The sequence below is a fragment of the Streptococcus sp. LPB0220 genome (genome assembly GCF_008727815.1).
In the GTDB taxonomy this organism is placed as follows: Bacteria; Bacillota; Bacilli; order Lactobacillales; family Streptococcaceae; genus Streptococcus.
In genome coordinates this window covers 802,665-860,335 of record NZ_CP044230.1, presented here as the reverse complement: position 1 = coordinate 860,335, position 57,671 = coordinate 802,665, and the positions used below count along the sequence as shown (strand labels likewise).

At 42.6% G+C, this 57,671-nt stretch carries 56 protein-coding genes, 1 tRNA gene and 1 other RNA gene (1 of these 58 only partly in view); 7 read left to right on the top strand and 51 right to left on the bottom strand.

Features of this window, described 5'->3' with window-relative positions; genetic code table 11:
• Positions 1-11: 11 nt before the first annotated feature.
• The 3 genes from LPB220_RS04525 to truB all read right to left on the bottom strand — a co-directional run bounded on the left by LPB220_RS04525 (position 12) and on the right by truB (position 2,559).
• Entirely contained in the window at positions 12-413 is a 402-nt protein-coding gene (locus tag LPB220_RS04525; protein WP_009732658.1) for a Spx/MgsR family RNA polymerase-binding regulatory protein, read from the bottom strand.
• A gap of 309 nt (positions 414-722) precedes the next feature.
• Positions 723-1,658, bottom strand: coding sequence for a bifunctional riboflavin kinase/FAD synthetase (locus LPB220_RS04515; protein ID WP_150905800.1), 936 nt, complete (start codon positions 1,656-1,658; stop codon positions 723-725).
• A 4-nt stretch (positions 1,659-1,662) separates the two neighbouring features.
• A complete protein-coding gene (truB, locus tag LPB220_RS04510) occupies positions 1,663-2,559 on the bottom strand; it encodes a tRNA pseudouridine(55) synthase TruB (protein WP_191904626.1) in 897 nt (298 codons plus the stop codon).
• Between the two features lie 180 nt (positions 2,560-2,739).
• On the opposite strand from truB, the gene LPB220_RS04505 reads away from it, so the two are divergent.
• The gene (locus LPB220_RS04505) at positions 2,740-4,056 is read left to right on the top strand and encodes an FAD-containing oxidoreductase (RefSeq protein ID WP_150905796.1); all 1,317 of its coding nucleotides are present in this window, start codon (positions 2,740-2,742) and stop codon (positions 4,054-4,056) included.
• A gap of 36 nt (positions 4,057-4,092) precedes the next feature.
• On the opposite strand, the gene LPB220_RS04500 is transcribed toward LPB220_RS04505, so the two are convergent.
• From LPB220_RS04500 to pcrA, 3 genes are all read right to left on the bottom strand, one after another.
• A complete protein-coding gene (locus LPB220_RS04500; RefSeq protein WP_150905794.1) occupies positions 4,093-4,893 on the bottom strand; it encodes an alpha/beta fold hydrolase in 801 nt (266 codons plus the stop codon).
• Positions 4,894-4,896: 3 nt separating this feature from the next.
• A complete protein-coding gene (locus LPB220_RS04495; RefSeq protein ID WP_150905792.1) occupies positions 4,897-6,171 on the bottom strand; it encodes a DUF2130 domain-containing protein in 1,275 nt (424 codons plus the stop codon).
• Positions 6,172-6,539: 368 nt separating this feature from the next.
• Positions 6,540-8,825: a DNA helicase PcrA gene (gene pcrA / locus LPB220_RS04490; protein WP_150905790.1), complete on the bottom strand. Its 2,286-nt coding sequence runs from the start codon at positions 8,823-8,825 to the stop codon at positions 6,540-6,542.
• Between the two features lie 151 nt (positions 8,826-8,976).
• Here pcrA and LPB220_RS04485 point away from each other — a divergent pair, with 151 nt between their 5' ends.
• The gene (locus tag LPB220_RS04485) at positions 8,977-10,167 is read left to right on the top strand and encodes a cation diffusion facilitator family transporter (RefSeq protein ID WP_150905788.1); all 1,191 of its coding nucleotides are present in this window, start codon (positions 8,977-8,979) and stop codon (positions 10,165-10,167) included.
• A gap of 295 nt (positions 10,168-10,462) precedes the next feature.
• Here LPB220_RS04485 and LPB220_RS04480 read toward each other — a convergent pair whose 3' ends face one another.
• The 14 genes from LPB220_RS04480 to dnaG all read right to left on the bottom strand — a co-directional run bounded on the left by LPB220_RS04480 (position 10,463) and on the right by dnaG (position 25,104).
• Positions 10,463-11,290, bottom strand: coding sequence for an amino acid ABC transporter substrate-binding protein (locus LPB220_RS04480; protein ID WP_150905786.1), 828 nt, complete (start codon positions 11,288-11,290; stop codon positions 10,463-10,465).
• Positions 11,291-11,299: 9 nt separating this feature from the next.
• Entirely contained in the window at positions 11,300-11,929 is a 630-nt protein-coding gene (locus LPB220_RS04475; RefSeq protein WP_021152960.1) for an amino acid ABC transporter ATP-binding protein, read from the bottom strand.
• A gap of 12 nt (positions 11,930-11,941) precedes the next feature.
• Positions 11,942-12,583, bottom strand: a complete 642-nt coding sequence (locus LPB220_RS04470; RefSeq protein WP_023917742.1) for an amino acid ABC transporter permease — start codon at positions 12,581-12,583, stop codon at positions 11,942-11,944.
• Positions 12,584-12,682: 99 nt separating this feature from the next.
• Entirely contained in the window at positions 12,683-13,243 is a 561-nt protein-coding gene (lepB, locus tag LPB220_RS04465) for a signal peptidase I (RefSeq protein ID WP_003006560.1), read from the bottom strand.
• Between the two features lie 165 nt (positions 13,244-13,408).
• Positions 13,409-14,914: a pyruvate kinase gene (gene pyk / locus LPB220_RS04460; protein WP_070660248.1), complete on the bottom strand. Its 1,506-nt coding sequence runs from the start codon at positions 14,912-14,914 to the stop codon at positions 13,409-13,411.
• 69 nt (positions 14,915-14,983) lie between these two features.
• Positions 14,984-15,997 carry a 6-phosphofructokinase gene (gene pfkA, locus LPB220_RS04455; protein WP_021152956.1) on the bottom strand — a complete coding sequence of 338 codons (1,014 nt, stop codon included), beginning with the start codon at positions 15,995-15,997 and terminating at the stop codon, positions 14,984-14,986.
• A gap of 84 nt (positions 15,998-16,081) precedes the next feature.
• The gene (locus LPB220_RS04450; RefSeq protein ID WP_150906791.1) at positions 16,082-19,183 is read right to left on the bottom strand and encodes a DNA polymerase III subunit alpha; all 3,102 of its coding nucleotides are present in this window, start codon (positions 19,181-19,183) and stop codon (positions 16,082-16,084) included.
• A gap of 95 nt (positions 19,184-19,278) precedes the next feature.
• Positions 19,279-19,366: transfer RNA gene (locus LPB220_RS04445), tRNA-Ser, on the bottom strand.
• An 11-nt stretch (positions 19,367-19,377) separates the two neighbouring features.
• Positions 19,378-19,726, bottom strand: a transfer-messenger RNA (tmRNA) gene (ssrA, locus tag LPB220_RS04440).
• A 103-nt stretch (positions 19,727-19,829) separates the two neighbouring features.
• The gene (locus tag LPB220_RS04435) at positions 19,830-20,624 is read right to left on the bottom strand and encodes a hypothetical protein (protein ID WP_150905784.1); all 795 of its coding nucleotides are present in this window, start codon (positions 20,622-20,624) and stop codon (positions 19,830-19,832) included.
• Between the two features lie 9 nt (positions 20,625-20,633).
• Entirely contained in the window at positions 20,634-21,341 is a 708-nt protein-coding gene (locus LPB220_RS04430; RefSeq protein WP_021152925.1) for an ABC transporter ATP-binding protein, read from the bottom strand.
• Between the two features lie 172 nt (positions 21,342-21,513).
• Positions 21,514-21,843, bottom strand: coding sequence for a metal-sulfur cluster assembly factor (locus LPB220_RS04425; protein WP_004220168.1), 330 nt, complete (start codon positions 21,841-21,843; stop codon positions 21,514-21,516).
• A 370-nt stretch (positions 21,844-22,213) separates the two neighbouring features.
• A complete protein-coding gene (gene rpoD / locus LPB220_RS04420; protein WP_021152924.1) occupies positions 22,214-23,323 on the bottom strand; it encodes an RNA polymerase sigma factor RpoD in 1,110 nt (369 codons plus the stop codon).
• A gap of 2 nt (positions 23,324-23,325) precedes the next feature.
• Positions 23,326-25,104 (bottom strand): DNA primase, encoded by a 1,779-nt coding sequence (gene dnaG, locus LPB220_RS04415; RefSeq protein WP_150905782.1) that lies wholly within the window; start codon positions 25,102-25,104, stop codon positions 23,326-23,328.
• Positions 25,105-25,318: 214 nt separating this feature from the next.
• Here dnaG and mscL point away from each other — a divergent pair, with 214 nt between their 5' ends.
• A complete protein-coding gene (mscL, locus tag LPB220_RS04410; protein ID WP_021152922.1) occupies positions 25,319-25,699 on the top strand; it encodes a large conductance mechanosensitive channel protein MscL in 381 nt (126 codons plus the stop codon).
• A 100-nt stretch (positions 25,700-25,799) separates the two neighbouring features.
• On the opposite strand, the gene rpsU is transcribed toward mscL, so the two are convergent.
• Positions 25,800-25,976, bottom strand: a complete 177-nt coding sequence (gene rpsU, locus LPB220_RS04405) for a 30S ribosomal protein S21 (RefSeq protein ID WP_000048054.1) — start codon at positions 25,974-25,976, stop codon at positions 25,800-25,802.
• Between the two features lie 178 nt (positions 25,977-26,154).
• Here rpsU and LPB220_RS04400 point away from each other — a divergent pair, with 178 nt between their 5' ends.
• On the top strand, positions 26,155-27,123 hold the full coding sequence (locus LPB220_RS04400; RefSeq protein WP_150905780.1) for an NAD(P)/FAD-dependent oxidoreductase: 969 nt from the start codon (positions 26,155-26,157) through the stop codon (positions 27,121-27,123).
• A 289-nt stretch (positions 27,124-27,412) separates the two neighbouring features.
• Here LPB220_RS04400 and whiA read toward each other — a convergent pair whose 3' ends face one another.
• The 11 genes from whiA to cdaA form a co-directional block, all read right to left on the bottom strand.
• The gene (gene whiA, locus LPB220_RS04395) at positions 27,413-28,330 is read right to left on the bottom strand and encodes a DNA-binding protein WhiA (protein ID WP_003006525.1); all 918 of its coding nucleotides are present in this window, start codon (positions 28,328-28,330) and stop codon (positions 27,413-27,415) included.
• Complete coding sequence (locus LPB220_RS04390) at positions 28,327-29,304, bottom strand: YvcK family protein (RefSeq protein ID WP_003017791.1); 978 nt, start codon at positions 29,302-29,304, stop codon at positions 28,327-28,329. The genes whiA and LPB220_RS04390 overlap by 4 nt, the downstream gene beginning before the upstream one ends.
• Positions 29,301-30,191 carry an RNase adapter RapZ gene (gene rapZ, locus LPB220_RS04385; protein ID WP_150905778.1) on the bottom strand — a complete coding sequence of 297 codons (891 nt, stop codon included), beginning with the start codon at positions 30,189-30,191 and terminating at the stop codon, positions 29,301-29,303. Before rapZ ends, LPB220_RS04390 begins: the two co-directional genes overlap by 4 nt.
• Positions 30,192-30,268: 77 nt before the next feature.
• The gene (locus LPB220_RS04380) at positions 30,269-30,652 is read right to left on the bottom strand and encodes a RidA family protein (protein ID WP_003006514.1); all 384 of its coding nucleotides are present in this window, start codon (positions 30,650-30,652) and stop codon (positions 30,269-30,271) included.
• A 17-nt stretch (positions 30,653-30,669) separates the two neighbouring features.
• On the bottom strand, positions 30,670-30,834 hold the full coding sequence (locus tag LPB220_RS04375; RefSeq protein ID WP_003006512.1) for a hypothetical protein: 165 nt from the start codon (positions 30,832-30,834) through the stop codon (positions 30,670-30,672).
• A 51-nt stretch (positions 30,835-30,885) separates the two neighbouring features.
• Complete coding sequence (gene obgE / locus LPB220_RS04370) at positions 30,886-32,199, bottom strand: GTPase ObgE (RefSeq protein WP_023917726.1); 1,314 nt, start codon at positions 32,197-32,199, stop codon at positions 30,886-30,888.
• Between the two features lie 33 nt (positions 32,200-32,232).
• Entirely contained in the window at positions 32,233-32,364 is a 132-nt protein-coding gene (locus tag LPB220_RS04365) for a DUF4044 domain-containing protein (protein WP_003011566.1), read from the bottom strand.
• A gap of 117 nt (positions 32,365-32,481) precedes the next feature.
• A complete protein-coding gene (locus tag LPB220_RS04360; protein ID WP_150905776.1) occupies positions 32,482-33,789 on the bottom strand; it encodes an LPXTG cell wall anchor domain-containing protein in 1,308 nt (435 codons plus the stop codon).
• Positions 33,790-33,836: 47 nt separating this feature from the next.
• Entirely contained in the window at positions 33,837-35,186 is a 1,350-nt protein-coding gene (gene glmM / locus LPB220_RS04355) for a phosphoglucosamine mutase (RefSeq protein WP_023917722.1), read from the bottom strand.
• Positions 35,187-35,208: 22 nt separating this feature from the next.
• Positions 35,209-35,958: a YbbR-like domain-containing protein gene (locus tag LPB220_RS04350; RefSeq protein ID WP_023917720.1), complete on the bottom strand. Its 750-nt coding sequence runs from the start codon at positions 35,956-35,958 to the stop codon at positions 35,209-35,211.
• On the bottom strand, positions 35,955-36,803 hold the full coding sequence (gene cdaA, locus LPB220_RS04345) for a diadenylate cyclase CdaA (protein WP_150905774.1): 849 nt from the start codon (positions 36,801-36,803) through the stop codon (positions 35,955-35,957). The genes LPB220_RS04350 and cdaA overlap by 4 nt, the downstream gene beginning before the upstream one ends.
• Before the next feature lie 103 nt (positions 36,804-36,906).
• Between cdaA and murT the strand changes: the two genes are divergently transcribed.
• The 3 genes from murT to LPB220_RS04330 are packed head-to-tail and all read left to right on the top strand — an operon-like array spanning position 36,907 to position 39,333.
• A complete protein-coding gene (gene murT, locus LPB220_RS04340; protein WP_150905773.1) occupies positions 36,907-38,250 on the top strand; it encodes a lipid II isoglutaminyl synthase subunit MurT in 1,344 nt (447 codons plus the stop codon).
• Entirely contained in the window at positions 38,250-39,038 is a 789-nt protein-coding gene (gene gatD, locus LPB220_RS04335; RefSeq protein WP_150905771.1) for a lipid II isoglutaminyl synthase subunit GatD, read from the top strand. The genes murT and gatD overlap by 1 nt, the downstream gene beginning before the upstream one ends.
• Before the next feature lie 10 nt (positions 39,039-39,048).
• On the top strand, positions 39,049-39,333 hold the full coding sequence (locus LPB220_RS04330; protein WP_024056107.1) for a lipopolysaccharide assembly protein LapA domain-containing protein: 285 nt from the start codon (positions 39,049-39,051) through the stop codon (positions 39,331-39,333).
• A 33-nt stretch (positions 39,334-39,366) separates the two neighbouring features.
• Here LPB220_RS04330 and LPB220_RS04325 read toward each other — a convergent pair whose 3' ends face one another.
• The 19 genes from LPB220_RS04325 to LPB220_RS04235 form a co-directional block, all read right to left on the bottom strand.
• A complete protein-coding gene (locus tag LPB220_RS04325; RefSeq protein WP_150905769.1) occupies positions 39,367-40,545 on the bottom strand; it encodes an MFS transporter in 1,179 nt (392 codons plus the stop codon).
• Positions 40,546-40,655: 110 nt separating this feature from the next.
• The gene (locus LPB220_RS04320; RefSeq protein WP_150905767.1) at positions 40,656-41,834 is read right to left on the bottom strand and encodes an MFS transporter; all 1,179 of its coding nucleotides are present in this window, start codon (positions 41,832-41,834) and stop codon (positions 40,656-40,658) included.
• A gap of 25 nt (positions 41,835-41,859) precedes the next feature.
• Positions 41,860-42,732 (bottom strand): XRE/MutR family transcriptional regulator, encoded by an 873-nt coding sequence (locus LPB220_RS04315; RefSeq protein ID WP_150905765.1) that lies wholly within the window; start codon positions 42,730-42,732, stop codon positions 41,860-41,862.
• Between the two features lie 4 nt (positions 42,733-42,736).
• The gene (locus tag LPB220_RS04310; protein ID WP_150905762.1) at positions 42,737-43,090 is read right to left on the bottom strand and encodes a hypothetical protein; all 354 of its coding nucleotides are present in this window, start codon (positions 43,088-43,090) and stop codon (positions 42,737-42,739) included.
• Between the two features lie 57 nt (positions 43,091-43,147).
• A complete protein-coding gene (locus LPB220_RS04305) occupies positions 43,148-45,055 on the bottom strand; it encodes an ABC-F family ATP-binding cassette domain-containing protein (protein WP_150905760.1) in 1,908 nt (635 codons plus the stop codon).
• 104 nt (positions 45,056-45,159) lie between these two features.
• The gene (locus LPB220_RS04300) at positions 45,160-45,882 is read right to left on the bottom strand and encodes a matrixin family metalloprotease (RefSeq protein WP_150905757.1); all 723 of its coding nucleotides are present in this window, start codon (positions 45,880-45,882) and stop codon (positions 45,160-45,162) included.
• 81 nt (positions 45,883-45,963) lie between these two features.
• Positions 45,964-46,803 carry a DNA/RNA non-specific endonuclease gene (locus LPB220_RS04295; RefSeq protein WP_150905754.1) on the bottom strand — a complete coding sequence of 280 codons (840 nt, stop codon included), beginning with the start codon at positions 46,801-46,803 and terminating at the stop codon, positions 45,964-45,966.
• 82 nt (positions 46,804-46,885) lie between these two features.
• The gene (locus tag LPB220_RS04290; RefSeq protein ID WP_049486327.1) at positions 46,886-47,074 is read right to left on the bottom strand and encodes a DNA-directed RNA polymerase subunit beta; all 189 of its coding nucleotides are present in this window, start codon (positions 47,072-47,074) and stop codon (positions 46,886-46,888) included.
• Complete coding sequence (gene murA / locus LPB220_RS04285) at positions 47,064-48,347, bottom strand: UDP-N-acetylglucosamine 1-carboxyvinyltransferase (RefSeq protein ID WP_150905750.1); 1,284 nt, start codon at positions 48,345-48,347, stop codon at positions 47,064-47,066. The genes LPB220_RS04290 and murA overlap by 11 nt, the downstream gene beginning before the upstream one ends.
• A gap of 66 nt (positions 48,348-48,413) precedes the next feature.
• The gene (locus LPB220_RS04280; RefSeq protein WP_013903322.1) at positions 48,414-48,644 is read right to left on the bottom strand and encodes a DUF1146 family protein; all 231 of its coding nucleotides are present in this window, start codon (positions 48,642-48,644) and stop codon (positions 48,414-48,416) included.
• Between the two features lie 98 nt (positions 48,645-48,742).
• Positions 48,743-49,162 (bottom strand): F0F1 ATP synthase subunit epsilon, encoded by a 420-nt coding sequence (locus LPB220_RS04275; RefSeq protein WP_003002471.1) that lies wholly within the window; start codon positions 49,160-49,162, stop codon positions 48,743-48,745.
• 13 nt (positions 49,163-49,175) lie between these two features.
• Positions 49,176-50,582, bottom strand: a complete 1,407-nt coding sequence (gene atpD / locus LPB220_RS04270; protein ID WP_013903321.1) for a F0F1 ATP synthase subunit beta — start codon at positions 50,580-50,582, stop codon at positions 49,176-49,178.
• Positions 50,583-50,667: 85 nt separating this feature from the next.
• Positions 50,668-51,549 carry a F0F1 ATP synthase subunit gamma gene (locus LPB220_RS04265; protein WP_014713090.1) on the bottom strand — a complete coding sequence of 294 codons (882 nt, stop codon included), beginning with the start codon at positions 51,547-51,549 and terminating at the stop codon, positions 50,668-50,670.
• 15 nt (positions 51,550-51,564) lie between these two features.
• Positions 51,565-53,070, bottom strand: coding sequence for a F0F1 ATP synthase subunit alpha (gene atpA / locus LPB220_RS04260; protein ID WP_150905747.1), 1,506 nt, complete (start codon positions 53,068-53,070; stop codon positions 51,565-51,567).
• A gap of 15 nt (positions 53,071-53,085) precedes the next feature.
• On the bottom strand, positions 53,086-53,622 hold the full coding sequence (locus tag LPB220_RS04255; RefSeq protein ID WP_118397054.1) for a F0F1 ATP synthase subunit delta: 537 nt from the start codon (positions 53,620-53,622) through the stop codon (positions 53,086-53,088).
• Entirely contained in the window at positions 53,622-54,116 is a 495-nt protein-coding gene (atpF, locus tag LPB220_RS04250) for a F0F1 ATP synthase subunit B (RefSeq protein WP_118397051.1), read from the bottom strand. Before atpF ends, LPB220_RS04255 begins: the two co-directional genes overlap by 1 nt.
• A gap of 19 nt (positions 54,117-54,135) precedes the next feature.
• Complete coding sequence (atpB, locus tag LPB220_RS04245; protein ID WP_118397048.1) at positions 54,136-54,849, bottom strand: F0F1 ATP synthase subunit A; 714 nt, start codon at positions 54,847-54,849, stop codon at positions 54,136-54,138.
• Positions 54,850-54,882: 33 nt separating this feature from the next.
• Entirely contained in the window at positions 54,883-55,083 is a 201-nt protein-coding gene (locus tag LPB220_RS04240) for a F0F1 ATP synthase subunit C (RefSeq protein ID WP_003006433.1), read from the bottom strand.
• 228 nt (positions 55,084-55,311) lie between these two features.
• On the bottom strand, positions 55,312-57,671 hold the 3' portion of the coding sequence (locus LPB220_RS04235) for a ZmpA/ZmpB/ZmpC family metallo-endopeptidase (RefSeq protein WP_150905745.1). Its footprint extends 3,595 nt past the window's final position; 2,360 of the gene's 5,955 nt are visible here — the last part of the coding sequence; its start codon lies beyond the right edge, outside the window — the gene reads right to left on this strand; the stop codon is at positions 55,312-55,314.

The following is a 57,671-nucleotide window of genomic DNA, read 5'->3' as shown; positions in this document are numbered from 1 at the left end:
CGACATACTTCTTAGTTTATTTCTGCTCTTAGAGTGGCAGAGCGTAACTCTTGTTTGCGATAACTCCGTGGCAAGAAGGCCCGAATTTCATCTTCGTTAAAGCCAATCTGCATGCGTTTGTTATCCAAAATAATCGGTCTCCGCAAGAGACTAGGATTTTCCTCAATCAGATGGATCAAGGCTGAGATAGATAAATCTTCAACATCAACATCCAATTTTTGAAAAATTTTTGAACGAGTTGAAATAATGTCGTCTGTTCCGTTTTCGGTCAAGGCCAATATACTTGTCAACTCCTGTTTGCTCAAAGGACTTGTCATAATATTGTGTTCTTTAAATGGAACATCGTGCTTTTTTAACCAAGCCCGAGCTTTTCGACATGATGTACAACTCGGTGATAAAAATAATGTAATCATGTGGTTCACTTCTTTTTTTATATATAACTATCTGACTCTATTATACAAAAAAAATAGGTGCTTGAAAAGCGCTTTTTTGATTTCTCGACGATTTTTCTGAATTTCAGTGGAAAAAAGAAATCCCTTTCATTTTTCCCAAGAAGAGGCCCGAAAAAAGAGAGTGGGACAGAAATCGGTCATTCGTTAGAATTCGATTTCGTCGTCCCACCTCCGCACAGTTGAGTAGGGCTGTAAAAGCTGATGAAATCAGCGTAGTAGAGCCCACTCAACCACTGCGTCTTGCTCGACAATCCAAAAACAATTGAGAGGCTAGGACTTCTGTCCCACTCTCTTGGTCCAGTTTCGTGAAACTGCTTCATCTTCTTCTAGTTGCGCCACTAGTTGATCGATCCCATCGAATTTGACCATTTCTCGTATCTTATCCAACCAATGAATGGTCAGGGTATGACCATAGATATCTCCTGTAAAATCAAAGAGATTGACTTCGAAACGAAGCTCTTTCCCATCAAAGGTGACATTTTTCCCGACAGAAGCCATCCCACGGTAGGTCTGCCCTTTAAAATCGACATCGACTACATAAACCCCATCTGATGGGAGATAGGTCCGATCAATCGGTGCTAGATTGGCGGTAGGATAGCCAATGGTGCGGCCACGCGCATCCCCGTGCACGACGATTCCCCGACTGGATAAAGGGTGACCAAGTAGACGGGCAGCTTCTTTGACGCGTCCTTCTAGGATAGCTTGACGAATTCGGGTCGAACTAACCTTTTCCCCCTGATCCAATACAGGAGAAATGACTTCCACTTGACCATCAAAATAAGCAGATAAGTCAGAGGCCGTTTTCTTATCAGAGCCAAAACTATAATCAAATCCAGCAATTAAAACTCGGGCCCTCAAGGCTTTGACAAATTGATCAACAAATTCTTTCGCAGTTTTAGAAGCAAAATCGGTCGTAAAATCAATGAGGAAGAGCTCATCCACTCCTAGTTCGTTTAATTTTTGGAACCGATCCTCAGGACTCTGCAAATGAAGCAGTAATTCTGGTTGGTAGCGAACAAAGGCTAACTTAGGAGATTCAGGGAAGGTTAACAAAGCGACCTTCAAGCCTTTTTCATCCGCTATCTGACGCGCCTTTTTAAAGAGTTCTTGATGCCCCAGATGCAGGCCATCAAAGTAGCCCAGAACCAAAACTGTCTCATTCTCCAAATGGATCTGGTTAGCAGTAGTAATCGTACGAATATTCATGAATTTATTGTAACACACTTTCTGTTAGAAAGACTTTTCGAGGTTTGTAAAGTTCTTCTCTTTTTTCTAAAATGGCTACCAATTTTCCTTGGTAAAAAGCAGCTAACTCTTTGGAGTCACTCTCAACTGGAATAAAGCGTCCCACTTGGACTTCGCCAACCTCTTCTACTGTCAGCTCTACTTTTTCCAGATCCCCGGTGCCAATTTCAAGTGGGTGAAGGAAGCTCAAATCTCCTTGTGCAACTTTTTCAGCCACTTCTTCTAAGGTCAGGGCATCTTCCAGTGACAAACCGGCAGCACTGGTCCGTGTCAGATGAGACATATGGGCTGCGTAGCCCAGTTTTTGACCCAAATCCACCGACAAGGTCCGGATATAGGTGCCCTTACTGCATTTAACTCGGAAACGAAAACGGGCTAGACTTTCTTCATAGCTAATCTCACTAGTGCGCGTGAATTCATATATGGTTACCTGCCGTACAGGGCGTTCCACTTCTTCTCCTACCCGCGCATATTCATAGAGCTTACGTCCATTGACTTTGACCGCTGAATACATAGGTGGTACTTGCTCGATTTCTCCCACCATTTGGGCAATCATGCGATCGACCTCTTCTGCATCTAAAGGGGCTTCCACTGGGGTCCGCTCTACGATTTCACCGCTGGCATCCTCCGTCGTGGTAGAAAATCCCAAAGTGATTTCTCCTTCATAGATCTTGCCTTCATCTTGCATAAATTCGACCATCCGGGTCGCCTTGCCAACTGCAATCGGAAGCACTCCCACCACATCTGGATCCAGCGTTCCCCCATGGCCGATCTTCTTAGTTCCTAAGATTTTTCGCAGTTTAAAGACCACATCATGTGAGGTCATGCCTGCTTCTTTTTTTACATTGATAATTCCGTCCATCTGATTTGCTCTTTCTAACTCTTGTGTGACCATCCGGGCCACCGACCCTTCATTATACCATGAAACAAGACCTTTTGTCCCTCTTTCCCCCTTCCCATGAGCTCCTAAAAAATCCCGTAGCAGATTTCAGACTTTTTAAAATGGGTTTGATACAATAGAAAGCGAAAGAAGGTGTAACATATGTTAATGTATGATGTTATTGTGATTGGATTTGGTAAAGCTGGTAAAACACTCGCAGCGAAATTATCAAGCCAAGGAAAAAAAGTTGCTCTGATTGAAAAGAGCAAGTCTATGTACGGTGGTACTTGTATCAATATCGCTTGTATTCCCACCAAGACCTTGATTGTTGCAGCAGAAAAAGGCTTGGATTTTGAGCAAGCCATGAATGAGAAAAATGCAGTCACTACTCGCCTCAATGGCAAGAACTACGCAACGATTGCTGGAACTGGTGTAGACATTATCGACGCGACGGCTCGTTTTGTTTCTAACAGGGTCATCGAAATTCAAGCTGGAGATGAAAAGGAAGAATTGACAGCTGAAACCATTATTATCAATACTGGTGCTGTGCCAACTATCCTTCCAATCCCAGGATTGGCTGAAAGTAAATTTGCAGTGGATTCAACCGGTATTCAACGTTTGGAAAACCTACCAAAACGCCTGGGCGTCCTTGGTGGTGGACCTATCGGATTGGAATTTGCTCATCTCTACAATACCTTGGGTAGCCAAGTAACAGTACTGGACGCTTCTGAAGCATTCTTGCCACGGATCGAGCCAAGCATTGCAGCTCTTGCAAAAGGCTACCTGGAAGAAGATGGTATTCAATTCTTGCAAGGCGTTCATACCCAAGAAATCAAAGATGGTGACCATAGCTTAACCGTTGTAACGGATAAGGGAAACTTCGAGTTTGATATCCTTCTCTACGCAACAGGACGTAAGCCAAACACAGCTGGACTTGGTCTTGAAAACACAGACATCCAAGTCACTGATCGTGGAGCAATCCAAGTTAACCGTCATTTGGAAACCAGCGTCCCTGGTGTCTTTGCAGTTGGGGATGTTAATGGTGGTCCTCAATTCACCTACATGTCACTCGATGACTTCCGCATTGTCTTCAACTATCTTACAGGCGATGGTAGCTACAATCTTGAAACTCGTAGAAATTATGCGACAACACTCTTTATTGCTCCTCCACTTGCCCAAGTCGGCTTGACCGAGCAAGAAGCACGCGACAAAGGACTTCCAGTTGCTGTTAAAGAATTGCCAGTTGCTGCCATGCCACGCGGACACGTCAATGCAGACCTTCGAGGTGCTTTCAAAGCCGTGGTCAACCCAGAAACTAAAGAAATTCTTGGAGTGACACTCTTTGGAGAAGCTGCAGGCGAAATCATCAACCAGATCACCATGGCCATGGACAACAAGATCCCTTATACTTACATTGCAAAACAAATCTTTACCCACCCAACCATGGCAGAAAACCTAAACGATCTCTTTGCGATTTAACTAACATAAAAAAGCTGGAAAATATTCCAGCTTTTTTTAGTTTAAGAATTCACAGACAGCCTCTTGAAATGCTTTATTTTCTTCATAAAGAGCATGCCCAGAATGCTTTAGAATAAGGAGCTGACAACCCGAAATCGCTCTTGCCAGTTCCTTGGATCCGTCCACACCAATCACATCATCTTCAAGCGCACCAAGGACCAAGGTTGGACATTGAATTTCTTTTAAGACCTCAAGGCTATTATGTTCCAGGCAAGACTGAGACTGAATAGCAATTCGTTTTTCATCTTTGATTCGCCCCAAGCGACCCATAATATTATAAAGCAACCGCCACTTTTGATAGCTCTTTTGCGTGTAGGAATGCTTTGCAATATCCACCATGAGATGCTTAAAATTTCCAGATTGACTAAGTTTTTGCCAATGCTCAATTCGCTCTCTAGCAAGTTGACTAGGCTTCGCTGTTGTCACAGCTAGGATGAGCTTTTGAACCCTTTCTGGGAAATCTGCAGCTAGCCATTGAGCAATCATTCCACCTTGCGAAATCCCCATAACATAAGCGGTATCTAGGTTTAGTATCTCCATTGCTTCTGCTACATCTGCTGCCATATCCCGCGTCGTATAGCCCTGCCTCAACTCATTGATTCGAGAAAAAACATAGATCTTATATCGCTTAGCAAGTAGGCGATACGAGAGAGAAAAGAGCTGGGCCTTTCCTTTAACGGTCTGTAACCCATCCCCCAAGCCTGGTATGATCACTAATGGCTGTTTACCCTTACCAAATGTTACATAGTCCATGGTTTTCCCATTCATGGATAAGGTAGCGTTCTTAGCTGAATACAAAGATTATTCTCCTTTCAGAGCATCAAATTTAGCTTTCATGGTTGGATTTTTCCGTGTCAATTTTTTAACGGAAACATCATCCAACTTGTTGTTAGCAAGACGAAGTTGATTTTCTGAAGTGGTGAGGAATTTCTTGACTTCTTCCATCCGCTTGATGGCCTTGTCGATTTCATCGATGGCCTTTCCAAAGTTGACAGAAGCCGAATTGTAGTTCTTAGTAAAGGCAACCTTAAAGGCATCCAGGTCTTCTTCAAAGTGGGTGATATCGATATTTTGTTCACGAACAAGCGCCAATTCTTGCTTGTATTTAAGAGAATTGAGGGCCGCATTGCGCAGGAGCCCAATGATCTGGATAAAGAACTGAGGACGGACCACATACATCTTCTTATACTCATGACTGACATCGACAATCCCTGTGTTGAAGTAGTCGTTATCTGCTTCAAGCATGGTCACTAAAACCGCATATTCACAGTTCTTTTCTCGACGGTCCTTGTCTAATTCCTTGTAGAAATCCGCGTTCTTATGCTTCTTCTCGGTTCCGTCGGCTTCATTCTTCATCTCAAACATGATGGAGATAATCTCTACCCCATTTTCATCGCACTCGCGGAAGATAAAGTCGCCTTTAGAACCACGCGCAGAGACCTTATTGTCCTTTTCAAAATAGGCATTTGGGAAGGCAAAACTGCGAACCTTGTTGAATTCGCTTTCCGCATACTGTTCCAGACTTTCACCGATAGCTTTTGTAGATTGTTGGGCCTTGAAATTCTTGTAGAACTCGACCTGTTCATTGGCTGCCTTAAGCTGAGCCTCATAATTTTGTTTAACAGAAGCTAGGGACAGTTCATTTTCCTTCTCTTGAAGGAGCAATTTGTTTTGTACCTGATCACGCTCCTTCTCCAAATTAGAAAGCGTCTTTTGCAGCTGGTTCTCATGCTCCAAGCGCAAGGTGGCCAACTGATTCTCCAGCGCTTGCACTTCTTTTTCTTTCTCTAGCAGACTTTGACTAGCTGTTTGCTCCACCTCTTTTTTAGCCAATTCTTTTTCAGTATCAAACTGTTGAATCTGGTTTTGTAATTGGGCAATTTCTTGGTCCTTCTTAGCTAACTTCTCTTGCTGCTCATTAAGGGCCTTTTGCTCAGCTAAAGCCAACTCTTGCCGAATCCGCTCATGAATTTCCTTGTCAAACTCAGCTGTCCGTACCTGTGACAAGAGTTTGCTGTATTGACTTTCGTTGACTGTAAAGACTTCCCCACAGTTGGGACACTTGATTTCGTTCATAGTATGCCTCTTTCTCTATTCTTAGTATATTATATCATGCCACCAGTAAAATCAAAACCAGCAAACGAGGCTTGCTGGTTTCAACTGAATATTCATTTCTCTATAGAGACTTTCCTTAGGTGAGGACGGACGGTAGCGACTCCCTTTGGGATTCCATACCTTAGATTTGATCCTTACGTCTCAAATCTACCGAGCACCAGAAACTAATGCGTTTCTGATGCTTTCCTCACGGCGAAAAGTCTCAATCTATTTTGCACTAGTTCCAAAATATTTTTTTCAATAGTCTCATTCAGTAATAACTTTAGATTTCTGAAAAGATGTTGATTATTTATAATCTGAAACAGTGGACTTAGCTTACTGGCTTTAGTTTATTTCTTTTCAATCGGAGCGACACTGGCCAAGAGTTTTTTGAGACCCACTTCTGGGAAGTTGATCTTGAGCTCTTGGGTACTACCACTACCAGAGACTTCTAAGACAGTCCCCTCGCCCCACTTCTTGTGAATGGCAATGTCGCCAATGGACCAAGCGACGCTCTCTTTGGCGCTAGAACGGTTGCTATTGCCAAAGGGGAGGCTTGATGACGTGAGGGCACTTGGAGCTGCTTGTCTCTTGCGCTCTTGAAGGGCTTGTGACAGGCTCATGCCTTTTCCAAAGGTCGTTCCGCCACCATTACTATAAGAAGCCTTAAAGCTGGTATTAACTGGACGGGCTAATCCCTGGTAGGTCAATAAATCCGAGCTAATTTCATTGATGAAACGTGTCGGGCGATTGTAGCTGGTCCGTCCAAAAAGCAAACGTGAGTTGGCATTGGTCAAGAAGAGAACCTTCTCTGCCCGCGTGATCCCTACATAAGCCAAGCGACGCTCTTCTTCCAATTCATCTGGATCCTCAGCCGCACGACTAAGAGGAAAGACATTTTCTTCCATCCCAATCAGGAAGACGACTGGGAACTCCAATCCTTTGGCTGCGTGAAGGGTCATCAAGGTGACTTCTGAAGTCTCTTGGGCTCCATCATCTGTATCGGCAATCAAAGCCAAATCGTTCAAGAAACGACTCAAGGTATCCACACCTGATTCGTCTTCGACGGTCTCTCCATTTTCATCAAAATTCTTGGTAACAGATAGGAACTCTTGGATATTCTCGATGCGGGCCTGACTTTCCAAATTTCCCTGATTGGTTAGGGCTGTCATATAACCTGTCTTGTCAAGGACTTCTTCGACCAACTCTGTAATGGTCAGCTGGTCCAATCTTTCTCTCAAATCAAGAATGAGATTGGCAAAGTCCCAGATGGCTTGGGCTGCCTTTCCTTTGATGCCAGAGAGCATGATATTGGCTGAAGCATCCAGGAGTGAGGACTCTTGCATTTGAGCAAAGTCGCGAATCTTATCCACTGTACCTGGCCCGATTCCCCGCTTGGGTTCATTGATAATGCGCTCAAAACTGATATTGTCACTGAGGTTGGCAATCAAGTTTAGATAAGCAATGACATCCCGAATTTCCTTCCGGCTGTAGAACTTGGTGCCCCCTACCATGGTGTAGGGAATGTTAGACTTGAGTAGCGCTTCTTCAATGGTCCGTGACTGGGCATTGGTCCGATAGAGAACCGCAAAATCACGGTGTTTGTAGCCAGCTTCGCGACTAAGCTCTTCAATCGTTTTAGCAACAAAGACTGCTTCATCCTGCTCGTCATTAGCCCGGTAATAGACAATCTCTTCCCCGTCTTCATTTTGTGTCCAGAGATTCTTCGGACGGCGGTGGCGATTGTTTTTGATGACATCATTGGCTGCTTGCAAGATCGTCTTGGTCGAGCGATAATTCTCTTCTAGGAGGACGACCTTAGCTTCCTTATAATCCTTCTCAAAGTCCAGGATATTCTGCATATCTGCTCCCCGCCAGCCATAAATAGACTGGTCCGCATCCCCAACGACACAGATATTTTTAAAGCGTGAAGCCAAGAGTTTGACCAACTGGTATTGGGCATGGTTGGTATCTTGGTACTCATCCACGTGGATATATTGGAACTTCTGCTGGTAATAGGTCAGCACATCTGGATGCTGATCAAAAAGACGCAAGGTCAGCATAATCAAATCATCAAAGTCCACTGCTTCTGACTGACGGAGTTCCTTTTGGTAAGCCTCATAACACTTAGCGACGATCTGGGTGTACATATCGCCAGCCTGGGCGGCATAGGCCACTTCATCGATCAAGTCATTTTTAGCATTGGAAATAGTTCCCAAAATGGTCCGTTCATTCCATTTCTTAGGATCCAAATTCAAGGACTTCAAGATCCGCTTCATCAAGGTCCGTTGCTCACCTGGGTCGACAATAGTGAAGTTACGATTGTAGCCAATATGATCCGCATCTCGACGGAGGATGCGCACACACATGGAGTGGAAGGTGGCAATCAAGCAATCTTGGGTGGCTGGATTCAACTGATAAGCCCGCTCCTTCATCTCCCGAGCGGCTTTATTGGTAAAGGTAATGGCCAAAATATTCCAAGGATTGACCATTTTTTCATCGATCAAGTAAGCGATGCGGTGGGTCAAGACACGTGTCTTACCAGAACCAGCCCCCGCCATGATCAAGAGGGGACCTTCTGTCGTTTGGACCGCCTCTGCCTGGCGATCATTCATACCATTCAATAAAGGATTCATCTCATACTCCTCATTCATTCAATCGTTCTATTATACCACAAAACCGGCCTAGCTTCTTTTAAAAAAGGACTCATTTGAATTTCCCTTCCAAAAACGATATAATAGTAGCTTAAAGAAAACAGGTTCATATCCGAGGTTGTAGGAGGAAATTTTGGAAAAACCATACAGTAACTTAAAACTGGCCGAACGTGGTGCCATCATCAGTATTTTAGCCTATTTACTACTTTCTTCAGCAAAATTAGCTACTGGCCATCTGCTTCACTCCTCTAGTTTGGTAGCCGATGGATTTAACAACTTATCAGATATTATCAGCAATGCTGCCCTGCTCATCGGGATTCGTCTCGCTCGCCAACCAGCTGACCGTGATCACAAGTTTGGTCACTGGAAAATTGAGGATCTAGCTAGTCTAGTCACCTCCATCATTATGTTTTATGTCGGTTTTGATGTCTTACGCGATACCCTCCAAAAGATCTTCAGCAATGAAACAGTTAGCATTGATCCACTCGGTGCTGGTGTCGGAGTGGTTTCAGCCCTTGTCATGCTAGGCGTTTATTTCTACAATCTTCGCTTAGCCAAACGAGCCAAATCCAAAGCCTTAAAAGCAGCCGCAAAAGACAATCTTTCAGACGTCGTCACTTCTCTTGGAACGTCGATCGCGATCGCTGCTAGTGCTTTTAACTATCCAATTGTCGATAAAATCGTAGCCATCATCATCACCTTCTTTATCCTCAAAACAGCCTACGATATTTTTATGGAATCTTCCTTTAGTCTTTCAGACGGCTTTGACGATAGTCTCCTCGAAGATTACGAAAAAGCAATTTTAAAACTCCCTAAGATTGCACGTGTGAAATACCAACGCGGACGGACCTACGGAAGCAATATCTATCTGGACGTTGTCTTGGAGATGAATCCCGATCTTTCCGTCTATGAAAGCCATGCGATCACAGAAGAAGTCGAGGATCTTCTGAAAGAAGAATTTGGAGTCTTTGACATTGACGTCCATGTGGAACCTAGCTCAATTCCTGAGGATGAGTTGATCGAAAACGTTGAAAAGAAACTCTTAACCTACGAAAAACGCCTCTATGCTAAGCAAGAATTTGATACACTGTTAGCAGATAATTATACCTTGATTGACGATACCGGTCACGAACACAACAAGGCAGAATTAATAGAGGCTCTCGCAAGTGACCAAGTTCAATTCCAAAACTTTGAACTAGAGTCCATCAGCCAAAAAACCAAACTCATACGTTATGAACTAGACGGTCAAATCCATACCAGTCTCTGGCGTCGCCACGAAACTTGGCAAAAGATTTTCCATCAAATTACTAATAAAACAGATTAAAAAGCCAGGAAGTATTTCCTAGCTTGAGAGAGCAGCCAAACCTTATAAAAAAAGTTAATTGATCCTCTAAAAATTTTCTAATTTTTAAAATGAATCAAAAGTATACCAAAACTTTCCGCTGTGAGAAAAGTGCTAGAAACAGTGATGTTTCTAGCACTCGGGAGTTTTGAAACCTTAGGTTCAAAACTAAGTCATGGAACTTCGTAGAAGTTCGCTGACGTCCGTACTCACCTAAGGAAAGTTTTTGAGATAACTTTGTCTTTAATATAAAGCTAGGAATCATTTCCTAGCTTTTTTACTTGATATCGTCTGTTGCTACATCCGTTCCGAACCACTTCTTAGAGATCTTTTGGAACTGGCCCTTTTGATAGAGTTTTACGAAGGCTTCATCAATTTTTTTCTTCAAGGTTTTATCCGCCTTGCGCACCCCTACCGCAAAGGATTCAGTTTCAAAACCGACAGGAAAGACATTGTAGTCTTTTAAAATTCCTTCCGTTTGCAAATAATAGTTGGCATAGACACGGTCGATTAGGAGCCCATCGATCCGATCATTCTGAAGATCGATCAGCGCCTCGTTGAAACTCTGGTATTGGGTAGCCTTTTGATTTTTAACCTTATTTTTCAAGATTTTAGGATTGGCTTCAAAATCCATATAGCCAGACGATCCAGTCTGGGCACCTAATCGCTTCTCTTTCATCCCATCGACTGATTGGATCCCAGAGGCTTTCTTAGTGACCAAGACTTGTTCATTTTTCATATAGGGCTTGGTAAAAGCAACACTCTCCCGACGTTCATCTGTAGCCGAATAGCCATTCCAGATGGCATCAATGGTACCATTTTTCAGTTCCGTCTCTTTCATATCCCAATCAATGGGTTGCCAGTTGACATGAATCCCATAAGATTCAAAGACTTGATTAGCCAAATCAATATCAAAACCAGCGTAGCTCCCATCTTTTTGCTCAAAGCCCATGGGAACGAAAGTATTATCAAAACCAATCGTGATGGACTGCTCTTTTTGGTATTTTTGCCAGTTGTCCACTTTAGGATCACTCACTGTCTGTCCACAGGCAGTCAGAAGAGCGAGACTAAGGACACCTAGCAGCCATGGTATTACTCGTTTCATCCTCTCCTCCTATTTAGGCTCAACCTTGAGAAGAACATCCGCAATTGCTTCTGCAAATGGAATATCATGGGTAACAACGATCTGAGTCATCCCCAGTTCACGGTTTTGCAAGATTAACTTCTCAACTTCTAATCGCAATTCTGGATCCAAGGCCGAAGTCGGCTCATCATAGCCAATAATTTCTGGATCGATCATCATAGCACGAGCCAATGCCACCCGTTGCTTCTGACCACCAGATAGAGAGAATGGATAAGCATCCGCATGTTGTTCGAGCCCCAAGCGCTCCAGTAAGCTCATGGCTTTTTTACTCGCTTCTCCCTTAGTCACATTCATGGTCTTGATAGGGGACAAGATCAGGTTTTCCATGACCGATAAATGTGGAAATAATTGAAAATCTTGAAAGACAAAACCGAGAAGATTTCGTTTTTCTAAGGCATCCAGAGGCAAGTTTTCACCATTATAGATGATCTGACCAGAATCAATGGTTTCAAGACCAGCTAGCATGCGAAGCAAGGTGGTCTTTCCTCCCCCAGAAGGACCAACAATGGCGACGATTTGTTTTTCAGGAACGAGAAGATTGAAATCTGATAAGATCTGCTTATCCCCAAACCGTTTCGAAATTTGTTTTAATTCTAACATATACTTCTCCTCCTATTTATAATATGAAAAGTTCTTTTCAACTCGCTTAGCAATGATGGTCACGATCCCAATGAGGATTAAATAAATAGCTCCCGCCAAAAACATGGGTGCAAGACTGGCATCACGATTGGCTGCCGTCCGACTAGCCAGGATCAAATCACTAATTCCCAGAGCATAGACCAAGGAGGTATCTTTAATCAAGGACATGACTTCATTGAAGACACTTGGAAGAACGATCTTCACCACCTGAGGCAAAATGATATAGCGAATTGTTTGCCATGAACTCAATTTCAAGACCTTGGCCGCCTCATACTGACCTGTCGGAATGGCAACAATTCCTCCACGGAAGATTTCCGCAAAATAGGCTGCATAATTGAGGGTGAAGGCTGTAATAGCCGCAGGCAACCGATCAATCCGAATCCCGATACTTGGAAGGACGTAATAAATAAAGATCAACTGAAGCAAAAGAGGAGTTCCTCGCATGATCCAGATATAAATTGTTAGGAGTCCATGCAGGATCTTTGAGCGCAATTGAAGCAAAAAGGCAACAACGATTCCTAGTGGAATCGATAAAATCAATACGAAAGCAAACACTTGCAAGGTGAGGCTTGCTCCCTTTAACAAACTTGGTAAAATTTCCAAAGCATACTGCATAGCATTCTCCTCCTAAAAAATTATTTAATGAACATCTTACCACAAAAATGGAAAAATAACTAGTTCATTTTGATATTTATAAAAAAAATAGCCTTTCGGCTATTCTTCTACTTTTATAAAACCAAATTTATTGAGAGGATAGAGACGCAGATTCACGACTCCTTCAATCTGATTTTTATGGATATAACCAAACTCACGGCTATCTTCTGTATCCCCACGGTTATCATTTAAGACTAGATAAGTATCCGATGGTACACGACCAGCCTTGGTCCCTTTTAACTCTGATAAGAAGAAATCATCCGTATAATACCCATTACTCGTAGGAGCAGCTAGATGTTTGTTGAGCATTTTGTTCAGGTAAGGTTCTGGTGTTGCCTGTCCATTCAAATAGAGGACGTCATCTACGTAGCTGACTTCATCGTTTTCTTTGGCAATGACACGTCCAAGGTATTCTTTTCCACCGACCTTGTATAAGACCAAATCACTGCGATCTACCTGAGCATTTCTAGTCGCTACCACAAGATCTCCAGTTTTCACAGAAGCATTGGCCATCTTATCATTGATACTAAATGGATGAAATACAAAGATTCGAAGCAAAATCAGTGCCAAAACCAGTACACCGACAATGATGACATTTCTAATTAAATCTCTCCTTGGCATGAATGTCTCCCTTCCTTTTTATTTATTATACCATGTTTTTGATCTTTAAAAAAGAGAAAGTAAGCATTAGTGAGAATTCTTGTCAACACACACCAGAAGAAAAAGAAAAACCTCGCGGTCAATCCTTTCGGACCAACCAGCAAGGCTTTAAGATCAAATTGTCTATTAACGTACTGTACGGATACGCATTGTGTTTGTACGAACAGCTTCTCCAACTGGTACACCAGCAACGATAACGATATCATCACCAGATTTAACAAGACCAGCTTCAACTGCTTTACGTTCAGCAATTTCGAACATATCGTCAGTTGATGAAGGAGCATCTGTCAACATTGGGATAACACCCCAGTTCAACATCAATCCACGTTCAGTCAATTCGTCAAATGTCAATGCCAAGATATCAGCATCTGGACGGTATTTAGAGATCAAACGTGCAGTGTGACCTGTCTTAGTCAATGTTACAACCAATTTGATATCCATTGAGTTTGTAGCATCTTTAACAGCTGAAGCCATAACTTCTGTCTTAGAGTTACGTTCGAATGAAGCTGGGTTCAAACGACCATATTCTTTCAAAAGTGTTTGAGCGTTCATATCGATTTTCGCCATTGTAGCTACAGATTCAAGTGGGTATTTACCGTTTGCAGATTCACCTGAAAGCATTGTAGCATCAGTACCATCGATAACAGCGTTGAAGACGTCAGATACTTCAGAACGAGTAGCACGTGGTTTTTCAGTCATTGTTTCAAGCATGTTTGTTGCAGTGATAACAACTTTACCAGCAGCATTTACTTTAGAAGTAATCATTTTTTGGTAAACTGGAACCATTTCGAATGGTACTTCGATACCCATGTCACCACGAGCGATCATGATACCATCAGTTACTTCGATGATTTCATCCAAGTTTTCGATACCTTGTTGGTTTTCGATTTTCGCAAACAATTGAACGTGGCTGTTACCAGTTTCTTCACAGATAGCACGAACTTCTTGAACGTCTTTTGCAGTACGTACGAATGAGATCGCGATGAAGTTGATACCTTGTTCCAAACCGAAGCGGATATCGTCGTTATCGCGTTCAGCAAGTGCGGGGAAAGGAATCTTAGTGTTAGGGATGTTTACACCTTTTTGTTTAGCGATGATACCATCGTTTTCAACTTCAACAACAAATTCACGTTTTGCAGCGTCTTTTTCTACAACGCGAAGACCCAATTTACCATCATCAACCAATACTTGGTGACCAACTTCAACATCATCAAAGATGTCAAGCGCACCAGCAACGTTCAATGCGATAACATCACGAGTTGATTTGATGCCTTGTTTTGTAGCAACGCGGATACGTTCACCAGTCTTGTATGAATATTCTTTAGCTTCGCCTTCGAACAATTCAGTACGGATTTCAGGACCTTTTGTATCAAGAAGGTAACCAACTTTTTTACCAGCGATTTCTTCTGCACGTTTAACAGTCGCCATACGTTCACCTTGTTCTTGGTGGTCACCGTGTGAGAAGTTGAAACGGAAAGTGTTAGCGCCAGCTTCGATCAATTTAGCAATGTTTTGTGCTGAAGCTTCAACGTCAAGTTTTTCAGCCCAGTATCCATCTTCACCGAATTTTTTACCGCCACGGATTTCTACCGCAGGACCTAAAGTTGCAACGATTTTTACACGTTTGTTCATGATATATATGACTCCTTTTTTAATATATCTGTCTTTTTAAGACAAGGTTAACGAATTAATGAAATAAAATTAGATTGAAGACAAGCTACGGTTCAACTCGGCAAGACCAAGATCAGCTTTATGTGGATTGTTTACCACAATCTTACCATCTTCTGTCAAGCTAAAGAGGGCTCCTTCTTCTGCTTTACCAAGGATTGGGTTTTCAACCATTTTTTCATTACGGATACCAACGGCTACACCACCGATTCCTTGTTTCAACAATTTAACAGCGTGTGCTCCCATACGTGAAGCAAGAACACGGTCACGCGCAGTAGGTGAACCACCACGTTGGATGTGGCCAAGCTCAGTCACACGAAGGTCACTTTCATCACCAGCTTCTTTCAAAGCTTTACCAAATTCATCTGCAGACATCACGCCTTCAGCCAAGATGATGATGTTGTGGGTACGACCTTTTGCGTAACCTTCTTTGATGCTCTCAACAACATCTTCGATCTTGAATCCTTCTTCAGGGATGATGATTTCATCTGCACCAGATGCAATCCCTGCCCAAAGAGCGATATCTCCAGCGTTACGTCCCATCACTTCGATAACGAAAGTACGGTGGTGACTAGATGAAGTATCACGGATCTTATCGATCGCGTCCATTGCAGTTGTGACTGCCGTATCAAAACCAATTGTAAAGTCAGTTCCGACGATATCGTTGTCGATCGTACCAGGAAGACCCACAGCTGGGAATCCAAGCTCAGTCAAGCGCATCGCACCATGGTAAGAACCATCTCCACCAATAACGACAACACCTTCTATCCCGTGTTTCTTCAATTGCTCGATCCCTTTTAATTGACCTTCGCGTTGTGCGAATTCAGGGTAACGAGCTGAATGAAGGAAGGTACCACCACGGGAAATAATATCTCCAACAGATGAGGCGTCAAGGGGCTGAATTTTACCAGCAACCATTCCCGCATATCCATCATAGATACCGAAGACTTCCATTCCTTCTGAAATTGCTTGACGAACAACTGCACGGATGGCAGCATTCATACCAGGGGCATCTCCACCACTAGTTAAAACAGCAATACGTTTCATTTCGTTGTTTGCTCCTTTTTTTCTTTTACATTCTACGTAATTATAACACAAAGAAGACTAAAATTCTCGTATTTTTCGCAGTTTTTACCGATAAATCGTTTTCATAACGAGATTCTTTAGTTCATCTTCCAATTCTTTGTTTTTCTGAACTGTATAGCCCTTCAATTGAAGAGTTTTTTTCTCATCTTCATAGCGTAATACCACAGGATATGGCCCTGGATATTTTTTCAAGATAGAAAGAATCGTTTGATCCTGACGATGATCGAGCAACTGAATCCAGAATTTCTCATTAGTCGCTAGTTGAGCCTCTGCTAGAATCATCTGTAAGCGCCCATCACGCTCCTGTACCTTCCCCGTCAAGTAATAAAAGCCACCTTCTTTTATCAAGGAGGAAAATCGATTGTAGGTTTCAGGGAAAAGGGTCACATCTAGTTTTTTCTTGATATCGCTGACTTGTAAGAAAGCCATGAGTTCCCCCAACTTGGTTCGAATGGTCCGGATGGCTTGCACTTCTACGAGGATTCGCGCCTGCTCTCCTTGTATGAGTTGAGAAATTGGTTGGATCTCGTAGGGACTCGTTTGCCCAATCGCAACCAAAGGGTGGGTACTGAGCCCGATGCCAATAATGGCCTCTTCCTTCTCATATTTTTCAGCCTGGCTAAAGTCTTCCACTTCTGTCCAGGAATAGTTAGAATCCGCAAACAAACTGCCTAGCTCATCTGCAAAGACAAATAAATTCGGCAAATTGTGAAGCACCTTGCGTCTATTCTTCTCAAAGTTATCAAACAACCCTAGTTCTACTAAAGGCGTCAATAGAGGTAATTTATGATACTGATTAGGAAGGCGTAAAATAAAATCTTCGACACTTTCAAAGGGACGATTGTCAATGATCCAATACGCTAAATCTCTTGGAAGTCCCTTGATATTTTTCATTCCCAAGTAAATTTTTCGATCCTGAAACTTATCTCTGTAAGGGATGGTATTGATGGATAATGGCGCGACTTTAAAATCAAACTGGAGAGCATCTGTCAGATAATCGCTACTCGAATAATTGAGCATAACATCAAAGAAAACATCTGGATAATGGACCTTGAAATAGGCCATCTGAAAGGCCAAGGCACAATAGGCATAGGCATGGGAACGGTTAAACCCATAGCCTGCGAATTTTTCCATGATCGCAAAGACCTCTTTGGCTTTTTCTTCCGTATGACCAAGTTTAAGAGCACCCGTGACAAAATCGTCTTCCATCTTGTGCATTTCAGTCGCATTTTTTTTGCCCATGGCCCGACGTAAGATATCGGCTTTCCCAAGGCTAAAGCCTGCAAAATGCTGGGCAACTTGCATAACCTGCTCTTGGTAAAGCATGATCCCATAAGTGGGCCGTAAGATTTCTTCAATAGCTGGATCCAGAATGTCAACTTTTTCCTGGCCGTGCTTTCTTTTGACGAAATTATCAATGTAATCACTAGCTCCTGGACGATTGAGAGAGGTGGTCGCTACCACTTCTTCGAAATGATTGGGTCTCACACGTCTCAAAAGGCGGATAGCTCCTGCTTGTTCAAATTGGAAAATCCCCTTGGTATCCCCAGCAGCAAATAAGGCCAAGGTTTCTTGATCTTCTAAATCAATGGCTTCAATCACGATCTCTTCTTGGTACTTTTCATAGACGGCTTCCTTCATTTTTTGAACAAAGGTTAAGTTTCGCAGACCCAAAAAATCCATCTTCAATAGACCATTGGCTTCAACCGCATGAGCATCGTACTGGGTAACAAACATGTCTTCTCCATACTTGAGAGGAATGTGATCCGTCAAATCCTGGTCACTCATCACAACACCCGCCGCATGGATCGAGGTCTGTCTAGGTTGGCCCTCAATTCTTTTGGCAATTTCAAAGCCACGTTCAAATTCTGTTCGACTATGAATCACTTGTCGAAAAGCTAGATTCTGTTCATACGCTGTCGTCAGTGTATCCCTAAAGCCAATCCGCTTGGTAATGGAGGTTAATTCGTACTCTGGTACCCCAAAACGTTTAAAAACATCTCGAATGGCTTGTTTGGCCCCAAAGGTTGAAAAGGTCACGATCTGAGCCGCATGGTAACTCCCATAACGGTCTCTCACATAACGGATAAATTCTGGACGATAGATATCAGGAATATCAATATCAATATCCGGCATGGTGTAGCGCTCCACATTTAAAAAGCGTTCAAAGAGGAGGTTCTTCTCCACTGGATCAATCCCTGTAATCTCCAGGGCATAAGCTACCAGTGAGCCGACAGCAGACCCACGCCCCATTCCCATATAATATCCCTGACTTCGTCCGAAACGAAGAAGATCCCAGACAATCAAGAAATAATCATCAAAGCCCATTTGGTGAATAATGTCTAATTCATGCTCCAAACGTTCTTGATAGACCGGACTAGTCAAGTTCTTTCGAAGAAGACCGGCTTGGGCTAATTCTCTCAATTCCGCAACAGCTGGTTTCTGAGGATTGAAGCGAGGCAATTTCAACTGAGTATCAATGTCGTATTGAATCCCTTGGACAAGTTTTTCAAGATTTGGGATGGCTTGAGGAAATCGCTCAGCAAAATCATTCTGTAAATCCTGAGGAGTTTTTAGGACTGTTCTAGGATCAATTTGTCCTGTTTCTGTCAAGCTTTGATTGTCCTTGATGGCCGCGAGCATCTGCATGGCTTCCATATCTTCCGCCTCAAAAAAACGCACAGTATGAAGAGGAAGCACAGGGTGGCTAAACTCTTGGTCCGGCGTATCGGCAAAAACTCCGATGAAGTAATCTAGACCAAGCGGTATGTCTTCACTAGCAAAAGGCGCTGGGACAATGACCGCTACTCCTTCTGTAAGGTGCTTCACATCTTCCCAATTGTTTTTCCCCATCATTTTGACGGTCGACATCTTCATCAGATTCTGGTAGCCTTTCGTTGACAGGGCCATCATCCGAAACGGAATTGTTTCATTGTCTACTTTTAGTCCAATTTCTAAACCGACCAAGGGACTGAGGTTGTGGGCTTGACAGGCTTCGATAAATTCATAAGCACCATACAAATTATCTACATCCATGATTCCCAATGCGCCATACCCCATGCTTTTAGCCGCTTGGACATAGTCTTTTATGGTCACAAGACTTTCCATAAAGGTATAGACTGATTTGGTATCTAGCTGTGTAATCACTTTTTCTCCTTTCTGCATTGTCTATTTTGGTGCCTCCTTTGGTCACTCCTTTTTGTACAAAAAAACACCACTGCTACACAATGATGTCTCAACAACGGAAGACATGGGATTCGAACCCACGCACGCTATTACACGCCTACCGCGTTTCCAACACGGCCTCTTAAGCCTCTTGAGTAATCTTCCATGAATAAAAAATATGGAGCCGGTGGGAGTCGAACCCACGTCCAAACACCTGCCAGCATATTTGTCTACAACCATAGGTTATGTCTTAGTTTAACAGCTACATGACACATAACTCAAGCCCTGTACCTGCGAGTCTATCAATCTCTTATCTAACTTCTAGACAAAGTTAGATCGTATCTCGCTAAAATAAAGACCTGTCATCAAACACGAGCGATTCGAATCGGGTCACGCCTGCTGGTGTTTAGGCAGCTAAAGCGTAAGAATTATTATTTTTTGCAGTTATATTTAACTGGCGTTTTACATCCGCTAGATGAGTTGCAAAATATGCCTCATAATGCCTGTCGAATCCGTAACGACCCCAAAACGAATACAATTAGTATATCAAAATGTAGCCAAAAATGCAAAAGAAAAAAATTGAACAAGAAGGCTTCCACCGGGAAGCTCCTTGCTCAATTTACTGTACTTATTGAAGATTCAACTTGTACTTGCTGATATAGTGGATGGTGAAGTACATAGAAACAATCTTAATGACTTCATAGATAAGACCTGGAATGAAGTTTGCTCCAAATTCATCAAACTTTCCATAAACCAATGCATACCCGACAGCATATGAATCCTTAAATGGATTGACCGCTGTACCAATGATACTTAAGACAAGGCACAAAAGAAAGAAGAACAGAATCGCTTTCAATCCACGACGATTTTGGAACAGTTGGCCAAGTGCGATTGATACATAAAATAGTAAGATTCCTGAAGCTGTGGTAAAAATCCACCAGATGATAATCCAATAAGCAATAGAATGACTAAAAGCCTCAGCGATAATACTAAATACAGGAGAGAGGTCTTGACCAATGACAGCGCCCATCACAATAATTGTGATAAAACCACTAAAAAATAGAAGGAATAGGCAGTAAAGACTCGCTACTAAAGCTCCCACAAATTTAGACAAAATGATCGCATGAGGGCTAGCTGGAAGGGTCCAGGTCAAGTAACCTTCACGTCCGTATAAGTTGGAATAGAAACGACGAATAATAATATAGTAGTTACTAAGATAAAGACCAATGACTCCTCCAAAAATGAGAATCCCAAGAGTCCCAGTTATGATTTGCATACTATTGGTTTCCATATCCACAAAACCGTTTGTAGCACTTCCACCAATAACACCTGTAATCACTGACAAACCTAGTGCGATCAGGGTGATCAATAAATACCACTTAGCTGTCGATTTAAATTCATATTTTAATAATTTACCAAACATGGGGTCCTCCTAATAAACACGGAATTGATCACGGAAGATCTCATCGATTGATTTTCCGTGTTGATTGCGCAAAACAGTCGTATTTTCATGCAAGAGGATTCTTCCTTGGTTGATGAAAATCGCTTCATCCAAAACTTGCTCAATATCCGCAATCAAGTGAGTAGAAATCAAGACAGAAGAGTTTGGACGTCGGTTTTGAATAATGGTCCGCAAAATATAATCACGCGCTGCTGGGTCGACCCCACCGATTGGTTCATCAAGGACATACAAGTCAGCTTCACGACTCATCACCAAAATCAATTGTACTTTTTCCTTGTTCCCTTTTGAAAGGCTGTTCAATTTTTGATTTGGATGCAAATGCAAATCGTTGAGCAATTGGTAAGCTCGTTGGACATTAAAATCTGAATAAAAATCTTGGAAATAGCTAATAGCATCACTAATTTTTATATTTTCACTCAGATAAGTCGTATCCGGCAAATAGGAAACAACTTTTTTAGAAGCTGGGGATGGTAATTGACCATGAATATAGATATTTCCAAGGCTTGGTTGCAACAAACCATTAATCAATTTAATGATGGTTGTTTTCCCGCTACCATTAGGCCCCAAAAGGCCAATAATACGGCCAGGTTGGATGTTCAAACTAACATCCATGAGAGCAACTTCATGCCCATAATTCTTTGTCACATGGTCCAAGTAGACCAAAGGATACTGATTCATGTAAATCTCCTTTATTTTCTATTTATGCTATTATACCTTGTCCTCTTGATGATTGCAACTTTATCTGAAAATTTGCTAAGAATTTGAAAATGGTTGTTCAAAAATACAGGTGTAAACAAATCAGAGGTTAGGGAAGCCCCTAACCTCTGATTTGTTTTGATGAATAGAATGTTTAACTAATTCCAAGTGCAATCCGTGCATAGCGGCTCATTTTTTCAACCGTCCAAGCAGGATACCAGACCAACTTCACATCCACAGATGTCACTTCTTCTACTTCTGCTAAAACATCATGAATCTGATCTGTCAGAAGATCCGCTAATGGACATCCCATGGTCGTTAGCGTCATATCAATAATGGTCGCTCCAGTTTCACCATCAAAATGGATCTCGTAAACAAGACCTAAATTAACAATGTCAATCCCAAGCTCAGGATCGATTACCTCTTCCAAAGCATTTAAGATTTTATTTTTAATTTCTTCAATTTGCTCAGTTGTATATGCCATATGACACTTCCTTTTTTTGTTATGTTACTCTCGATAGAATTGCTTGGCTCGGGTTAAAAAGGTCCTCCGGACCTAGGTCGCTTTTTCATTTCTTGGCGACCGTTAAAAATGTCCACTGGACCTAGGTCGCTTCTTCATTTCTAGGCGACCGTTAAAAATGTCCCCCGGACCTGGGTCGCTTTTACATTTCTAGGCGACCGTTAAAAAGATCCCCCGGACCTGGGTCGCTTTTACATTTCTAGGCGACCGTTAAAAAGATCCCCCGGACCTGGGTCGCTTTTACATTTCTAGGCGACCGTTAAAAAGATCCCCCGGACCTGGGTCGCTTTTACATTTCTAGGCGACCGTTAAAAAGGTCCCCCGGACCTTTTTAATCCTCTATAAAGTCACGCAATGGTTTGCTTCTGCTTGGGTGGCGGAGTTTGCGGAGGGCTTTGGCTTCGATCTGACGGATCCGTTCACGGGTCACGTTGAAGACTTTACCCACATCTTCCAAGGTCCGCATTTTTCCATCATCCAAACCGAAACGTAAACGAAGTACGTTTTCTTCCCGGTCTGTCAGGGTATCGAGGACTTCATCTAATTGTTCACGTAGAACCACACGAGTGGTGTAGTCTACTGGATTTTCAATCACTTCATCTTCGATGAAATCTCCCAAATGGCTATCGTCTTCTTCCCCGATTGGCGTTTCCAAAGAAACAGGCTCTTGGGCAATCTTCAAGATTTCGCGCACCTTATCAGGCGTCATATCCATGCGTTCAGCGATTTGTTCAGGCGTTGGATCTTGTCCCAATTCTTGCAAGAGATTGCGTTGTTCACGAACCAACTTGTTAATGGTTTCCACCATGTGAACAGGGATCCGAATGGTCCGTGCTTGGTCTGCAATGGCACGAGTGATAGCCTGACGAATCCACCAAGTCGCATAGGTAGAGAACTTGAACCCTTTGGTATAGTCAAACTTATCAACGGCCTTCATCAAGCCCATATTTCCTTCTTGGATCAAATCCAAAAATTGCATTCCACGACCAACGTAACGTTTCGCAATGGATACAACCAAACGAAGGTTGGCTTCTGCAAGACGTTGCTTAGCTTCCAAATCACCTTGTTCCACTAAGATAGCCAATTCTTGTTCTTCTTCATTGGTCAAAAGAGGAACAACCCCAATTTCTTTCAAGTACATCCGTACTGGGTCGTTGACCTTGGCAGAGTTGCTTCCAAGCAATTCCTCATCTGACAATTCTGGCTCTTCTTCATTGTTCAACACACGCGCACTTGGGTTACCATCTTTATCCGTGATCGAAATTCCTGCATCTTGAATACGTTGCAAAAGATCTTCAATCCCATCTGCATCTAGTGTGAATGGAATAACCAACTTGTCATTAATTTCATCATCTGTTGCAGTTCCACTCTTCTTGTGGCTGCGAATAAACTCTGCAATTTGAACGTCCAATGTTGTAATATCTTTTTGTTCTTTAGCCATTCCTACTCCATTCTTCTTTTTTGAGCGATCAAACGCTCGAGTTCCAATAAAGCTTTTTCCGCATCCCCTGTCGAGGAAGCTTCCTTCACTTTATTTCCAATTTGTTGACTTTCTTTGCGAAGAAGCTCACGATTTCGCGTTTCTTCCACTTCTTCTAATTCACCATCTGCTATCTCATCTGGTAAATCTTCTTCTAACATGCGGTACCAGGCGTGCTGGACCCCTTCAGGTTGCTCGGACAAATCCTGAGATGTGACTTCTCCATTTTGACAGAGCAATTTATACAAGATCTGTAACTCCGGTGTGTCGAAGGCAAAATCAGGTCGCAAACGGTAATCATTGAGGACCATTGGAAAATCCTTCATCCTACTTAACAAATGATTTTCCGCCTTGATCAAGCGCGTCATCCCACGATTCGGCAAGAGCTCCACTGAAAAATTCGACGTTTTGGATCGTCCACCTTCTTGCTCTTCTTGCCGTTGATGCAAGCGACTATTATTGACAATTTGCTCAATCTGCAAGTAATCAAAGTCCGGCAATAAATCGGCCAACTTATAAATATAAGTGTTCTGCGCTGTGATGGAGCGCGTCTGGGCGATCATCGGTGCCAGCTTCTCGACAAACTCAATCTGTGCCTGCAAGTTCTCAATATACTGGGGTTTCCAGTAGTGCATCAAGAATTCAACCTTACTGATCCGCGAATTCTTCAAGAGGGAAGCTAGATCTTCTGGGGAGGTCTTTTTGAGGTACTCATCGGGATCCATCTGATCAGGGATACGGACGATCTCCAACTCCAGATCCTGCAAGACATCCAAGGCCTTAGCGGTTGCTTTAAGTCCCGCCTTATCCCCATCATAGGTCAAAATGACCTTTTTGGTAAAATGAGACAGGTGCTGGACGTGCTCTGGTGTCAAGGCTGTCCCCATAGAGGCGACTGCATTTTCAATCCCAGCTCGATAAGCCGCAATGACATCCATAAAGCCTTCCATGATATACATTTCATGTTGCTTTTTGGCGCTCGTCTTAGCTTGATCCAAATGATAAAGTTCATAACTCTTATTAAATAGACGGGTACTTCGACTATTCTTGTACTTGGCTTGATGACTGCCATCATCCGTTAGTTTCCACAGTCTACCAGAAAAAGCAATGACACGTCCACTATCATCCGTCAAAGGAAACATAATCCGATCCTGAAAGGCATCAAAAACTGTTCCAGCATCTGAGATTGTGAATAACCCCGAATCGGTAATCACTTTCTCAGAGAACTTCTCAGAGAGATTTCGATAGAGATAATTCCCTTCTGCTGGGGCTAAGCCCAATTGAAAATGTCGGATGACCTCATCCGTCAATCCACGTTCATGCAGATAATTTCGCGCTTCTTCTCCCATCTTTGTCGTCATCAGAATCGCCTGGTAGAACTTACTGGCTTCCTGATGAATCTCATAAAGTTCTTGGTTGGGATTGATAGACGTTGGTTGAGCCGGCCTTGCTTGGTACTGAAGCGCAATACCCGCTTTTTCTGCTACGATCTGGACCGCATCCATAAAAGCGACTCCACGGTATTCCTCAATAAACTTAAAGACATCTCCCGAGCGACCACATCCGAAACAATGGTAAAACTGCTTGTCTTCAACGACATTAAAAGAAGGAGTCTTTTCACCATGAAAAGGACAGAGCCCTAAAAAATTACGGCCAGCCTTGGTCAAAGAAACAACTTCTCCAATAACTTCAACAATGTTTACACTGTTTTTAATTTCTGCAATTAGCTCTTTATCAACCATAAACAGTGCCTCCATTTTACCATAGATTATCACTTTATATTTTATACTAAAAGTTAGTAAAAGTAAATTTTTTCCTACCGATTTCACACATAAAAGAAAAGATTTTCAACCTTTATCACTAATTTTAAAAAATGAGGCATATTCCTTGTCAGTCGAATATTTTTCCGTTATACTATCATAGTAAAAAATTATTATGAAAGGACATATTTAGGATATGTTAAAAGATTTGAAAGCTTTTCTCCTTCGTGGGAATATTGTTGACCTTGCTGTAGCAGTCGTTATCGGAGCTGCATTTGGAGCTATCGTAACATCACTTGTTAACGATATCATCACTCCACTTATTTTGAAACCAGCTATGAAAGCTGCTGGTGTTGATAAGATTGCTAATTTGTCATGGAACGGTGTTGCATACGGTAGCTTCTTGAGCGCTGTGATCAACTTCCTTGTTGTTGGTACTGTTCTTTTCTTCGTAGTGAAAGCTGCTGAAAAAGCTCAAAACCTTGGTAAAAAAGAAGAAGCTGTCGAAGAAGAAGCTCCTGCTCCTACTCAAGAAGAGTTGCTTACTGAAATCCGCGACTTGCTTGCAAACAAATAATCAGATAAAAAGATCCGATCTTCTAGCTAGAAGATCGGTTTTTTTGTCTTTAACGGATGAAAAAAACAAAAAACAGACCGAGGTCTGTTCTTGTATTCAATTAGAATTTTTTACGTTTACGAGCTGCTTCTGATTTACGTTTACGTTTTACAGAAGGTTTTTCATAGAATTCACGTTTGCGTGTTTCTTGAAGAGTACCAGCTTTAGTAACCGCACGTTTGAAACGACGAAGAGCATCGTCAAGAGATTCATTCTTACGTACTACTGTTTTTGACATATTTTTCACTCCCTTCAAGCCTAAAATCTTAATAATTTTATCACACTTTAAGGACGCTGTCAAGATCTTTTGAAACTTTTCTAGCCCTCCTAGCCTTCATATCATTTCTTTTTCCAACTTTTTCATTCTTCCCATTTTATGATACAATGGAAACAAAGAAAACCCTGAAGGAGATACTATGTCAGAAATTTATGATATTACAATTGTTGGGGGCGGACCAGTTGGTCTGTTTGCTGCTTTTTATGGCAATATGCGCCAAGTAAAAGTCAAACTGATTGATTCCTTACCTCAACTGGGAGGGCAACCAGCTATTCTCTATCCAGAAAAGAGTATCCTCGATGTACCTGGCTTTACCAATTTGACTGGTGAAGAATTGAGCAACCGCTTGATCGAGCAAGTTAAACGGTTTGATACACCGATCTTTCTCAATGAAACTGTAGAGGATATCCGAAAAGAAGGCGATCTCTTCACCATCACTACTTCTCGCCAAGTGCATCAGTCTAAAGCAGTCATTATTGCCATGGGCGGTGGTGCCTTTAAGCCACGCGCCCTTGACATTGAGGGAGCTGAAGACTTTGATAACGTCCACTATCATGTTTCGAACATCCAACAATATGAAGGACAGCAGGTGACCGTCCTTGGTGGTGGAGACTCTGCTGTAGACTGGGCTCTTGCTTTTGACAAGATTGCTCCAACTACGATCATTCATCGTCGGGATAACTTCCGTGCTTTAGAACATAGTGTAGAAGAACTCAAACAATCTTCTGTTAGCATCAAAACACCATTTATTCCTAGTCGTTTGATTGGCGAAAATGGTCATGCCACTCATCTTAAAATCACAAAAGTTAAAACCGATGAAACCGAACTCATTCCGATTGATCACTTATTCGTCAATTATGGCTTTAAATCTTCTATTGGAAACCTGAAAGAATGGGGTGTAGAATTGCAACGCCATAAAATCAAGGTCAACCAAAAACAAGAAACTAGCCTTCCTGGAATTTATGCTTGTGGAGACTGCTGCTTCTATGAAGGAAAGATCGATCTCATCGCTACAGGTCTGGGGGAAGCTCCAACAGCCGTAAACAATGCCATCAACTACATCTATCCAGATAAGAAAGTCCAACCAACGCACTCAACTAGTTTATAATAAAAAAGGCCTTTGGCCTTTTTTAAATTGAAGTCAAACTATTTTAAGTTAATCGATTCTGCAAAGAAGTAAAAATGAGTTCCTATTTTTAGTATGAATCAAGAAAATACAAAACTTTCCGCTGTGAGAAAAGTGCCTGAAACATTACGTTTCAGGCACTCGGGAGTTTTGAGACATTAGGCTCAAAACTAAGTCATGGAACTTCTATGAAGTTCGCTGACGTCCGTACTCACCTAAGGAAAGTTTTTAAAAAGACTTTATCCTCATTATGAAAGGCCTTTGGCCTTTTTTATTTGTCTAAATCGTCTGCGATCTTATTGATCTTACGCAAGCGGTGGTTAACACCGCTTTTTGAAATAGGTTGTTGCAAGCTATCTGCAATCTGCTGGATGGAATAATCTGGATGGTTCATCCGGATATAGGCAACTTCTTGCAGATCACTTGGTAAACTTCCTAGACCGACCGTATCCACAATTTTACTAATATTATTAATGGTTTTCATGCTAGCAGTAACCGTGCGCTGGATATTGGCCATCTCAGCATTATTGGCCCGATTGAGGTCATTACGCGTCTCTCTCATAACCTTGATGGACTCAAATTCCTGCATGGCTTGCATGGCCTCTACTACAATGAGAAAATCAATAATATCTTCCGCTCGTTGCAGATAGGTCACCACTCCTTTTTTCCGCTCGATGGTTTTCGCATCTAGTAAAAATCCTTGCATAAGAAGGGCAATTCCTTCCGCGTGGTCTGTATAAACAGAATGAATTTCCAGCTGGTACTTCCCTTTTTCAGGATCCTTGATGGAACCACTCGACAGAAAAGCTCCCCGAAGATAAGCACGACTGGCTACTTCATCTTCTAAAACACTAGCATCAATGCCTGTCTCAATCCCAAAAAAGGCATCTGCCAAATGCAAGTCAGCAAGAATCTCTTCCACCTTTTCATCCAAGAATACTGTGTAGACACGATTTTTTTTCAAGTTGGTTTTTTGGTGGTGGCGAATATCCGATTTGGCCTCATAGAAATGATGCAACAATTCATAGATATGGCGAGCGATCTTGGCATTTTCCGTCGTCACCGAGAGCGTCAAGCCCCCCATTGAAATTCCAAGACTTCCAGACATCTTGATAATGGCAGCCAATTCACTCTTTTCAAATCGCTTGAGAGACAATAATTCTTCTTTGACACGAACCGTAAAACTCATTTTCTCACCTGCACGATCTGCATTAGCTCTTCGACTACTTTTTCGCCATCATGAAAGGCTCCTCCATTGACCAACTTCAAGAAATCGGAAGAAATCACTTGGGGAACTTGCGAGTGCAGCCCCTTAAAATCGTGCTCTACCTGCACCAAGTATTCATCAAATTTATTGCTGTTCATGTAAGCTGCCGGAACCTGATTGATATTGACAAGGACGGTATCGATGAACTTCTCTCCCAAATGTTTATGAAGAACGGCAACGTGGTCACTATCTGTGAAATGCTCGGTTTCCCCTCTTTGGGTCATGATATTGCAAACATAGGCCACCTGAGCCTTGGTTTCAAGGATGGCTTTCCCAATCTCATCGATCATCAAATTAGGAAGAATCGAGGTAAAGAGCGAACCAGGACCTAAGACGACCATATCACTTTCAAGAATAGCTTCCACCACTTTCTTACTAGCTTTTGGGCGCTCTTGATCAAAGGTATTGGTCACATAAACATGATCAATCATGCCGGTGTAGTTGGCAATGTGGCTTTCTCCTACCACTTCTTTTCCATCTTGAAAAACGGCATGAAGGGTCAAGGGACTATCACTGGAAGGATAGATCTTGCCGGTCGTATGAAAGAACTTGGTTAACAACTGCATGGCATTATAGGTCGAGCCTTGCATCTCTGAAATCCCTGCAATGATCAAGTTTCCCAAAGGGTGTCCGGCTAAAGGACCATCATCGTCTGCAAAGCGGTATTGAAAGACCTTCTCATAAAAACGAGGCATATCTGACATGGCAACCAGCACATTTCGAAGATCTCCAGGTGGTGTCAATTTTTGGATGTTCTTCCGCAATTCACCTGAACTCCCGCCATCATCTGCAACGGTTACGATGGCAGTGATATCAACTGGTTTCTTTCTCAGACTATCGAGGATAACAGAAATTCCTGTTCCTCCTCCAATAACGGTTACTTTAGGTTTTCTCATGAGCGATTCACCGTTTCTTTCCGTCTGTCCTTGTCTCTATGACTGCAATTGACCTGCCAATTTTTTTCTAAATCATGCGCTAAGCGCTCTGCAAAGGCTACTGATCGGTGTTGACCTCCAGTACAGCCCATAGCGATGGTAAGAACGGATTTACCCTCCCGTTTATAAGACGGTAAAATAGGTACGATCAAGTCATGGAGATGACGATAAAAATCCTCTGATTCAGGGTGATCCATGACATAATCATAGACTGCTGGATCTTGACCAGTTAAATTCCGAAGTTCCAATTTATAGTAGGGATTTGGAAGAAAACGCACGTCAAACACAAGGTCAGCATCGATCGGAAGGCCATATTTAAACCCAAATGACATGACCTCAATCCGAAAATCTGGCTGATTATCTTGACTGGCAAATTGTTCTGCGATGGTTTTTCTCAGATTACGAGGTGTCAACTCAGTCGTATCCACCACATTTTGACTGATATTTTTTAAAGGGGACAAGAGTTCGCGCTCTAGGGTAATGCCATCTAAGACACGTCCATCTGCCGCTAGTGGGTGGCTACGACGAGTTTCCTTGTATCGTGCTACCAACTCACTGTCAGTGGCATCCAAGAACAAGACCTTGAAATCGAGGTCTTCTTGGTTGTCCAATTCATCCAAAATAGTGCGAATTTCATTGAAAAAAGAACGGCTCCGCATGTCCACAACAACGGCTAATTTATTGTTATCGGGACTGTGGCGCATGAGCTCAATAAATTTCAGCAAGAGCGCCGGTGGCATATTATCGATGGTAAAGTAACCCAAATCCTCAAACGATTGGATGGCGACGGTCTTACCCGCACCGCTCATCCCGGTTACCATGACCAGTTGAATCTTACTTTCTGTCATTTTCTCCTCCCATAAATAAAACAGAGTGGCCTACAGTTTCCTGCTCTCCACTCTGTCTTTTTGTCTTTGAATGGTTATTAGGCTTTGATTTCCGCAATAACTTCAATTTCAACCTTCACATCACGTGGCAGGCGTGCTACTTCAACAGCAGATCGAGCTGGAAACTCTGTAGTAAAGACTGTTTTATAGACCTCATTAAAAGGTACAAAGTCATTCATATCACTTAAGAAACAAGTGGTTTTCACCACGTGGTCAAAGTCTGTTCCAGCCTCTTCCAAAATAGCCCCAATATTCTTTAATACTTGTTCTGTTTGTTCTTGGATGGTTTCGCCAATGATTTCGCCTGTTTCAGGTGACAAGGGAACTTGTCCACTTGCAAAGAGAAGATTGCCTACGATTTTCCCTTGAACATAAGGTCCAATTGCTGCGGGTGCTTTATCTGTATGAATTGTTTTTGCCATAGTATCTCCAAGTCTATTTACTTCTGCTGGTTTTCTTTTGCTAATTTTTCCCTTTGTAAGCGCAATTTGCGCTTAGGATTTAGCGTATTAAAGAGTTCTTCTAGTTTTTCAGCATTCCAAACATCGGCTGCTGAAACAAAATTTCCATTTTCATCTCGAAAAGATATTGGTTTATCTCCCACTGAAAAAGCCTCACTTCTTATTTGGAATCCTTGATCCGCTGGGGATCTATCTTAATCTACAAACTCAAATTCAAATTTACCGATCCGGACGATATCGCCATCTTTTGCCCCACGCGCACGGAGAGCTTCATCAACACCCATGCCACGCAATTGACGAGCAAATTTCATGACCGCTTCATCACGATCGAAATTCGTCATATTAAAGAGTTTTTCAAGTTTTTCACCAGACAAGACCCAAGCGGCATCGTCATCCCGACTGATGTCAAAGGCTGGCTGGTCTTCATCAAAGCCATAGTAGACTTCTTCTTGGGCCATTTCGTCTTCTGAATACAAGAGGAATTCTGGTGTTTTGTCTAACAATTCTGCCGTTGCTTCTAACAAATTGTCCAAACCTTGATGTGCCAAACTAGAGATCGGGAAGATCTGTGGCAATTCATCAAACTCATCGTAATTGGCTGCCAATTTCTTCTTGAACTCTTTCAAGTTTTCTTGGCTCTCTGGCATATCCATCTTATTTGCCACGATAATCTGAGGACGTTCCATCAAACGAAGATTATAGGTTTCAAGTTCTTTATTGATTTGAACATAATCTTCGTAAGGATCGCGTCCTTCACTCGCTGACATATCAATAACATGCAAGATAACCCGGGTGCGCTCGATGTGACGAAGGAACTGGGTTCCGAGTCCGACACCTTGGCTAGCTCCTTCAATCAATCCAGGAAGGTCTGCGACTGCAAAGGATTCACCTGACGGTGTCCGAACCATGCCCAAGTTTGGAACGATAGTTGTGAAATGATAAGCTCCAATCTTTGGTTTGGCTGAAGTGATGACACTAAGAAGAGTTGATTTCCCTACTGATGGGAAGCCAACCAAACCAACGTCTGCCAAGACCTTGAGCTCTAATTCAAGTTCGCGTTCCTGACCAGGTTCCCCGTTCTCAGAAATCTCTGGAGCTGGATTTTTAGGAGTAGCAAAACGAATGTTTCCACGTCCGCCACGGCCACCGTGGGCGACAATGTACTCTTGTCCATTCTCGACTAGGTCCGTAATGACCTTGCCAGTCTCGGCATCTCGGACGGTCGTTCCTTGCGGTACTCGCACATAGAGATCTTCTGCTCCCCGTCCGTGCATCCCTTTGGTCATTCCTTTTTCCCCATTTTGGGCTTTGAAATGCCGGTTATAACGGAAATCCATCAAGGTACGCAAGCCTTCGTCTACTACGAAGATGACATTGCCACCACGACCTCCATCACCACCCCAAGGTCCGCCATTAGGGACATATTTTTCGCGACGAAAAGCCACCATGCCATCGCCACCATTACCAGCCTTGACCTTAATCTTGGCTGTATCTAAAAACATACTCATAAATAGATGATTTCCTTTATTTCTGTGTGCGTCTTAGTAAGAAAGAGCACCAATTGCGGTTGCAAAGATTGCACCAACCGTTACAATCAACATAATCACAATAACAACCATCGTGATCATTTCAAATGGTGTTTTTTTACGTTTTCCGTTATCTCCAAAAGCCACTTCTAATACCTCGATTACTATAAATTCATTAGCCCTATTTTACCACGAAATAGGGGATTTTTCAAATCGAGTCTACACAAAAAGACCAGACAAAGGTCTGATCTTTTATGAATAGATTTAGGAATCTTTTCTTACACGTAAAACACTAACCGATAGAACTGCTAGGAAGACACCCATGACCAGAACCACCGGTGTCAACTTTTCACCTGTACTTGGAAGAACTTTTTTCTTACCAGGTTTTGGAGCTTCTTCTTTGACAGAAGTTGAAGATGAGGTTGATGAAGAACTTGTTGTCGTTGTAGAACTTGATGAAGAACTAGAACTTGACGAAGAGCTAGAACTTGATGAGGATGATGAGCTTGATGATGAACTAGAACTTGATGAGGAGGTTGAGCTAGGTGTCGGTGGTGTTTGTTCTTTCTCACCCAATCCTTCGCCAGATCCTGTTTCCAATCGCACTTCACGGGTTAAACTACGCGGTGCTGGGAAATTGGTTGCCTTCCATGTTAATGTATTATGGACAATATCACCGACTTTCGTTCCAGGAGCTACTTTTGTAGAATATTCAATATACATTGGCCATTTGTAATTATCACCAAATTCAATTGTAAAACCAGTGATCTTTCCATCTGCATTCTTATCGAAAACAGCTTTTTTAGTAAAGTTATCTAGAACTGGGAGACTCAAGATCTGAGCTTCGTTCTTGATCCCACCTTCTACAGGAGCATAGCGAACCGCACGTAAGCTCCCTTCAACCAATGTTAAACCATCTCCGAATTGGTCTTTAATGACCATTCCTCGCAGCATATCTTGACGGGCATTTAAGAGAATCCGCCATTTGATTATGGTTGGATCAGACTTATCTTGATAGCCGTATTTCATTTCATAGTCCCCAGCTTCCCCAGCTGTTTTTTCATAATTCAAGGAAAAATCTGTATTTCCTAGTTTAAACTGGATTGGAGATGATTTTGTAACTACTTCTGAATCGACTTTTACATCAAAATGAAGAGCAACTCGTTTGTTGAGTGGATGAGATGCGAAATAATCATTAAAGGTAACGGTCACTGTTTTCTTAGCTGTATCAACGACAGCTTTCCCCACCGCCTGACCATTTGATTGGCCTTCCTCAAGAACATTGAATTCCAATGCTGTGTAGAGGGCTAATTCTTTTGGCAAACTAAGAGTTAAGGTATCACCAGCTTGAATAGCTTGCGAATCTGGGAAGGTCAAATAAATGCTTGCTGACAATTTTTCATTCGTCAACACCTTGCTCCCATTTGTTAGCGTGTTACCGTCTTTCGTTAGACGTGCTGTCTGTGTATATGATGAGACTTCTGCAGCATGTATTGTTTTAGTCAAACCAGCTGTGAATAGAATCGTTAGCACTAAGGCAAGTGCCCATACAATTTGACGAACCTGTTTCATATATACCTCCTCTGCTCGCCTATTTGCGAGCCATGTTTTTTACAAGGTTAAAGTCCGATTTCTGCTTGAACAACTGCAGCAATGGTATCTACATAGTAGTCCACTTCTTCATGGGTAGGTGCTTCTGCCATCACACGAAGGAGGGGTTCAGTTCCACTTGGACGCACGAGGATGCGTCCATTTCCTGCCATTTCCGCTTCCATTTTTTCAATGATTTCACGAATAGCAGGCACTTCCATCGCCTTGTCTTTCATGCTATTTTCAACCCGGATATTGACGAGTTTTTGTGGATAAATGGTTACTTCAGCAGCCAATTCAGATAATTTCTTGCCGGTTTCTTGCATGATTTTAGTCAATTGAACGCCTGTTAATTGACCATCACCAGTTGTATTGTAATCCATGATGACTACGTGACCAGATTGTTCACCACCAAGATTGTATCCTGATTTGCGCATCTCTTCGACCACATAACGATCTCCAACAGCTGTGATTTCTTTTTGAATCCCCTTCGCATCCAATGCCTTGTGGAAGCCGAGATTAGACATGACGGTTGTGACGATCGTATTTTTTTCGAGCAAGCCTTTGCTTGAAAGATAAGAACCGATGATGTACATGATCTTATCTCCGTCTACAATCTCTCCATTTTCATCAACAGCAATCAAGCGATCGCTGTCTCCGTCAAAGGCAAGACCAATCGCTGCACCTACTTCTTTCACCTTCTCTTGCAAATGCTCTGGGTGAGTAGAACCAACCCCATCATTGATGTTCAAACCATCTGGGTTTTCACCGATGACGGTCAATTGAGCTCCCAAATCTGCAAAGATTTGACGGGCACTAGTAGAGGCTGCACCATTTGCTGTATCTAAGACTACGTGCATACCCTCGAGTTGGACACCTGTCGATACAAGGAATTCTTGATACTTACGCAAGCCTTCCGGATATTCCATGACCGTTCCTAAACCTTGGGCACTTGGACGTGGAAGCGTATCTTCAGCCGCATCAAGTAAGGCTTCAATTTCAAGTTCGCGATCATCATCCAATTTGAAGCCATCACCACCAAAGAATTTGATGCCATTATCCAAGGCTGGATTGTGGCTAGCAGAAATCATAACTCCGGCGCTGGCTTTTTCCGTACGAACTAGATAAGCGACACCTGGAGTTGCAATCACACCCAACTTGTAGACGCGAATTCCAACAGATAAGAGCCCAGCAATTAAGGCATGCTCCAACATTTCACCAGAAATACGCGTATCACGTCCAACAAATACCAAGGGTGTTTCTTCTTCATGTTGGCTCAACACATAGCCACCGAAACGGCCTAGTTTAAAAGCCAATTCTGGCGTTAATTCTACATTTGCTTCTCCACGGACACCGTCCGTTCCAAAATATTTACCCATTCTTCATTACCTTTTTTACTTTCTAATTACTTGAACTGGAGGAGGTCGACGACGAACTGCTAGAGCTTGACGTAGACGAGCTACTCTTTGTGGTCACTTGAATCCGTGTTTCACTCGGCTTGACCAGACCTGGTAGAACATTTCCTTGGGCATCTACTGCATTTAAGGAAATAGTTCCGCTATAATTTCCACTAATGATCTCACTGGATGGGAAGACCGCTTGGACATGATCAATGCGACTCAAGGTTTCTTGATCGCTGGTCACTTCTACCTTGGTGGTTTCAAGAGAAATATCCGAAACCGTTATTCCATCCACAATTTGATTGTCCGGGATCGTGGCCCTGACCGCAAACGATTTTTTCGCTTTCTTCCCGATTTTTACAGAAACTTTCTGAGGCTCTACGGTTGCGGTCAAACCAGCCGGAAGATCTTCTACAATCAACGGTACTTCGACGGTACCTTCCTTGGCCTTACGAAGATCGGCTACCACGCGAAATTTTCGCGTTCCTGGCTGCATTTCGCTTGCTAGAGCGACCCGGTTTGAACCCTTTAGAAAGACCGTTACCTCTGATGTTAACCCACTGACAAAGTATGTCTTGTCATTGTACTTGGCATCAATTGGAATATTGGTCAAGGTATTGGTGTAGGTCTCTGAACTCACTTGTCTAGCGCTACTATTATTTTGAAAATTAAAGGATGACGCATTAATAAACAAGATAAAGGACAATAAGACGGAGGCAAAAACATAAAGAAATTCTTTTTTCGATCTCATTTTGTTACCCTCCCAAATAGACGCTCTTTCCAACTAGTCGTTTTATTCTCTTCAGGAACCAAGAAGGCTCTCAATTCTGTCTCGAACTCTTCTAAGGTTAAATCGTGTCGGAAGGTTCCATTGTATGTCACAGAGATCCCGCCCGTTTCTTCTGATACCACAAAGGTAAAGGCATCCGAAACTTCAGATAAACCAATGGCTGCGCGGTGACGCGTCCCAAACTCTTTTGAAATTTCAGTGTTTTCAGTCAAGGGTAGATAAGCACAAGAAACAGCGATTTTGTCATTGCGGACAATGACAGCTCCATCATGCAAGGGTGTATTAGGAATGAAGATATTAATCAGCAATTCTCCTGAAATATCTGCATCTAGAGGAATCCCTGTGGAGATATATTCCTGAAGGGTTCTGGCTCCTTGAATAGCTACCAAGGCACCAATCTTACGTGGGCTCATATAAGCTACTGCCTTGACATAGGCCTGAACCATCTTCTCTTCCTGACTGACTTCACTCGTCGTAAAAAATTCTGTCGCCCGACCTAGACGCTCTAGGCCAATCCGAATTTCAGGGGAGAAAATCACAACCAGCGCAATAACCCCATAGGTAATCACTTGATTGATCAGCCAAGAAATAGTCGTTAAACCCAAAAAATTGGCTAAAAATTGAGCCAAGAAAAAGATAATGACCCCACGCACCAAAATCATGATCTTGGTCCCGACGATGGCCTTGATCAAAAAATACAACAACCAAGCCACCAGGGCAATATCGATGATATTGATAATAACACTCCACCAATTCGGGAACAAACTGGTCCAAAATTGTGGATTTGAAAACTGTTGAATATTCATATTCTCATACCTACCACTTCTCTAAAAGACATCATCTTATTATAACACGTTTCAACAGATTTTTCTGTAACCTTCTGATGCTTTTTATGATAAAATATGATTTATGAAGATAAATACAACCTTGGGCCTTCTGGCAGGAAAGCTTTCCGGCTCTATTCTAGAAAAGATGGGGCGGGGATCAACCCTACCAGGTAAAGTAGCCCTCAAATTTGATAAAGATATTCTCAGTCAACTGGCAAAAAACTATGAGATTGTTGTGATTACAGGGACAAATGGAAAAACCCTGACCACTGCGCTAACAGTAGGTATTCTCCAAGAAGCTTTTGGACCTATTTTGACCAATCCAAGTGGGGCCAATATGATCTCTGGGATTACAACGACCTTCTTACGTGCTAAGCATTCGAAATCAAATCGACCGATTGCAGTACTTGAAATTGACGAGGCCAGCCTCTCTCGGATTTGTGATTATATTAAGCCCAGCCTTTTTGTGATCACTAATATTTTCCGGGACCAGATGGACCGCTATGGAGAGATCTATACGACCTACCAAATGATTTTGGATGCCATTCACAAGGTCCCAACTGCAACAGTCTTGTTAAATGGTGATAGTCCGCTCTTTAATAGTCAGACCTTGTCCAATCCGATCCAATATTATGGATTTGATACTGACAAATCAGAGCCACAACTAGCTCATTACAATACGGAAGGAATCCTCTGTCCGCATTGCCACAACATCCTCAAGTACAAGCTCAATACCTATGCAAATCTTGGGGATTATATCTGTGAGCACTGTGGTTTCCACAGGCCTCCTCTGACTTATGCCGTATCAGACCTCCTCTCTTTAACCCATCGCTCTTCCCAATTCCGGATTCAAGGCCAAGACTACCACATCAATATCGGCGGTCTCTACAACATCTACAATGCCTTAGCTGCTGTTTCCGTTGCTGGATTCTTTGGAGTTCAACCTGAAGTGATTAAGCAAGGATTTGATCGCAGTCGCGCTGTCTTTGGTCGTCAGGAAACCTTTAAGATTGGGGATAAGGAATGTACCTTGGTTTTGATTAAGAATCCAGTTGGTGCGACCCAAGCTATTGAAATGATCAAACTAGCTCCTTATTCCTTTAGCTTATCAGTCCTCCTCAATGCGAATTATGCGGATGGGATCGACACCAGCTGGATTTGGGATGCGGACTTTGAGCAAATCACCCAGATGGATATTCCAGAAATCAATGCTGGTGGGGTGCGCCACTCTGAGATTGCTCGGCGACTTCGGGTCACTGGCTATCCGGCTGAAAAGATCACAGAAATGGCTGAATTAAAAGAGGTCTTCCAACGCATCCAGCAACAGGAAACCCCTCACGCCTATATCTTAGCCACTTATACGGCCATGCTTGAATTCCGTGAACTCTTGGCCCAAGAACACCTGATTGAAAAGGAGATGCACTAATGACTTATACTTCTCTAGAATCTTCTGCTCAGGCACAGTATCCCTACAGCCTGCGCATTGCCCATCTCTACGGCAACTTAATGAATACCTACGGAGACAATGGAAATATCCTCATGCTCAAGTACGTTGCTGAAAAACTTGGAGCCCATGTCACAGTGGATATCGTCTCTCTCAAAGACCGGTTCGACCCTGATGCCTATGATATCGCCTTTTTCGGTGGCGGCCAAGACTACGAACAGACCATTGTATCAGAAGATCTACCAGATAAAAAAGAAGATCTTGAACGCTTCATTCATGACGATGGTGTGGTCCTTGCTATCTGTGGTGGCTTTCAGCTTCTGGGTCAGTACTACATTGAAGCTTCTGGCAAACGCATTGAAGGACTCGGTATTATGGGCCACTATACGCTCAACCAAGTCAACAACCGCTATATCGGTGATATCAAAATCCATAACGAAGAATTTAACGAAACCTATTATGGTTTTGAGAACCACCAAGGTCGGACCTTCCTGGCTGAGGATGAAAAACCGCTAGGTAAGGTCGTCTACGGAAATGGGAACAACAAAGAAGATGGTTGCGAAGGGGTTCATTACAAAAACGTCTTTGGGAGCTACTTCCACGGTCCTATTTTGTCCCGAAATGCCAATTTGGCCTATCGCCTAGTGAGCACTGCCTTGAAAAATAAATATGACAAGGACCTTTCCCTACCGGCTTATGAGGAGATTCTAAGCCTAGAGCAGCCGGAAGAATATGCTGATGCGAAAAGCAAGGCACCGACTGAACAATAAGGAGATAATGATGAACAAAAATAATCTACACTACATTGCTTTATTACTTTTAATTTTATTGATTGCTGGTATTTCCCTTGCAAACATGCAATCAGTCACTGTGAATTTCCTCTTGGTCCAATTTAAATTGCCCTTGATCATTCTGATCTTGCTCTGTGTCCTCTTGGGTGCATTTGTCATGACCTTGGTTAATTTTTCAAAGGGCTTCTCACTAAAAAAAGAACTCAAGAGCACTCAAAAGCAACTAGAGGAAGAAAAGAAAGAAGTTAAAATAGAAGAAAAAAATAACAACTAAAAAAGCACCGATCGGTGCTTTTTTCATGCTTTTCTAATGACTTTTTGCATGCAATTTTTTTGCGACTACTTGTGCTAGGAGTGAAAAGAGAATAACTCCAGCTCCAATCAGGAGAAAGGATTCTACTCGTACACTTGGTAACCAGGTCATCAAGCCTTTTGCGATGGGCATAAAGAGAATGGCTAGGGTAAAAATGGTGCTTAAGACCCTGCCCAGATAGTCTCCTTCCACCTTGGTTTGCACTTGGGTAAAAAAGTGGATGTTAAAAATCGTCATAAAGAGTTCACAGACTAAATTTCCAGAAAAGGAAAGAAGAGGCGGAAGGGGCAAGCCCATCATGAACACTCCCACTCCTGTTAAAATCAATAAGAAGAGCAGCATCTCCATGCTTGATTTAAATTTATTAGCGATCAAGGCTCCGATGATGGAACCGATAGCGCCCAAGGTTAAGATAGTCGCATAGGCTCCTTTGACACCGTAAAGGCGATTGGAAAATGGAAGTAAAAACTCAAAAGCTGCAAAAAAGAAATTAACACTGGAAGCCACTAACAAGAGAAAGAAAATTTCTTTTTGATGCCAGATATAGTGCAAGCCATCTTTGATGTCCGCAAAAATATCTTTCCCAGTGAACCGTTTCTTCTCTTGAACTTTGGCCTCTTTTTTCGGAAGGAATGCCACTAGGACAAAGGCGATGAAAAAGGTCAGTGCATCCAGTAAGAGGGTCACATGGAGACTGGCAAATTGTAAAACAAGGAAAGAGAACACAGGTGAGCTAACACCGACAACCTGTAAGACCAACTCCAAGCGGGCATTATAGGTCACAATCTCGTCCTTCTCTACGACTTCAGTGATAATGGCTTTGTTAGCCGTACGAGAAAATGCAAAGGCAATGGCCTGAACAATATTGGCAAAAATCAGGGCTGCAATCATCCAACGATCGTTCCTGATAAAGGAAATCGCTAAACAAAGGAGACCACAAACCAAGTCGGTTGTCATCAAAATCTTGCGACGGGAAAAACGGTCTGAGATCACGCCACCAAAGGGATTGACTAAAATAGAGGTGACAAGTTCAGAAATCTGATAAATCCCCAATACTGTCTTTCCTATAGTCCCCATCGAGGCCAGCCAGACACTGTTCCCATAATCATAGAGCATATTTCCCATTCTATTGATCGCCCCACGAGCAATTAATTGGACTGCATGTCGATTCATCAAAAAAACCTCCTTCATTTTCTGAAACTATTGTATCAGTTCATGAAAGAGGTTTTCATTTTGTCCCTTATTTGGGAAAATTAACAAATCACAATTTTATAAAAGGATACCTACTGTTCTTTTGATTGAAGCTGCTTAGCTACTAGCTGAGCCAAGAGTGAAAAGAGAATAACTCCAGCTCCAATCAGGAGAAAGGATTCTACTCGGACACTTGGTAACCAAGTCATCAACCCTTTGGCGATGGGCATAAAGAGAACAGCCAAAGTATAAATCGTGCTCAAGACTCTCCCCAGATAATCATCTTCCACCTTGGTTTGCACTTGAGTAAAAACGTGGATGTCGAAAATGGTCACAAAAAATTCACAGACCAGATTTCCCGAAAAGGAAAGATAAGGCGGAAGAGGCAAGCCCATCATGAACACTCCGACCCCCGCCATAATCAGTAAAAACAGGAGAATTTTCATACTTGATGCAATTTTATTGGCAACAAGTGCTCCTAGAATAGATCCAATTGCACCCAGTGTTAAAATAGTCGCATAAGCCCCCTTGACCCCGTAGAGTCGATTGGAAAAGGGAAGTAAAAACTCAAAAGCCGCAAAAAAGAAATTAACGCCGGAAGCTACCAAGAGGAGAAAGAAAATTTCTTTCTGATGCCAGATATAGTTTAACCCCTCCTTGATATCAGAAAAAATATCTTTCCCCGTAAACTGTTTCTTTTCTTGAACCTTGGCTTCTTCTTTCGGAAGGAATGCCACTAGGACAAAGGCAATGAAAAAGGTTAGCGCATCTAGTAAGAGGGTCGCATGGAGACTGGTAAATTGTAGAACTAGGAAAGAAAACACGGGTGAACTGACACTAACAACCTGTAAGACCAACTCCAAGTGCGCATTATAGGTTACAATCTCTTCTTTCTCTACCACCTCTGTGATAATGGCTTTATTGGCAGGTCGAGAAAAACCAAAGGCAATGGCCTGAACAATATTGGCAACAATCAGTGCCGCAATCATCCAACGATCATTTCTGATAAAAGAAATCGCCAAACAAAGGAGTCCACACACCAAGTCGGTCGTCATCAAAATCTTGCGACGAGAAAAACGGTCTGAAATCACTCCTCCAAAAGGATTCACGAGAATCCCTGTCACTAACTCAGAAATCTGATAGATTCCTAATACCGTCTTTCCTATAGTCCCCATTGAGGCCAACCAGACACTATTCCCATAATCATAGAGCATATTTCCGATTTTGGTAATCGCTCCACGACTAATTAATTGGACCGCATGTCGGTTCATAAAATCTCCTTTATCTCTGTCCTATTTAGGAACATTCATCTATTACAAATTTATCAAAGTGTTCTTGATAGTAATCTACCTGCTCTGGAAGACCTAGCACATCAAAAATATGCATAGCCTCTTGCATTTGCTGACAGCCTTCTTTCTTTTGCCCCTTCTGATAGAGGGCAAATCCCTTGAGATAATGAAAGACATTGCGTTCGTAGAGTTTGATGCTCTTGCCGATAATCTTTTCCACATAGGCTTCAAAATAACTAGCACTTTCAAAAGAACGGTGTTCTAGACAATGCTGGTAACAATTCAGAGCTAGAATCAAGACTAGTTTTCGATGGCGACCAATTTCCTTGTAGAAATCTTCCCGCTCCATCACTTCTCTACCAAGCCGAGTGACATAATCCACATCATAAAAGCTATAGAGATTGCCAAAGAGGATCAACTCATACATGGTCCATTCTTCTGTCTGAAAGAGATAGTCCGCCACCTTGTCCAGATCACTCTGCTTCATCGTGTAGCTGTCATCTCTCTGGCAAATCAAGCCTTGTAGCAGGATCCAGTTCAATTCAAAATAAAGGGGATTGGTGGAATGTTTGGCCTTTTCAAGTTGTTCTCTTTGAAGTTTTTGAAAACCTGCAATATCATTTGCGTAGTAAAGCGGAATAATTTGAGCCATCAAAGCGACATGCTCATGGTGTTGAAAATTTCTGGCCTTATCCATAAAATTCTCAATCGTCACATGGATATTGTCCAAAATTTCAAAGAAACGCGACGCAGCTAGATCCGACTCGCCCAATTCAAAGCGGGATAACTGAGAGGTTGAGCAGGCTTCTCCTGCAGCTTCTTTCAATGAATAATTTTTACTCATTCGAAATTCACGATAAATTTTTCCTAGATCTTCCATTTGATTACCACCTAAATTCCTTTAAGGACCTTTCTAACTCTTGCAAGTATCCTTCGTAGAATCCATGCTCTTCTTTAACGGAAAAATCTAATTGTCTTAAGTAAGAAATCAGCCAATCAACCAATAGATCATACTGATGAAGAGGTAGGCGTTTCATCTGTTCTTCAACAAAAGAAATGGCCTCTGCAAAGCGCTGCTCTTCTAAAACTTGCTGAAGATAGTGATTCCCGTTGATGAGTCTTCCTTCCTCATCCTCATACTGCCCCAAATCTAAATTCTGAATCTGTAGGCGCAAAGTTGTACCAATTATATCGGCCACACCTTTAACCTGCTTCATAAACCAATCATTTTCAGTCATCACAATGTTCTCCTTAGGCAAATTAGAAAACTACACTCTCTCCGCTAGATCTTCCATCTATTCCACCTGCTCTGACAGTTCTGCCCACTCTTCCATGACCGCTTCCTGCTGAACAGTCAGTTGGTCCAGCTCGCTTTGCAGTTGGACCAAGTCGGCTGCATCGTTGGTGCTATGCATGGTTTCGGTGATATCTTGGATCTTTTGATCCAGCTCTTCCATCTCTGCTTCCAATTGCTCAATGCGACGAGTGATTTTACGGAGTTCCTTTTGGTTTTGCTTTTGTAAGTGATAATCATTGCTGGTAACTTCTTCCGTTGAAGAAGCGGGCTCAGCTTCTGCTTGCGCTGCAGCAAGTGCCTCTAACTCTGCTTTTTTCTCCAGATAATAATCATAGTCTCCTAGGTAAAGAGTTGAGCCCTCTACTGAGAGTTCTAAGACTTGGGTGGCTACCCTATTGATAAAGTAGCGGTCGTGGCTGACAAAGAGTAGGGTTCCGTCAAAATCAATCAAGGCATTTTCCAGTACTTCCTTGCTATCGATGTCCAAGTGGTTGGTCGGCTCGTCGAGAATCAAGAAATTGTTATTCTCCATAGAAAGCTTAGCCAAGAGCAGGCGCGCCCGCTCTCCACCTGACAGCATACCGACGGTTTTCTTGACATCATCCCCTGAGAAAAGGAAGGCTCCCAAGCGATTGCGAATTTCCACTTCTGGTGTTAGCTTGAAGTCGTTCCATAGTTCATCCAAGACACTATTGTGAGGGGTTAGCTTACTTTGGGTCTGATCATAGTAACCCACCTCGACATTGGCCCCAAAACGGGCTTCCCCTTTGATAAAAGGAATCTGTCCAACGATGGACTTGATCAGAGTAGACTTCCCGATCCCATTTGGTCCTACAATAGCGACCGCATTCATCTTGCGGATATCCAGATTGATGGGCTCCGATAGGACTTGATCGTCATAGCCGACAGCTGCCTCTTCTACTGTCAAGACGATATTGCCAGAAGCCTTATCAGAATGGAAGGTCATATGGGCAGACTTGGTGCCAGCTTCGGGCTTGTCTAGGCGCTCCATTTTTTCCAACTGCTTACGCCGAGACTGGGCCCGCTTGGTGGTCGAAGCCCGCACTAAATTACGATTGACAAAGTCTTCAAGAGCGGCAATCTCTTTTTGTTGCTTCTCGTAGTTCTTGGCTTCGGTCAGCAATTTTTGTTCTTTTTGCTCGACAAAGCTGGAGTAATTGCCGACATAGCGGTCCAAGGAATGCTTGGTCAAATCCAGTGTAATGGTTGCGACCTTGTCTAAGAAATACCGGTCGTGGCTGACAATGAGGAGGGCCCCACTATAATTGACCAAGTAATTTTCCAACCAGGAAATGGTCTCAATATCCAAGTGGTTGGTCGGCTCATCCAGTACCAAGAGATTTGGCTTTTCCAAGAGCATCTTGGCCAGAGCCAGACGGGTATTTTGACCACCAGATAACTCTTCAATCTTCATCTGCCACATGGACTCATCAAACTTGAAGCCGTTTAGAATAGCTCGGATATCTGCCTCATAGGTGAAGCCACCAGCTTGACGGAATTCTTCCGATAGCCGGTCATAATCCTGCATGAGTTTCTCCAAATCAGCCCCAGTTTTTTCCCCCATCTCAAGCTCCATCTGCCGCAAACTTATCTCCGTCTTACGAAGATCGTCAAAGACATGGAGCATTTCATCGTAGATGGTATTGGACGACTCAAATCGGCTATCCTGGGCTAGATAAGAGAGAGAAAGGTCGCGCTTTTTATTGATTTCCCCAGAAGTCGGCTCTTCTTCTCCCACCAAGATTTTTAAGAGCGTCGACTTACCGGCTCCGTTCTTTCCGACCAGAGCAATCCGGTCCCGTTCATCCACTTGCAGGCTGATGTTATCAAAAAGAATCTCCCCTGCAAAAGAGCGTTCAATTTTGTTGGCTTGTAAAATAATCATGTCCCTATTTTACTATCTTTTTACGGATTAAACAAGGGAAGACGAAGCATCAAAAAAATCCCGAGCCCCTTGGGGCCCAGAACTTTTCAATGATCAATTGTATCTCAATCTTCCTTGTATAATTGTCGGACTGCTTCCACATCGGAATCTTGAATACTATAGAAAGAGCCAGCCGGTTGCATGACGGATTCTCCATCATTGTGGTCCAAGCCAATGGCATGCCCTAGCTCATGCTCAGCTGTATTCACAATTCGTTCATAACTGTAGTTATAGATATAATTTAAAAGATAATGGCGATTGAGACGAATCGTGATATGGGTGAATCGGTTGGTTAAGAGGTTGGTCTGTGAGGCAGACTCTCCTGCAGCAGAAACCGAAGCATTATCCATCTCCGTCAAGACGACATTGGCCTCTTTTTCATTTGTGACCAATTTAAAGGTAAAGGCTCCAGTTTGATTCCAAGCCTCAATAGCATCCCGATAAGCCTTTATAAAGGTTTGACTGATATTGGGATCTAGATAAACTGTAGCCTCGGCCTTTTCCCAGCGAGCACCGCTATGCTCATGATTGTCCGTCTGGGTTGTTTGTGAACTGGGCGCCATTCCGAAGCGCGATGCAAAGCCCTGATCGCCAAATAAATTTCCAACCTGATAGACTACTTTTTGAGCGGCTCGTCCAACCCCATCCATACCAGAACTAGGAGAATCTGTGAAATAGATAATCCCCACTAAGATTAGAAAGCTGATCGCAATTGTCCAGAAAAATCCCCAAAAGAGGCTCCAAGCCATGCGAAGAATTCCTCTGACAAATCGAAAAATGGTTCTCATACATTCTCCTTTCTCTTAAAGAAGGTATGCAATTGTAACACCTCATGCTTAAAAAAAGCTTAAGCAAATCCACTTTCCAGCTTATTGATGAACGGTTACTTTTCCTGTCTGGTAATCCAGGCTAATCCCACTTTGAACATTAGGAACAAAAACATTAAACTCAAGGGTTCCATCACTCGATTTGGCTTCGATCTGTGATCCTAAAGGAATCAGATCTTCCGGCTGATTGTAGATCAAGGTGACCCGATAGCGGATCCGCTTGTTCTTATCCAGTGCCTTTCGGACTAGGGTCTCATAGTAGTTTTGACCAGTAGAATGAGGATCATTAGCTTGATTGGACCAGGCCGTTTGTACAGCGATATTTTTGGGATTACTAGTCGAAGCATCAAACCCTTTGAGATTACCGATCAAGGCATAGCCCAATAGGTGGCCCCGATCTACCGCATGGTCATACTCGCCAGACAGATTGTGGACCTGATGCCAGCCTGCTGGTTTCCAATCGGTTAGTCCACTTCCTGTTGCATCGCGATCTCTATACTGCCGCGTCGCCTTACTCATGAGGGCATTGGCAACTGTCGGTAGGGTCTTTCCATTCACTTCTTTAGTCTTGTTATCCGCATAAGGTTGACTAGCAACACTGGCATCCAGATCTGTTCGATTCCCCTTAACGACAAAGGCACCAGCACCATTCCATTCCAACTCATTTCCCAATTGCGAACGGGCAGATTTCGTTAGCACCGAGCTGGCTAATTCCTTACTCGGTGTTTCATTTTGGCTACTGGTCACTACGGAAACAACCTGATCTGTCGCTTCTTTTACCGTCGGTTGGTTAAAATAATAACCACCGATTGCTAGGGCTGTTGCCACCACAAACCCAGCTAGTGTTTGTTTGGTTCGTTTGGTTACTGTTTGTTTTGTCATGCCTCTCTCCAAAAAAGAGCAGCGCTAGATGGGTCACTGACTCGATTCGCTGCTCTCCTTTTTACTCAATGTTATTTAAATCTTATTTGCCTGTTAGCTTCCCAATGATTTCTGACCAGGTATCCGGAGAGAGAATGGACCATGGATTTTTTCCATCGCCAATCACTCCATAGCCAATGACCAAACCAATTGCAAAAATGATAATGCCAATCACAGCCAACAGAAGGACAATTCCTAGCTGTTTTCCAACATAGCGAAGATTAGTTTTCATCGTCTTCTTCCTCTACACGTTTCACGTCTGCACCTAGTGCCACCAATTTCTCATGGAATTGATAATAACCACGGTCTAAGTGACTTAATTTGCTGACCTTTGTTTCTCCTTCTGCCACTAAGCCCATCAAAACAAGCGTTGCACTCGCACGTAAATCGGTCGACATGACCTCTGCACCCTGGAAGCTTTCGCCTCCTACAATGCGAGCTGTATCCCGCATAATATCTGAGTGAACGCCCATTCGACGCATTTCTTCCAAATGCTGGAAGCGATTCTCAAAGACCGTTTCAATCATGGTGGACTCACCCTTAGCCATGGCCATCAAGGCTGTGAATTGAGCCTGCATATCAGTTGGGAATCCTGGGTAGGGAAGAGTTTTAACGGTCACTGGACGAAGTTTACTGATATCGGATTGAATCCGAATCCCATTTTCTTCTTCGGTGACCGTCACGCCCATCTCCTGCATCTTAGACAGCAGCGGACGATTGTGTTCCCAAATAGCATCTTCGATCAAGACATCTCCACCAGTCATGGCTGCCCCAACCATAAAGGTTCCAGCTTCGATACGGTCTTGCACAACATTGTGGTCCGCCCCATGCAAACTCTCCACTCCGACGATGGTTAAGGTCTCTGTTCCTGCCCCCTTGACATTAGCACCCATTTTATTAAGTAAGAGTGCTAGATCAACAATTTCAGGTTCTCGAGCTGCATTTTCAATTACAGTGACTCCATCTGCCAAGGTTGCGGCCATCATAATATTTTGTGTCGCACCTACAGAAGGGAAATCCATATAGATATGCGCTCCATGAAGTCGGTCTGCTTTCGCTTCGATATAACCGGCCGTTTGTGTAATTTCAGCCCCCATGGCTTCCAGACCTTTGAGATGGAGGTCTATCGGACGACTACCGATCGTACAGCCTCCAGGCATGGAGACTTTAGCATGGCCATTGCGTGCCAAGACAGGACCCAAGACAACGATAGAGGCCCGCATCTTGCTCACATACTTATAAGGTGCTTCCTCTGATAATTTTTCTTGCGCATCTACGACAACCGTATTTTCTTCTTCATTGAAGGTCACTTGTGCATTCAAGCCACGAACGACATTGTTCATTGTGAAGACATCTGATAAAACAGGGACATTTTTTAAGGTTGTCACGCCCTCACTTGCAAGGACTGTTGCAGCAAGAAGCGGAAGGACCGCGTTTTTTGCTCCTTCGATTTTGACAGTTCCAACTAGTCGATTATTTCCACCATTAACGATTATTTTTTCCATACGGGATTGTTCTCCAATTTCTTAAAGTCACGACTTCTATCATACCATATTTTTGATAAAATGTGGCTAGAATTGGCCAATAAAAATCTGCCGACTCATCTCATACACGCTGATAAAAAATGAGCTGGCTAGATAGCCGATTCCAATGCTGAGCATCAAGATCAAAAAACGGATTTTAACAGCATTTTCAGTACTTACTTTTAAAAACTTTTCCCATTGAACTAGGTTCAACAATAGGTAATAGGCAAAAAAGATAAACAATAAATGGCTTGAAAAGTTAAAAATCATTTGGATCATACAGCTATTATACCATATTTGATTCTCACTTTCTTCTTTTGATTCTCACTCAACAAAAATAAGGCGAGGACAAGACCTCTACCTTATTTTTTAATATGTTATAAACGATTTCCGACATTAATCCGGTTAATGGCGCGTTGAAGAGCAATTTTAGCACGACGTTCCATATCAACCGAATGCTGATCTTTGGCTTCTTCAATCGCTTTTTCAGCTCGCAGTTTGGCACGTTCTGCACGACTAATGTCGATATCTCGAGCACGTTCGGCAGAATCAGCAACAATGGTAATGACATTATCTGCTACTTCGATAATCCCCCCATTGACTGCAATCCAATCAATATGTTTGTCATCGTCGACACGACGAACCTTTACTTGGTCTACAGCCAAAACCGCAATGGTATTGATATGATGAGGTAAAATCCCTAATTCACCATCAATTGTCTTGACAGATACAAATGCGGCATGATGATCATAAACCAGTCCATCCGGTGTAACGATTTGGACGTTCATTTGACTCATCTTTCACCTCTTCTTAGAATCCCATTTTTTCAGCTTTGGCAATCACATCTTCGATCGATCCAACACCACGGAAGGCATCTTCAGGAAGATGGTCATATTTCCCGTCCAAGATTTCTTTAAAACCACGAACAGTTTCTGCAACAGGTACGTATGAACCAGGTTGACCGGTAAATTGTTCGGCAACGTTGAAGTTTTGTGACAAGAAGAATTGGATCCGGCGAGCACGAGCAACCAAGGTCTTTTCTTCGTCAGACAATTCATCCATCCCCAAGATCGCAATGATATCTTGCAATTCATGGTAACGTTGAAGGACGCGTTTGACCTCAGAAGCTACTGCATAGTGTTCTTCTCCTACGATTTCTGGAGAAAGGGCACGTGAGCTTGATGCCAATGGGTCCACCGCAGGGTAGATCCCCAATTGTACCAATTTACGTTCCAAGTTGGTGGTTGAATCCAAGTGGGCAAAGGCGGTTGCTGGCGCTGGGTCTGTGTAGTCATCGGCTGGCACATAGATGGCTTGGATGGATGTAACAGAACCTTTCTTGGTTGACGTAATCCGTTCTTGCAATTGCCCCATTTCAGTTGCCAAAGTAGGTTGGTAACCAACGGCTGAAGGCATCCGTCCCAAAAGGGCTGATACTTCAGAGCCGGCTTGGGTGAAACGGAAGATATTGTCGATAAACAAGAGAACGTCCTGACCTTCGACATCACGGAAGTATTCCGCAATGGTCAAACCAGTCAAAGCAACACGCATCCGTGCTCCAGGTGGCTCATTCATTTGTCCAAAGACCATGGCTGTTTTTTCAATAACACCAGATTCTTTCATTTCCCAGTAAAGGTCATTCCCTTCACGTGTCCGTTCCCCAACACCGGTAAATACAGAAATACCACCGTGTTCTTGGGCAATGTTATGGATTAATTCTTGAATCAAGACAGTCTTCCCTACTCCGGCACCACCGAAGAGTCCGACCTTCCCACCTTTCAAATAAGGGGCTAAAAGGTCAATGACCTTGATCCCTGTTTCAAGAATTTCTTCTGAAGTAGAGAGCTCGTCAAAGGATGGAGCTTTTTTGTGGATGGAGTCACGAGGAGCATCCTCAGCAAAAGGTTGATCCAAGTCAATGGTATCTCCAAGAACATTGAAGACACGTCCCAAGGTTTCTTTTCCGACAGGAACAGAGATTGGACGACCTGTGTCCAAGACTTCCATTCCACGTGTTAAACCATCGGTTGATTCCATGGCGATGGTTCGAACGACCCCATCACCAAGTTCCAAAGCTACTTCAAGAACGACTTTTGATTTTTGTTGGTCATTTTTATAGACTACAAGCGCATTATTGATCTCAGGAAGTTTATCTCCAACAGAAAAGGCAACGTCTACGACGGGACCTACGACCTGAGAAATTTTGCCTAAACTCATGTCATTCTCCTATTCTAAGTAATTTCTACTGCTCAAAAGTTCTCTTTCGAGCATCTGTTTTTGTATTTAAAATTGTATCCGACAACTATTCAAGGGCGCTAGCACCCGCAACGATTTCTGTAATTTCTTGTGTAATCGCTGCTTGACGAGCACGGTTGTATTGAATCGTTAATTCATCAATGACTTTCTTGGCATTGTCTGTTGCAGTTTGCATAGCCATCATCCCAGCAGCATTTTCAGCTGTTTTAGCATCAATAATGGCACCATAGATCATGCTTTCAGCAAATTGAGGGAGCAATTGATCCAAAATGGCATCTCGACTAGATTCCAATTCTAGATTCAATGCATAGTCCTCATCCGCTTCATTGGGGTCCAAATCAATAATTGGAAGCATTTGTTCCACCCGCATTTGACTCGTCAAACTGTTGACGTGGTGGTTGTAACAGACATACAACTCATCAAACAAACCTTCTTGATACATTTGGACTGTTTTCGAAATGATCTTGCGAACTTCCTTAAAGCTAGGCTGATCAGGCAAACCACGCAATTCATAAACCGGCTGAATCCCACGGGCGCGGAAGAAATCCGCACCGACGCTTCCAATACAGATCACTTCAAAGTCATCTCCAGTTGGATGGTATTCTGCCTTCATTTCCATCATGGTTTTAAGGATGGAGGCATTGTAGCCCCCGACCAAACCACGATCGGATGTAATGACAATATAAGCTGTCTTTTTAACCGGGCGACTTACCAACATGGGATGGGACTTGGCATTTTCTGTTTCATGTCCATGGAGCAAGTCTGTTAATAACTTACGTACCTTGGCAGCATAAACCTGAAAATCCTTGGCTGCTTGCTCAGATTTCCCGAGTTTAGCAGCAGACACCATCTGCATGGCATTGGTAATTTGACTGGTATTTTTAGTGGATGCAATTTTATTCTTTATATCATTTAATGAAACTGCCATCTTCCACTCCTATTTCTATTTGAAATTTGACTGGTTGACAAATTCTGTAAGGGCTGCATCCAGTTCTTCTTCTGCTGGAAGATCATGTGTTGAACGAATCGTCTCAAAGATTTGATTATAATGTGCTTCAAAGTAATCAAACAACTCTTCTTGGAAACGAAGAATGTCATCTACCGGAACACTATCTAAGAAACCATGAGTCAAGGCGTACAAGATCACAACTTGTTTTTCAACCGTCAGTGGTTCATGAACAGGTTGTTTCAATACTTCAACCGTTCGGCGACCACGGTTCAATTTAGCTTGAGTGGCCGCATCCAAATCACTACCAAATTTCGTGAAGGCTTCTAACTCACGGTATGAAGCGAGGTCGATACGAAGGGTACCAGCAACCTTCTTCATGGCCTTGATTTGAGCAGATCCACCTACCCGAGATACAGAAGAACCTGCATCAATGGCTGGACGAATACCGGCATTGAACAAACTATCTTGCAAGAAGATTTGTCCGTCTGTGATCGAAATCACGTTAGTTGCGATATAAGCGGAAATATCTCCTGCTTGGGTTTCAATGATTGGAAGAGCTGTAATAGAACCCCCACCCAATTCATCTGAAACTTTAGCTGAACGTTCCAACAAACGGCTGTGAAGATAGAAGACATCCCCTGGGAAGGCTTCACGTCCTGGTGGACGACGGAGAAGAAGGGACAATTCACGGTAGGCTACGGCTTGTTTTGACAAATCATCATAGACGATCAAAACATGTTTACCGTTATACATGAACTCTTCTGCCATAGCAACCCCAGCATAAGGTGCCAAATAAAGTAATGGAGACGGTTGAGAAGCCGAAGCAGTTACCACAATCGTATAATCCATAGCTCCGTATTTACGGAGAGTTTCTACTTGCGTACGAACTGTTGATTCTTTTTGACCAATCGCCACATAGATACAGATCATATCTTGACCCTTTTGGTTCAAGATGGTATCAATGGCAATCGAAGTTTTCCCTGTTTGACGGTCCCCGATAATCAATTCCCGTTGACCACGTCCGATTGGAACAAGGGCATCAATGGCTTTCAAACCAGTTTGTAGGGGTTCTGAGACAGATTTCCGTTGCATAACACCAGGAGCTGGCGTTTCAACTGGACGGAATTTATCTGTCACAATCTCACCCAAACCATCCACTGGTTGTCCAAGTGGGTTGACAACACGACCAATCAAGGCATCTCCTGCAGGGACTTCCATGATTTTACCTGTACGACGGACAGAGTCTCCTTCACGAATATCCGTGAAATCACCCAAGATGATGATCCCGACATCCGTTGTTTCTAAGTTTTGGGCCATCCCGTATGAGCCATTTTCAAAGATCAACAACTCACCACTCATGGCATTTTCAAGCCCATGAGCGCGGGCAATCCCGTCACCAATGTAGGTTACAACACCTGTCTCAGTGACGTCAAAGTTTGGCTTGAAATTTTCAATTTGTTGCTTAATTAAAGCGCTGATTTCTTGTGCGTTAATCGCCAAAATTCACACCACTTTCTATTTCAATTTAGATTTTATGACTTGCAATTGGTGTTTGAGACTGGTATCCAATGTTTTATGATTGGCTGTCACGACAAAACCACCAATTAGATCTGGATCGATCTTTTGTTGGATTGAGCGAACCTGGATGCCAAATTTTCTTTCGATAATGGGTACCAATTTTTGCTCTTGAGCTGGATCCAAGGCTGTAGCTGTCGTAACCGTCACGACAAAAGCATTACTCAGTCGTTGGATCTGATCTAAACAAATCGTTACAATGTCATAAAATAAGGCTTCACGATGATTGAGAATAACCACTTCAATCAAATGGTCGAGTAATTGTGAATCTGAGGGTTGAAAAAGTCGTAGACTTTTTGCTTTCTCTTCATCCTCTACACCGATATGAGCTAAGAAGTTAGCAAGTCCCGTTTCCTCAAAAATACCCTTGATTTGGGTTAATTTTTCAAAGACCAGGTCTTGTTCTCCTTTTTCAAAGACCAATTGAACAAAAGGCTGGGTATATTTCTCAATCACCATCAGTTGCTTTTTGTCCATTAGGCTTCTCCTAATTCATCAAGATAGCGATCGATCAGTTGGCGTTGACCTTCAGCATCCAGCTGTTGGCTCAACAATTTGCTGGCAAGATTGACAGTGAGATCTGCCACATCGCCTTTGATACTGTTCAATGCTTCTTCTTTGTTATGCGCAATTTCTTGTTGCGCTTTTTCTTTCAAACGTACTGCTTCTTGAGTGGCTTCTGAAAGGATCTGAGATTTGTTCTTTTCTGCAGTTTCCTTTGCATTTTCGACGATAGACGCTGCTTCTTTGCGGCTACCTGCCAACTCTTCTTCACGTTTATTTGCTAGTTCCTCAGCTTTTTGACGAGCTGATTCTGCTCCATCAATATCATCTGTAATCTTTTTGGCACGCGCTTCTAAAATTCCATTGATATTGTTCCATGCAAATTTCTTTATTAAAAAGATTAATAATAGGAAGGAACCAGCAATGAGAATAAAGTTACCAATAATTTCACTCATTGATACATGCATTCTTCTACTCCTCCTCTACTTACTCTTCGCCATTAATTTTCTTACCAATATAGATTGATGACAACATGGTAAACACATAGGCTTGGATACATGAAATGAAAATCGAAAACGCTGTCCACGCCATGCTTCCAATAAAGGCAAATGGATACCAATAAACAGCTTGATGCGACAAAGTCACAAGCAAGCTTGCTAGTACCTCACCCGCAAAGATATTTCCGAAGATCCGAAGGGCCAAGGAGGCAAAGTTCGTTAATTCTTCCAAAATATTCATGGGGGTCATAAATCCAGGTGTCACAAAAGCCTTCAAATATTCCTTCACACCACGTCGGCGAATTCCTTCTACATGGGCGATTAAGGTGATCAAAAATGAAAAGGCAAAGTCATAACCCAGGTTAGCGGTTGGTGATGTCCACAAATTGTAACCATTGGTCGTTTCGATTTTAGCCATCAATCCAATGTTATTGGCCACTAAAAGGAATAGGAAAAGAACAAACAAGAACAAGGAATAGTCCTTTATATAATGTTCCCCAATATTTCCTTTGGTGAAACCTACGACAAAGTCATATGCGTATTCCAGCACATTTTGTTTGCCCTTTGGTCGGATCGTCATTTTACGGCTGGCCCAATAAATAAAGCCAAAAACCACCAAAACAGCAATCAAGGTCATAGCAAGTAGGGTCAAATTAAAAGTTACAGGTCCAAGAGTGATCGTTGGATTGATACTTTCTTCCAAGGTTTGACACCTCCTTTTCTAAAACAGAAGCGTCTATTTGATAATAAAGGCCATGACCAAAGTAACGAAGAAAGTACCTTCGACAAAGGCAACACCAAGAATCAAGAGGCTACGCAATTGACCGATAATTTCTGGTTGACGAGACGCAGATTTCAATAAACTGCTCATCATCAAACCTTCTGCCAGTGATACACCAAAGCAGGCTAAACAAAGACCTAAAAATGTTAAATTCATGATGAATTCTCCTTTTATATATTTTACCTCCTTAGTTTACTCCTAAAAGATATAATAGTCAAATATTTCCTAGAAAAGAAAGCGTTTTTGTTAAATTACGTTATTTTTTTAATATGATAAATTTTCCGATCTACGATTGATTCCTTTTAATTTTTAGACACTTTGTACACCTCTATTCATTTTTTCTTCTAAAAAACTCTCACCTGCTCAGCAGATGAGAGAATTCAATTATTTAAAGATAGACGTTTTAAAACTATCAGTTTGTTGCAGCAATTTCTTAAAGATTTTTTCTTTCAGTGCAACCGTATTGTCAAATTTGACAGAACCGTTACTTAGAGTAGCCTTATCTTTATCAACCGCTTCAGCAAATGCACGTTTCAGGTCTTCATAGCTAGTGTAGGTTTTACCATCGATGTCAATAGCCTGAATTCCATTCTTGGCACTGGTCACAACTTCATTGAAGTAAGCTTTCTTCCAATCTTCAAGGGTACTGAATCTTCCATCAGAAATCTTTTGAATGATGTAATCATCCCCTAGAGTCGCATGGCCTGCTTGTTTGGATTCTTGTTTATACTTGTTTGAAGCATAGCCTAGGAAGCCTTTTTCATAGCCATAGTAACCCCAAATTCTGAAGGTGTTGTGTTTGAAGGACATAGCTCCAGGAGCCCCTTCACTGGTGTTCCCACCATAGATAACTGACATCATCGGCACGGTCACATAGGCTGAACCAAAGTCTGATGGATTATAGACTCCATTTCCTGGACCACGGTTGGTCATAAAGTTGTTAGTAATGAGGTCATCTACCGTATGCAAGGCGATGGCTTTTTCCTCATCACTCAAAGGACGTACCTTATCGAATTGATTCTTGGTATTAGCTCCTCGGTATTGTTTATCAACCTTCTTGAACCAAGCATTGTTTAAGTCCTTACTATGTTTGTCCAATACAGCTTCTCCTTCTAGGTAATCTAGAAGCATGAGCGTATCGTTATACCCTTTCATGTAGCGATCAATCTCATCACGTGATTGAAGATCGTTTGGATTGGTATTGTACCATTGGTTGCCATCGTTAGGACGTTCATAGGCCATGTTGAGACCTAAGGCTTTGTATTCCCCATTTGGATTCGATACTGATGGTGTTTGGAGCATTCCTTGAGCAAATGCCTCAAGATCTGTTCCTTCACGGTGTCTCCAACCTCCTAAATAAACCATTCGGTCATTGACGTGCGTCGTTTCGTGCGTAAAGGCAGATACTCCAAAATCACTAATCATATCCGTCACCATGAAGAAGACAGAATCATCTTTATAAGGATTTCCATAGACGCGAGCAGTTGCTCCCATGCGCCAATCAGTCGCATGGTAACGATCGGTTGGTCCATATAATTCACGAATTGGAGCGACATCTTTTCCACTATTCGTATGGCCATAACGGTCTGTACTAATGCCTTTATAGTTTTGATTATCAAGGACAGGGGTCGGCACCATATTATTGCTCTTTAGGAGCTGGTTGCGAACATTATCAGCTGCTAATCGCGACCAGAAATCCAAGTAGTCCTGTTGGGCTTTTGCTACTTTATCAATTTCCGCCTTGAAGGCATTTCGTTCTGCCTCAGTGTTTTTACCGTATTTCTCGAAGGAACTATAGGCCAAGGTATTGTATGTTGAAATCAAGAACATGTGCGCATCTTTAAGATTCAAGAGTGGCAAGATCATTTTACCGTGCACGTCATTATTTAATCCTTCGTAAGCTCGATGTTTCTTATCGGCAAATTCAGGAGTCCTTGTTTTTGGCTCTACAATATAGACATTGTCTTTGGTTGCTTTGATGAACCAATCATTCAAGTCTGTATCAGTTGTAAAGAGGTCCATATTGTACTTCAGGAAGTCATTTAGGTTGCTAGAAAGAGTAGACTTCGCAACGACTTCTCGGAAGGCATCATGGGTACGAGTTCCTTTGATGTAGTCTTCTTTTGAACCAATTTCAATCAAACGGTCTAAGACATCAACATTCTTCCCATAGAAGTCTGGCTTGAACAACATGAGCTGCTTAAGATTGACATCATCGAACTTCACTCCGTAATAGCGATTGAGGTAAGAAAGCCCTAAAAGAACGGCCGCCTCGTTGTCATCAACTTTCTTGATAAGGGCACGTTTAGCAGCCTCATCTGTGTTTAATTGATGGTCCTCATTTTCAACCAACTGTTTCACAAAGTGAGTCAGATTATCTTTCACCTCTTTGAAGGATTCTTCCAGATAGAGGTTCTTAATAGCATTGACTTTGTTAGGACCTGTTCGACCAAGATGTGTGTAGATTGGATCCGATTGCAATTCTACAGGGCTTAATTTCTCTACAATGGCACCAATGAGATCGCTCCGGTCCTTGTCCACCATATTCGGCGTGTAGACCACTTCACCAAGCTCTGCTACACTGTACTCTTTGACTTGTTTAACTTTGGAGTCTTTCGGTGTAATGCTAAAGATATCTTTTGTCTTATCTGCATAATGGATCAGGATATGATCCGCATCCGCTAGTTCCGTGACAAAATCATTGCCCTTCATAGCGGTCACAGACAAGATTTCCTTGGTCAAGA

Bases quoted from the DNA above. Each gene is read 5' to 3' on its own strand.
- LPB220_RS04525 (WP_009732658.1), bottom strand. From the start codon at position 413: ATGATTACATTATTTTTATCACCGAGTTGTACATCATGTCGAAAAGCT.
- LPB220_RS04515 (WP_150905800.1), bottom strand. From the start codon at position 1,658: ATGAATATTCGTACGATTACTACTGCTAACCAGATCCATTTGGAGAAT.
- truB (WP_191904626.1), bottom strand. From the start codon at position 2,559: ATGGACGGAATTATCAATGTAAAAAAAGAAGCAGGCATGACCTCACAT.
- LPB220_RS04505 (WP_150905796.1), top strand. From the start codon at position 2,740: ATGTTAATGTATGATGTTATTGTGATTGGATTTGGTAAAGCTGGTAAA.
- LPB220_RS04495 (WP_150905792.1), bottom strand. From the start codon at position 6,171: ATGAACGAAATCAAGTGTCCCAACTGTGGGGAAGTCTTTACAGTCAAC.
- pcrA (WP_150905790.1), bottom strand. From the start codon at position 8,825: ATGAATCCTTTATTGAATGGTATGAATGATCGCCAGGCAGAGGCGGTC.
- LPB220_RS04480 (WP_150905786.1), bottom strand. From the start codon at position 11,290: ATGAAACGAGTAATACCATGGCTGCTAGGTGTCCTTAGTCTCGCTCTT.
- LPB220_RS04475 (WP_021152960.1), bottom strand. From the start codon at position 11,929: ATGTTAGAATTAAAACAAATTTCGAAACGGTTTGGGGATAAGCAGATC.
- LPB220_RS04470 (WP_023917742.1), bottom strand. From the start codon at position 12,583: ATGCAGTATGCTTTGGAAATTTTACCAAGTTTGTTAAAGGGAGCAAGC.
- lepB (WP_003006560.1), bottom strand. From the start codon at position 13,243: ATGCCAAGGAGAGATTTAATTAGAAATGTCATCATTGTCGGTGTACTG.
- pyk (WP_070660248.1), bottom strand. From the start codon at position 14,914: ATGAACAAACGTGTAAAAATCGTTGCAACTTTAGGTCCTGCGGTAGAA.
- pfkA (WP_021152956.1), bottom strand. From the start codon at position 15,997: ATGAAACGTATTGCTGTTTTAACTAGTGGTGGAGATGCCCCTGGTATG.
- LPB220_RS04435 (WP_150905784.1), bottom strand. From the start codon at position 20,624: ATGTTTGGTAAATTATTAAAATATGAATTTAAATCGACAGCTAAGTGG.
- LPB220_RS04430 (WP_021152925.1), bottom strand. From the start codon at position 21,341: ATGAATCAGTATCCTTTGGTCTACTTGGACCATGTGACAAAGAATTAT.
- LPB220_RS04425 (WP_004220168.1), bottom strand. From the start codon at position 21,843: ATGGCATATACAACTGAGCAAATTGAAGAAATTAAAAATAAAATCTTA.
- rpoD (WP_021152924.1), bottom strand. From the start codon at position 23,323: ATGGCTAAAGAACAAAAAGATATTACAACATTGGACGTTCAAATTGCA.
- dnaG (WP_150905782.1), bottom strand. From the start codon at position 25,104: ATGGTTGATAAAGAGCTAATTGCAGAAATTAAAAACAGTGTAAACATT.
- mscL (WP_021152922.1), top strand. From the start codon at position 25,319: ATGTTAAAAGATTTGAAAGCTTTTCTCCTTCGTGGGAATATTGTTGAC.
- rpsU (WP_000048054.1), bottom strand. From the start codon at position 25,976: ATGTCAAAAACAGTAGTACGTAAGAATGAATCTCTTGACGATGCTCTT.
- LPB220_RS04400 (WP_150905780.1), top strand. From the start codon at position 26,155: ATGTCAGAAATTTATGATATTACAATTGTTGGGGGCGGACCAGTTGGT.
- whiA (WP_003006525.1), bottom strand. From the start codon at position 28,330: ATGAGTTTTACGGTTCGTGTCAAAGAAGAATTATTGTCTCTCAAGCGA.
- LPB220_RS04390 (WP_003017791.1), bottom strand. From the start codon at position 29,304: ATGAGAAAACCTAAAGTAACCGTTATTGGAGGAGGAACAGGAATTTCT.
- rapZ (WP_150905778.1), bottom strand. From the start codon at position 30,191: ATGACAGAAAGTAAGATTCAACTGGTCATGGTAACCGGGATGAGCGGT.
- LPB220_RS04380 (WP_003006514.1), bottom strand. From the start codon at position 30,652: ATGGCAAAAACAATTCATACAGATAAAGCACCCGCAGCAATTGGACCT.
- obgE (WP_023917726.1), bottom strand. From the start codon at position 32,199: ATGAGTATGTTTTTAGATACAGCCAAGATTAAGGTCAAGGCTGGTAAT.
- LPB220_RS04360 (WP_150905776.1), bottom strand. From the start codon at position 33,789: ATGAAACAGGTTCGTCAAATTGTATGGGCACTTGCCTTAGTGCTAACG.
- glmM (WP_023917722.1), bottom strand. From the start codon at position 35,186: ATGGGTAAATATTTTGGAACGGACGGTGTCCGTGGAGAAGCAAATGTA.
- LPB220_RS04350 (WP_023917720.1), bottom strand. From the start codon at position 35,958: ATGAGATCGAAAAAAGAATTTCTTTATGTTTTTGCCTCCGTCTTATTG.
- cdaA (WP_150905774.1), bottom strand. From the start codon at position 36,803: ATGAATATTCAACAGTTTTCAAATCCACAATTTTGGACCAGTTTGTTC.
- murT (WP_150905773.1), top strand. From the start codon at position 36,907: ATGAAGATAAATACAACCTTGGGCCTTCTGGCAGGAAAGCTTTCCGGC.
- gatD (WP_150905771.1), top strand. From the start codon at position 38,250: ATGACTTATACTTCTCTAGAATCTTCTGCTCAGGCACAGTATCCCTAC.
- LPB220_RS04330 (WP_024056107.1), top strand. From the start codon at position 39,049: ATGAACAAAAATAATCTACACTACATTGCTTTATTACTTTTAATTTTA.
- LPB220_RS04325 (WP_150905769.1), bottom strand. From the start codon at position 40,545: ATGAATCGACATGCAGTCCAATTAATTGCTCGTGGGGCGATCAATAGA.
- LPB220_RS04320 (WP_150905767.1), bottom strand. From the start codon at position 41,834: ATGAACCGACATGCGGTCCAATTAATTAGTCGTGGAGCGATTACCAAA.
- LPB220_RS04315 (WP_150905765.1), bottom strand. From the start codon at position 42,732: ATGGAAGATCTAGGAAAAATTTATCGTGAATTTCGAATGAGTAAAAAT.
- LPB220_RS04310 (WP_150905762.1), bottom strand. From the start codon at position 43,090: ATGACTGAAAATGATTGGTTTATGAAGCAGGTTAAAGGTGTGGCCGAT.
- LPB220_RS04305 (WP_150905760.1), bottom strand. From the start codon at position 45,055: ATGATTATTTTACAAGCCAACAAAATTGAACGCTCTTTTGCAGGGGAG.
- LPB220_RS04300 (WP_150905757.1), bottom strand. From the start codon at position 45,882: ATGAGAACCATTTTTCGATTTGTCAGAGGAATTCTTCGCATGGCTTGG.
- LPB220_RS04295 (WP_150905754.1), bottom strand. From the start codon at position 46,803: ATGACAAAACAAACAGTAACCAAACGAACCAAACAAACACTAGCTGGG.
- LPB220_RS04290 (WP_049486327.1), bottom strand. From the start codon at position 47,074: ATGAAAACTAATCTTCGCTATGTTGGAAAACAGCTAGGAATTGTCCTT.
- murA (WP_150905750.1), bottom strand. From the start codon at position 48,347: ATGGAAAAAATAATCGTTAATGGTGGAAATAATCGACTAGTTGGAACT.
- LPB220_RS04280 (WP_013903322.1), bottom strand. From the start codon at position 48,644: ATGATCCAAATGATTTTTAACTTTTCAAGCCATTTATTGTTTATCTTT.
- LPB220_RS04275 (WP_003002471.1), bottom strand. From the start codon at position 49,162: ATGAGTCAAATGAACGTCCAAATCGTTACACCGGATGGACTGGTTTAT.
- atpD (WP_013903321.1), bottom strand. From the start codon at position 50,582: ATGAGTTTAGGCAAAATTTCTCAGGTCGTAGGTCCCGTCGTAGACGTT.
- LPB220_RS04265 (WP_014713090.1), bottom strand. From the start codon at position 51,549: ATGGCAGTTTCATTAAATGATATAAAGAATAAAATTGCATCCACTAAA.
- LPB220_RS04255 (WP_118397054.1), bottom strand. From the start codon at position 53,622: ATGGACAAAAAGCAACTGATGGTGATTGAGAAATATACCCAGCCTTTT.
- atpF (WP_118397051.1), bottom strand. From the start codon at position 54,116: ATGCATGTATCAATGAGTGAAATTATTGGTAACTTTATTCTCATTGCT.
- LPB220_RS04240 (WP_003006433.1), bottom strand. From the start codon at position 55,083: ATGAATTTAACATTTTTAGGTCTTTGTTTAGCCTGCTTTGGTGTATCA.